This window comes from Pseudoalteromonas aurantia (assembly GCF_005886875.1).
In the GTDB taxonomy this organism is placed as follows: domain Bacteria; phylum Pseudomonadota; class Gammaproteobacteria; order Enterobacterales; family Alteromonadaceae; genus Pseudoalteromonas; species Pseudoalteromonas aurantia_A.
Map to the genome: position 1 here is coordinate 1 of NZ_PNBY01000067.1, position 46310 is coordinate 46310.

Sequence of the window (46310 nt, forward strand, 5' to 3'; positions counted from 1 at the left end):
AAGCGCCAGTAGCACAAGCAGCAGAGCCGTCAACGGATAATCCGGCGTTTGATGGTGATGCTATTGATATCGAGCAAAGATCATACTTTGAATCACTTGATGTAGATCAAATTAGTAACATGCTGGTTGAAATCGTTAGTGATAAGACGGGTTACCCTACCGATATGATTGATTCTGATATGGATTTAGAATCTGATTTAGGTATTGACTCTATCAAGCGTATCGAAATTTTTGCGGCCTTGTTTGAAAAGTTATGGGGTAAAGATTCAGACGATGGTATGGATGAAGACAATCTAGATGGTGATGTGAACTTTGACGCGCTTAATACAATTCGTCGCATTGCCGAGTTTGCGTATAATTCTATTCAAGAAGTATTACATGCGATTGATAATGGTGCCCTTGCTGAACCACCTGCTGATGAACCAAAGCCGTCAGTAGAGAATGATGCAGAGGAAGTTTATGTTGCAGATGCAGATGTGAAAAAGAAAACTCAACAAATCGGATTTTTTGTGTCTACAGACACACAGGAGGGTGCCGTAAAAAAGTCCCAGCTGCAGAGTAAATCTGCAGCGTCCCCCAGTTCAGTAGGCCGTTATGTTGCTAAAGTTGAAGTACTTGTAAAGCCAGACCAAATTGATTTATTGCCTCAGCAAAACCATCAATGGTTGGTATTAGCGAATACGAAGAAAAGTTTAACGCTATTTGACGATACTTTTAAACAGCTGAAGCAAAACACAGTAGGCATATTGGTTGGAAATAAGAAAACTAATGCAACAAGTGACTTTGCATTAACGGAGTGCACAGAAGCAGCTATACAGAATTTGGTCGAACAAGTTGAGTTAAAAACCAAGCGTAAGATTGCTGGGGTTTTGTATGTGGCCGATCCTTTAAAGCAGGAGTCACTTGAATCCCTGTACGATCAATCTCAGGTATTTAGTTTGAAGGCACTCTTTATGTTAGCAAAAGTGCTTCAGCCTAAACTGCATGCAGAAGCTGCGAAGGTACCAACATTCTTTCTTACTGTTGGCTTAAATGATGGTCAATTTGGTACCACAAAAGACAGTAAAAGTGGTGTTTTAAATAGTGCCTTAAGTGGTTTAGCAAAGTCTTTAAACTATGAATGGTCAGATGTCTATTGTCGCCATTTAGACATGCAATCTAACTTAACCAAGAAAGTGGCAAATGACGTTTTTGCTGAAGAGCTAACCGACTCAGATCGCACTATCAGCCATGTTGGTCGAACCAAAGAGCGGCGCTACCAATTGGTACTTGAACAAAGCGAAGTGACTCAACTCAATGCCAAGCCAATACTAAATGAGCAATCTGTGCTGCTAGTTAGTGGCGGTGCGAAAGGCATAACGGCAGGGTGTGTCATTGAATTTGCCAAGCGTTATCGCTGTAAGTTTGTATTGCTTGGGCGGAGTGAGCTAAAAGCTTTACCAAAGTGGGCGCAAAGTGCAAATGATGACGCTACATTGAAAAAGCAAGCCATTGCGCATCTTAAAGAGCAGGCCGAGCCTATGACGCCGGCAAAAGTCGATGCATTAATTCGAGCGACGAAAGGTACACAGGAAATTCAGAGTACTTTGGATACGTTGGCAAATATAGGCGCACCAGCGCAGTATTATTCAGCAGATGTTCAAGATAAAGGTACATTAAAGGCTGTTATCGACCGTGCGCAGAAAGAATTTGGTGCAATCACTGGTGTTATCCATGGTGCAGGTAATTTGGCTGACAAAAAGATCGAACGTAAATCATTGGAAGACTTTGCGCTTGTTTTTGATACCAAGATTGTAGGGTTGCAAAATATTTTATCATTGGTTGATAAAAACATATTAGAGACCGTCTTGCTGTTTTCATCGGTATCTGGCTTTTTTGGTAATGCTGGTCAAACAGATTACTCCATGTCGAATGAAGTGTTATCTCGCTCTGCTGACATTATCAAACGTCAATATCCGAATTGCCTAGTACGCTCTATTAATTGGGGCCCTTGGGATGGAGGGATGGTCAATGATGTACTTAAAAAAGCATACGAAAGCCGTAATTTAGTACTTATTGACAAGCCATCTGGGTTTGCTGCATGTGTTAACGAACTAAATGAGCCAGATCTAAATACAACTCAAGTCATTATCGGAGGTCGAGAATACCACGCTGATAAGAAGCCCGTATCTGTGCAGTATGCAGACCCACAAAAAGTAAATAGAACTTTATTATCGTCAGTGACACCGGGTCTTAAAGGTCATAGCGTAGGTGGAAACGTGGTGTTTCCAGCGATGTTTGCCTTACATTGGATGATAGAACAGAGCCTTAATTTTTATCCAGGCTTTTCGTTAAGTGAGGTTAATGACTTTGCGGTGCTCAAAGGTATTGTATTTGATGGCAAACAAGGGGATGACTATCAGTGTGTAGTTAAAGCGGATAAGGAAAAGGGCAGTAAGCTTCATTTAACCCTTGAAGTAACATCGGTTGTCGAGGGTAAAGCACTTAAGCACTATAGAGCTGACATATTACTTGTGGCTAAGTCAGAACCAAGCAAAGCCGTACTCGATGACTCGCTAATACAAAGTGAACAGACTCTACCATTTCCTATCTACCATAATGGAGTAAATGGTTACTTGTTCCACGGTACTGCATTACAAGGTATTGATACAGTTATTCAGCATGATGAGCAGACGATCCTAGCGAATTGCCAATTGACAAGTCAGCAAGTTGGGCATGGTCAGTTTAACGAAGTTCGACAGTTTAATGGCTTTATTGCGGATATCTTCGTACAGGTACCTTACTTATGGTTACGCCACTATAAACAAAAAGTTGGCTTGCCTTTGGGTATAGAGCATATAGAAAAGCACCGTAACATTAATTTTGATGAGCGCTTCTATGTGTCAACAGATATTGTTTCGTGTAATCAGCAAACGTTGACGTCTGACATTTCGGTGTACAACCAGCGTCGCGAGCTAGCTTATCGATTAGTCGGAGTTAAATACACACAGTTGGCATCAATTTCTAAATCAGAAAATGAGCTATTAAAGGGTGTAGGTGAACATGAAGGATAAAATAGCAATTGTCGGCCTAGGGTGTATTTTCCCCGAAGCTGACAATCCAGAAAAGCTCTGGAATGTCTTTGAGCAGGGAAAAGATGTAACGAGTGAAATTTCCGAGCAAGAGCTCGGGGTTTCTCCCGCACTTTACAAGCACCCAGAAAAGGGAACAATCGATAAGATTGGATATAGTAAAAATGGCTATGTACGAAAACCTGATATTGCGTTAGATGGTTTTAGGGTTGCGGAGCAAACCCTCAAGCAGTTTGATAAGGTATTTCAATGGACGTTACATGCGGCGGCGCAAGCACTTAAAGATGCAGGCGTAACGGATGCGAAGAACACGGGACTGGTACTCGGCAACATTAACATGCCTACTCACTCTGCGAAACAGTTAGCTAATGAGATGTACCATGAAATATTGACGCCTCATATTCAAACCTTAATTGGTCGCGAAGATTTTGCGTTTAGCAAATATTGGGAAGACCATGATTGGCATACGGACAACCTGTTTATTGGTAGCCATAACGCAGTCGTAACAGGGCAAGCTTTGGGTTTGAAAGGCCCCACTTATACGATTGATGGCGCGTGTTCATCGGGTATTTATTCGATAAGTTTGGCTTGTAAACACCTGCAGGCGGGTGAAGCGGATATTATGCTAGCAGGTGCAACTTGCCAAGCTGATCACATTTATATCAATCATGGCTTTAATGTACTAAAGGCGTTTCCAAATAAAGGTGAGGAGTCTTTACCTTTTGATAAACGTTCAGGTGGTTTAAAGGCGGGTGAAGGGGTCGGTGTACTCGCGCTGAAGCGTTACAGTGATGCAAAAGCCAATGGCGATAAAATTTATGGTGTGATTGATGCAATTGGCTTGTCTAACGATGCGGGTGCTAAGCACATGCTGGTGCCTGATAGTAATGGTCAGCAGTTGGCATTATCACGTGCTTATGCGCAATCAAGCCGCTTCCCAGATTATGTAGAGTGTCACGCAACCGGCACCCCGGTTGGTGATAAAGTTGAACTTAACTCTATTGCAAGTTTCTTTGGGTCTGAGCGCTTACCAAAAATAGGGGCTAATAAACAAAACTTTGGTCATGCGCTGACTGCTTCAAGTATGGTGAGTATTTTTAAAGTACTGTTATCTATGCAGCACGACAAAGTACCCGCGACCCAAAAGATCGAAGATTTTGTTGGTAGCGAATCAGGTATTTTAACCATTAACTCTGTTGTTCGCGACTCGATAAAATGGCCAGCTCAAGGGGCAGGAAAAGTCGCAGGTGTAAATGCATTTGGCTTTGGTGGTGTTAACGGCCATTTAGTCATTTGCTCAGAAGACGCTATTGAGCCTAGTGTTGACGATACAACCATTGAGACGCCAGACGGGTTAGCTATTGTGGGACTGAGTGCTTGCCTACCTCAAGTAAAAGAGTTGGTAGATCTTGATGCGCTGATTGAGCAAGGGGCGCATAACTTTCGCGAATTGCCGGAAAAACGTTGGTCTGGTATTGAACAATGCAGTGAACTCTTGAAGCGCTATCGTATAAAAGAACTTCCTACAGGTGGCTTTTTAGACAACTTTGTATTTGATTGTCAGCGGTACAAAATTCCACCAAATGTTGCTGGGTTGCATTTGTTATCTCACTTGTCTTTGATGCCTATGGCTGAAGCCGCCTATTTAGATGCTGGTTTTGCGCGTGATGGTCAAGTTCGTAATATTGCTGTGATTGTTGCTGGTGATGACGATTGTAATGGTTTACGTTACCAAGCGCGTACCGAAATGGCCTGGCAGCTACGCGATAGTCTCGAAAAGGCGAATGTCGAATTAACGGATGAAGAACTCATTCGTTTAGAGACATTGACCAAAGATGCCCTATTCCCTGAACCTACGGTTGAAGGTGTTACAGGCGGAATTGGCAATATTGTTTCGAGCCGGATCTCTGCGCTGTTAAAACTTAATGGTCCAGCATTTACGCTGCAGTCCCATGAAAACTCAATTACAAAAGCGATTGATGTTGCAAGGCTTCTGCTTGATGCCGGTCAAGTTGATGCGGTTATTGTGGGCGGTGGCAGCTTTGGTGGTTGTGCTGAAAGTGTGCTGTTTGCTAATCAGCGTTCTGCGATTAATGTAACAGAACCAGGGAAACCACTCCTAGAGAGTAAGGGCTGGAAGCTGGGTGAAGGCGGTGGCGTTGTCGTTCTTAAGCCTAAAAATAAAGTGACAGATAAAGACCGTGTTTACGCGACCATTGAATCACTAAGTTTTGCTCAATCGGTCGATGATGGTACGCACTTTGAACCTGATGCTGACAGTATAGCAAAAGCAGCGAAAGTGGCTTTGACTGCTGCTGGGGTTGAAGCTGATCAGGTAGCGCTACTGGAAGTACACGCCAGTGGTATTGATGCAGAAGATACTGCCGAAAAGCACGGGCTACTGTCGGTATATGGCAATGCGTCTAATTCAGTGACATTGTCTAATATTAAGCAGCATGTCGGCCATTTAAATGGTGCCTCATATATCACCAGCTTGATTAGTACTGCACTGAATGTATATCGTCGACGCTTACCAGCTATTCCACAGTTAGCGCAGCAACAACGTGTGTCGCAGCAACATACTGGTTTGATACTACGCCACGAACACGAACACAGTGATGAGCTGCGTTATGCGGCGATCAGCGGGATAGGGCTAGATAGAACATATAGTCATATGATCCTCGGCGCAGCTGATAAATATGAAGAAAAAGGCTTATATAGCCTATATGCAAATTTGTCAGATGAAAAACCAAAAGGACTGTTTAAAACGATTTGGGTGGCTGGCGAAAAAACAATTCCTGAAACCTTGATTAATGACGAAACAATGGCTGAGTTTTCACCTTGCCGTAAGCGTTTTTTGCAAACTAAAGGCACGTCTTTGCAGACATCACTAGAAGTGGATGAGCGCGTAATAGAGCAAGCGGTAAACAAAGATGCGGTTGTGCCAGAAATAAACAAAGCTTCTGTAACTCCAAGTACGGTAAGTGTTGTCAATACTGCACCTGTGCAGGCTAGTAAAACGCGCAGCATAAACGACCACCCCCAAGTGATACAGCATAAAGTTCTAGCCGCGCTTACGCAGAATGCAAAAACACACAGTGCATTTTTGAAAGCAATGGGAGCAAACTACTCTGTCACTGCAGCTTTGTTGAATTCGGAGGAGGGTTTATCGCAACAAAGTACCTCAATTGAGGCGCCTGCTGCTATAAATGCGACACCTAAAACCGTGAATACCAGTTCTGTCCATTCTGTCTTGCTTGATCCTCGCTATGGACGCTTGGCACCAGAGGCGAAAGATATTCCAATATCGACCCGATCAGCGGGTGCATTGTTTAATGAGCAGCAGCTGCATGAAATCACAGTTGGCTCAATTGCTAATGTACTTGGGTCAGACTATGCGGCGGCTGATCAGTACCCAGTGCGAACTAGAATGCCTTCTTGGCCTTACATGTTTGTATCACGTATTACGGCTTGCACTGCACAGCGAGGCCAGTTGAAGCCATGCGAAGTGCATTGGGAGTATGATATTACGCCTGATGATTGGTATGTCGTAAAGGATCAGGTGCCGTCGTTTGTCTCGTTAGAATCATCACACGCAATGATAGTCGCGTTTACACTTATTGGCTGCGATGAGATGTTTCAAGGCCAGCATTCATATCGCGCAGTTAATAGCGAAACAACAATATATGGAGAGTTCCCCAAGCCGGGCGAAGTAATTCGAGGGGTTGTGCGCATAACGTCCTTTAAAAAGATGGGTAACAACGTACTTATTGATTATGAATATGACTGCTTTGCCAAAGGGCCTAACGATACTGAGCGTCATTGCTTTACGTTAGCTGCGGCTTCTGGTTTCTTCTTCCGAGCCGACTTACAAAAGCAAAGCGGCAAAAGCATGAACAATAAAGGAGTCTTTTTTACCGCAAAACCTCAAAAAAACCCGATTGATGTGAACAAGTTAAGTCAGCAACAGAGCTTTGATAGTAAGCAGATTGAATCTTTGAATGCTGGTTTACTGTCACAGTGTTTTGGTCGTGGATATGACGATAACAGTGCCGTCGCTTTATATGGCCCTTGTCATCGCATGTTAGATAGAGTGTCTGAATTTAACTCTCGTGGTGGTGCTTGGCAGCTAGGTCAATTACTTGGCGAAATTGATATTTCTACGGAACATTGGGTATTTAAAGCGCATTTTAAGAATGATCCATGTGTGCCTGGTACCTTCATTATTGAAGGGTGTCAGCAGCTGTTTTCTTTCTATATGTATTATTTGAAACTGCCGCAAATACCAGGTGTGAGAATGGTGACTAAGTCAGGCCATAGCTCTGGTGCAAAATTCCGAGGTGAAGTGAAGTTCCAAAATGAAACTTTGTTTTATCGCATGACGATTAAAGCGATAGAAGTTATGGCGCTTCCTGATAACCAAGCCCAGTTGGAAATTACAGCTGTCGTAGAAGTTTTATATGAAGATCGTGTGATTGGTTTATGTGACGACATGTACGTGTGTTACGAGGGCAATTTACAGTCGATATTAACAATGAGAGCGCAAACAGTATGACGATGTTAACGCAAATCAAAGACAATTTGGCCACATTGGACTTGCCTTTGGCTGTGTGGTCAAAAGAATCAACACGGACATTGATGCCGCTAAGTCAATTAGTGGGCGATCAGATCTCCATCAATGATGTGGCCGGTGTCATTCCTGCTGTTACACCAAATACCTTGGGCAGTGAATCATTTAGAAAAGCGTATGGCTTGAAATATGCGTACATGGGTGGCGCAATGGCCAATGGCATTCACTCAGCAAAGATGGTCGCAGCATTTGCAAATGCAGGTATGCTTGGTTCATTTGGTGCTGGTGGCTTAACGCTTTCACATATAGAGCAAAGCTTGCAAGAGATTAAGCAAGCTGTGGGCGGGAAAACATTTGCTATGAACATGTTGCATAACCCCGCTGATCTAGAGTGGGAGATGCAAGTGGTGCAGTTGTGTCTGGACAATGAAGTCAAAGTTGTTGAAGCTGCGGCTTATATCAATTTAACGCCTGCATTGGTTTATTTTCGCTTGAAAGGTGCGCAATTGATCAATGGTCAAGTTGTCCCCGCCCAACGAGTGATAGCGAAGATTTCGCGTCCAGAAGTAGCCGCTAAGTTCTTAGCGCCAGCCCCTAGTAAGATGGTTGCAAAACTGGTTGCTAGTGGTCATTTGAGTGAGGCTGAAGCCACACTTAGCGAAAAAATCGCGATGGCAGATGATATCACAGTAGAAGCGGATTCTGGTGGACACACTGACCATGGTTCATTGTCGTGTATATTCCCGCAAATGTTACGTTTAGCAACTCGCATGCGCGAGCAACACGGCTATAAACAGCCTGTGCGTGTAGGTGCTGCTGGCGGTATTGGTTGCCCTGAGTCTGTCGCGGCTGTCTACGCAATGGGTGCTGCCTATGTTGTTACCGGATCTATTAACCAAGCGTGCGTTGAGTCAGGAACTTCTGATCTCGTGCGTGAAATGTTAACTAATGCAACGACTGCTGATGTGGTTTCTTCACCATCTGCAGATATGTTTGAATTGGGCGCACAAGTACAAACTTTGAAAAAAGGCACTATGTACGGCGTACGTTCACAAAAATTATACCAAATATATAAGCGGTATGATTCGTTGGAACAGATCCCTGAAGCGGACAGACTGCAACTTGAAAAGCAGATGTTTCACAAACCGCTTTTGCAGGTATGGGAAGATACTAAAGCCTTTTTTGCCAGTCGCAATTTACAGCGTATAGCCGATTCCGCAGAGCAAGATCCAAAACGCAAGATGGCGCTGGTATTCCAGTGGTATTTAGGCCAGTCATCTAAATGGGCAATAACAGGCGACGCAGGGCGACGTATTGATTATCAAATTTGGTGTGGCCCAGCAATGGGTGCAAATAATGATTGGTTACAAGACACGCATTTACAAGCTGCATCAGCGCGTACAGTTGAGGGGATTGCAAATTACCTACTTAACTGCGCTGCATATTTAACTCGGGTAAATATTGCAAAAAACCTATTCGTTTCAGGTATAGAACAATGCCAAGACGGAACTTTTCCTATTCGACTGCAGCAGGTCAGTGAATATGCTGATGTGCCACGTGATAAGGAAGAAATACAGAACAATTCTTTTCAAGGAGAACACAAGAAGATGAATACAGTAGTAAATCAAAAATTAGATCTGACAGAGTCAAAAAAGTACTTTAAAAAGTTATGGGATGTTATTCCTGGTGGCGTGCACTATAACTTTGCGGATCCTGAAAGAGCGCTGATCGTCCCGTTTGTTAAAGGAAAAGGTTCGCGAGTTTGGGATATGGATGGTAACGAACACCTTGATTTATTCTGTAAATTTGGTGCTTTGTTTGTCGGCCATAACAACGAAGAGTACAATCAGATCTTAATTGATAATATGCAGAAGCTTACGTCTGTAGACACTTTTGACCTTGAGCACGAAGTATGTCAAAAGCTCATTGACAATATACCTTCTGCTGAACGCGTGCGTTTTAGCTTGAGTGGTACTGAAGCGGTACAAAATGCGATTCGTTTAGCACGTGGTTACACAGGTAAGCCTCGTTTTGTCCGTTTCCATGGCCACTATAACGGTAATGCGGATAATGTCGTAGGGGGTCGTTTCAATGCTGATGGTTTAGACTTCCCTGTACCTGAAATGTTTAAAGGAGATATGTTAGATACTTTAGGACGTTTCCCAAATACATTGCAAGATCAGACGTTTATGCTACCTTGGAATGATCCAGAGGTATTAGAGCGTACATTGGAACAGCATGGTCATGAAATTGCAGCGGTATTGATGGAACCAATCTGTATGAATGGTGGTGGTATCTTACCGAAAGACGGTTATCTAGAGCGTGCAAAAGCAGCGTGTGAGAAGCACAACGTAATATTGATTTTTGATGAAGTAATCACTGGCGTTCGTTTTGGTTTAGGTGGTGCACAAAAGTTACTCGGTGTAACTCCTCACCTTACGACATTGGGTAAAGCGCTGGGTGGTGGTGCTGTGCCAATTTCAGCTATCGTAGGTCGTAAAGACATCATGGACTATTACGCTAAAGGTAAAGTGATCCATGCTGGTACTTTCAATGGTTACCCAATGGGCTTAGCGGCAATTAAAGCAACCTTTGATTTAATTGAAAAAGATCCTGGTTGTTATGATCGTATGGGTGGGTTGATGTCACAAATGGCTGATATCTTCGTCAAAGCGGCACACGCAGCGGATATGCCTCTTGTGCTTCAGGGCATGCCTAATGGTATGGTATTCCACTCACAAAATGAGTTGGTTGACCGTTCAGAAGGCTATACAGCAAAAGTTAAGATGTGTGACATTATTATCCGAGAAATTAGTAAGCGCTATGGCATTCAGTTCTCACCGTTGTCTCGTATGTATTCAAACTTGATGCTTAATCAAGATGATGTTGCGTTCTTCGAAGAGCGTATTTATCCGACTATGGTTAATGCAAAGCAAATCATCGATATCACCTTCCCTAAAGGACTTTGATAAACATGACACAGCAAATAGCAGTTGTAACTGGTGCTGCTGGTGGGTTTGGTGCGGCGATATGCCGCGCCTTACTTGCGTCAAATTATATGGTAGCAGCGGTTGATTTGAATGAAGACAAGTTAGCATCTTTAAAACATAGCTTGGGTAATAACTCGCACTTATTAACTTTTGTGATGGATGTGACGAATACCGATAGTGTTGAAGCGGTATATGAGCAGTTAGTACAAATAGAAAACAGTGCTATTACAGTACTCGTTAATAACGCGGGGATTTTACATAAGGTTTATTGCCTTAAAAAAGAATCCTTAGCAGCCGCAAAACAGACGTTTGACGTGAACTTAACTGGTGCTTTCAATTGCACGACTATCTTTAGTCAAGCCATGGTGAGGCAAAAGTATGGCCGTATCATTAATATAGGTTCGGTAGCTGGAATTTGGGGCTCTGGTGGCAGTACTGCATATGCAGCATCTAAAGCTGGCTTGATAAAAGCATCTGAGTCATGGGCACAAGAGTTAGGGCCAATGAATATCTGCGTAACATGTGTAGCCCCTGGGATCTGTAAAACTCAAATGTTTGATCAGTTTCTTGAAACCGAAAGCATACCTGATGCGGAAGAAGCAAAATTCGCGCGTCGCATTGTGCCAATCGGCCGATTTGGCCATGCGGATGATGTCTCTGAAGTTGTACAGTTCTTGGCAACTTGTAAAACAAATTACCTCAATTCCGCCGTGATCACCATTGATGGTGGCATGCGAGTTGGGTCTATGTAGCGTAAAACGTGAAACTTAAATGGAACAATTGTAAGGAATTAACATGAGTAATAACGCAGCGTTTTTACCGGATAACTACTTATTGACTGGTGCATCAGGTGTACTAGGCGGATGTATATTAACAGAATTATTAGCAAGTACTGATGGCAAAATATATTGTATGTCTCGTGAGCAAGATTTAGATAATGCTCGCAGTAGAATTTTGGCTATGGTCGATCTGTATGACCCAAAAGGAAAAGTTGCAGATCAAGTCTCACGTATCAGTGTTATATATGGGGATCTAGGAAAAGAGTTACTTGGTCTAAGTCGTGATAATTACGATACTTTGGTGTCTCAAGCTAAAGTTGTTATTCACTGTGCAGCCAAGCTTTCTCTTATTGCTGAATATCCAGCATTGAGAGAGGAAAATGTCGTTGGCACGGAGCGAATTGCTAAGTTATGCATGGATGCGAACATTCCGCTTTTATATACCTCTAGTTTTTCGGTGATTGGCGATAAGCTTTATGAGCCAGGCTTTATGCTTAAAGAAGATAAAGTAGATTATGGCCAGTGTTTTGACGACTTAGGTTATGAGCAAACTAAGTTTGAAAGTGAAGTGCTACTTAACGATCTTGCTAAGCAAGGCCTGCAAATGGCGATTGTACGCCCTGGAAATATTTGGGGAGATAGTGAACACGGTCGTTATCCACTTACAGGTACTACTGTCAAAGGGATCTATTATGAAATGGTCAGAGCTTTGGTGGAAACGGGCTACACTTTTCATTCTACAGATGACTTTGATGTTACCCCTGTGGACTATGTTGCGAAGGCCAGTTTAGCAGTGGTTAAAAATATCAATACTGTAAGCGGCCAAACTTTCAATTTAGTGAATCCACACCCACCAACATATAACGGTATTGTCGACTTACTGCGAGAATATGGTTATGAAGTACGTAATGTACCTTGTGATGACTACTTTCAAGCATTGCACGAAGATCGTATGTTATTAAATGGTAAGCCATATCATTCTAGTTTTACAGATATACTAGCCCTCATCGGAGATGATGATGACTTGTCTGAACAGGCTAAGTACGATACATCTAGCATTCAAGCATTATTAGAAGGTACAGGTATAAGTTGCCCTAAACTTGATAATAAACTAATGAAAACCTTGCTAGATCACTGTGTTGCTTCTGGTTTGATTAAAGCTCCTGCCGACCAACATCCACTTGCTGAAATCAGTGAAGAGATCACAGCCAAGGTGTTTATGGAACATTTATACGACGCTTAATTGGGTATTTATTATGAGCGAAAAATTAAAATTGAGTATGCTACAGCTAGATTTAGCGTGGCAAGATGCGGCTGTTAATAGAGTAGCAATAGAAAAGCATCTAGAGGGAATATCTGGTAGAGATTTGATTGTATTACCTGAGATGTTTTCCACAGGGTTTGATATGAAACCGGCTGGTTTGGCTGAAACGATGGACGGTGACACTGTCGCTTGGTTAAAAGAGTTAGCGAAGAAACAGAACTCAGTCGTGTGCGGTAGTATGATGATGCTAGTAGGCAGTGATCATGTGAATCGTTTTTTATGGGTTACCCCACAAGGTACGGTGTCTCATTATGATAAGCGTCATCTGTTTAAATTTGCAGGTGAAGATGAGCATTACACTGCGGGTACAGAGAAGGTAATCTTTCAGTTAGGACAGTGGCGGATTGCTCCGTTTATTTGTTTTGACTTACGCTTTCCCGTTTGGTCAAGAAATTTAGATTGCCAATATGATTTAGCACTCTATGTGGCAAACTGGCCAAAAGTGCGTTCATTACAGTGGAAGAGTCTGATCCCTGCAAGAGCAATTGAAAATCAGAGCTTTGTGGTTGCAGTTAACCGTGTTGGCGTTGATGGTAATGACATTGCGTACAGTGGTGACTCAATGGTTGTGGATCCGCTAGGCGAAACATTATTGCACGCTATGAATAAGGAAGTGGTACTTAACATTGAGCTTGATTTAAATGAGCTTAAAGATGTGAGAAATCGTTTCCCATTTTTGCAAGAGGCGGATGGGTTCACCATCAGTTAAACCTGCTAAAAAACGCCCTTACGGGCGTTTTTTAAATCTATTTAGTGGTGCCTAATATGTAACTTTAATGGTGCCCTTACTAACCTTTACCAAATCTTTGAGCCATATATGGTACAACTAGTTAACTACGTAGACTTTCGCTAATTAAGTTTACAACCGATGCAATAATTTAAGGATAAGTGAGAATTTAATTGGAAAGTTTAAATCGTCTTTATAAAAAATACTTTTGGTATTTTGCTTTTACCCTACCGGTCGGGATTTTACTCGGCATTATTAGCATGCACGTCTTACAGATAATCAATGATGCGCTGACGGCAGGAGTCGAGAATATAACTTATTCCGCAAAACAGTTCTTTGCAACAATTGGAGTATTGTTTGCTTTAGGTGCAGTTAATGAGTTTGTTAAAATTCGTTTAGTGGTTAATGCAAGTCGAGATATTCATAGCAGATTGGTTGATAAAGTGCTTGGCTCATCATTCGAGCGTGTTGAAAAAGTGGGCCTTCCTAAGGTTAATGCAACATTGAGCAAAGACGTAGATACGGCTATTAAATTCTTCCAAGTGTTGCCGCAAATGGTCGCTAATATCTCGCTGATAGCATGTGCAATTGCTTACATGGCTTATCTGTCTTTAACTGCTTTGATGTATGTTCTAGCTTTAATTACCTTTGCAGGGTTGAGTTTTACGTTGATCATTTTGTTATCACGTAAGTATTTACAAAGTATTCGAGAGTGTGCTGATTCATTGATGGAACATTACGAAGCGATAGTGAAAGGTAAAAAAGAGTTGTCTTTGGACTCAAAGCGTCAACGTTATGTGCGAAAGGATATCCGCAGTACATTAGAGCTATTGAGAAAAAATAACCGAAGTGCACTGACCTTATTTGGTATGCTAGAGCATTGGGGACAGTTTATTTTATTTGCGATATTAGGGGTGATTTTGTATTACCTCGGAATGACTTTAGGTTTAGATAAAACGGTGGTGGTTGGTTATATTTTAACTCTATTATTTATTCTTGAGCCTATTGAGCAGGTAACGCAAGCATCGACGGATCTGATGGAGGCTAAAGTTGCATTTAAGAAAATCGAGAGCCTAGAGTTATCAGATGACTTCATTGATAAAGAGCAAGAAGTCAAAGCGCTCGGTCTAAACCTTAATTTGCGATTACGTAATATTACATATCGATATGAAGCAGAAGTTGAGTCAGAGCAAGGGTTTAAAATTGGTCCAATTGATAGTGAGTTCAAGGCGGGAGAGGCAACGTTTATAATTGGTGGTAATGGCAGTGGTAAATCAACCCTATTTAAAATGCTAGCAGGGTTGTACGGGCCGACTTCAGGGGAACTCCAATACGGAGATATCACAGTTGAAGAAAGTAATATCGTTAGTTATCGAGAGTGTATAAGTCTTATTGCTGCTGATTTTTGGGTATTTAAACATATTCTTATTGATGATTCAGGGGAAGATGAAAAGTTGCTACAGCAACTCGTTTCTTTGCTTAAGTTAGATAAAGCAGTTGAAGTTATAGAAGGCAAATGGAGTAAAACGACATTATCTCAAGGGCAAAGAAAGCGATTAGCACTGATCCAATCTTATATAGAACAAAAACCCATTGTATTGCTGGATGAATGGGCTGCCGATCAAGACCCCGTGTTTAAAAAAGTATTTTATGAAGAAATAGTGCCCTCTTTAAAGGCGCAAGGCAAAGTGGTGATCATTGTTTCCCATGATGATAACTATTATCATACAGCTGACCGTTTAATGGAATTAAGAGATGGCCAGTTGATATTACATAAAACAAATAAGCCAGCTGCAAGTCCCCAAAACGATCAGTTTTTTAAAGTATTAGATGGTTGCAAGGAGTAAGCGATGGCAAATAAAAAACGTATTTTATTGGTTGAAGATGATAAGCGCCTCAGCCATATGATTTCTCACGTACTTCGTCATGAAGGTTACATAGTCACCTGTGCGTTTGATGGTCAAATCGCATTGGAAAAGCTAAATGGTGAGCTTTTCGATGTTATTTTACTAGATATGATGTTACCCAGACTTAACGGTATAAGTGTTTTAGAACAAATTTTGCCTGAGTACACTGGTGTTATTGTAATGATGACTGCGAGTAATGATGAATATCTAGAAGCAGATGCACTGGCATTGGGTGTGCATGACTTTATCAATAAGCCAATCCGCCCTCATATATTGGTTGCAAAAGTCAAAGCGTTAATACGTCTTGCAGGACAAGCTCCCACTTTTAGAAAATCGGTTTTTCAAATACAAGACTTGACGCTTAATACCAGTAATCGTAGTTTTCACTTAGATGATATACCGGTAGAGTTGACAGAAGCCGAGTTTAGTCTGATGTATTATTTAATGTCCCACCCTGGTAAAATTCTAGATAGAGCTAGTATTATTTCGGCGGTGAGGGGAATTGAATATGATGGACATGATCGTTCCATAGATATGAGACTCTCATCTTTACGTAAAAAAATAAATGACAACGTTCCACCCTATAAGTACATAAAAACGGTTAGGGGCATAGGATATGTGTTACGTGAATGAGCAAATGTTTAAACGTTTATTTATTTATTCTGCTGCAGCATTCATCTGCAGCATATTTATTGCGGTTATTTTACTCGATACTAAATATGTTGATATTCGAGTTAAAGAAGAAAAACCAATTCTTGATGGACTTTATTCGGTTATCTACAAACAAGCACAAGGTGACAAGATAGTCCCTGCGCTCTTAGAATACTGGTCTGGGCAATTTGGCTATAAGGTGATCATCATCACTGAGAAACAAGCTCAAAATGAAAGTGTTGAACTAAGTTCGCTCAAACAAGAAGGAAGTGTGGTAAAGCTTGTTAGCGGTTGGACGCAAGATAGAGTTACCGCTTATTACCAACATGGTGAACAAATCATAAGAATGTCTAAGATACACATTGATAAGCAAGCTTATTTATTATACTGGCAATCTTTGCTAGTGACTATTTTGATCATTTTGGCGTTATTCGTCTATCTTTACGTTCATATGCATAAAAAATACATAGATCGATTACTTCAAGCTTATGAAAGTTACGGTCAAGGAAAATTGTCTTTACGAGTGTCTGCTGAGATGCCTGCTCCGTATAGTGTGCTTGCAAGCCATTTCAATACGATGGCAACTAAAATTGAAAGTTTACTCCAAGAACATCAGCAGATGTTAAATGGTGTTTCTCATGATTTAAAGACACCTCTAGCTCGGTTAAGGTTTGCACTAGATATGACCCGCAGTTGCAATAGTGCCGAGGAGTATCGAGAAACAATCCAGTTTATGGATGAGGACTTGGATGCGCTGGATGAGTTATTGGACGACTGGTTCTTATATGTTGGTCTTAACGCTGAACGCAGAGAACCAAAAATAGAACATTGTCAGTTAGGTAATATAGTGAATAAGGTGGTGAGTCGCAGTGTACCTATTTACTCTAATATACGAGCACGTAATCATGTTGCGGCAAACTTTGAAATTGGTGCAGACAAAAAACTGCTCACTAGAGCGGTTGAAAACCTTGTAAATAATGCATGTAAGTTCGCTAAAAGTGAGATTCGTGTCAGTACTCGTTGGTCAAACGATGGGTATATCTGTATAGATGTTGAAGATGATGGAGCTGGTATTCCAGAAGATAAGCGCACTGAAGTACTTAAGCCTTTTTTGCGTTTGGATAGTAGCCGTAATATTCCTGGCATTGGTTTAGGCTTATCTATTGTGTCGAGTATATTAAATAGTCATAAAGGGTATTTAAAAATCTGTGATTCTGACTTGGGAGGAGCCAAAATAACGTTGGTAATTCCTGTAATCAATGTGTTACCAACGGAAGAAGCAAAAGTATTGGGATAGTTAACTTTTGTATTTAGGTTTAGGGATTGAAACGTATGAGTTAGTCTCTTTCATATTACCCACGGACCAAATTTAACTCTTATTCGCTAAGCGCTTCATTTCATCAATGATCATGTTTAACATCGCTTTTTTAACATCTGCCTGTTCGGTGAGTAACGCACTTTTTTGTTTCTCTAAACTTTGAATAACAGCTTCATTATTATTCTCTTGATATTCTTTTACGCCTCGGTGTGCATTGAGGTTTATATGGTTTTTGCGTCTTTCATTTTCAGGTTGGATACTTTTTTGAATATACATTTTCGTAGCAGGTGTCTGTGGATCTTGTTTTAACTGGGTGATTTGTTTATTCACTATGTCTATCTGTCTTTGTAAGTCCTCATTGACGACTTCTAAGTCTTCATAGTGACTTTTGAAGTTGGTATTTCCCTCTTTGTAGTCTTTTGCCATTGAATCTAAGTATTTTGAAAATGTGTAGTCTTGTTGCTCATCTTCGTCATCTTGCGTGTCCTCATTGGGGAGTAGCTGTTCTTTTTGGGCATATTCAGATCTACTTTCGAGTGAGTGATTTTTGATTTTTGGTACGACAAATGTCTGCGGTAGTGCGTCGGTTTTCATTTTTAATCCTTAAATATGAATGTATTTCCTAACTATGCATAGTATCGACTGATTTGTTTATCTCTGAAGGTATTTCCTGACTCTAATTCGAAAATTAAGAGGGCTCGGCTTCGCTTATAAATATAAAAAGGAGGTCTATTATGAAATGGTTTTTGGTCGTTTTTAGTAGTTTATGTGCGTGTTGAGTGTCAGCTAAATGTGAAGATAAAGCATACCGAGAATTCGATTTTTGGTTGGCTGATTGGCAAGTATATACGCCTGATGACAAATTAGCTGGGCGCAATTTTATCACTGCTGATCATAACAATTGCGTGATAAAAGAACGCTACACGAGTGTATCGGGTTATCAAAGTGAGCGCTTGGGTATTTATGACATTACGATGAAGTTATGGCATCAAACTTAGGTAGGTAACACAGGGTTATACTTCAACTTGAAGGAAATTTACAGGGCAAAGTGATGGTGCTGACGGGCTCCGATTTTGACAAGACTGGCAATTATTTAGAAAAAAGGATCACTTGGACACCTAACACCGGTGGCTCTGTTCGGTAAGTATGGAAAACGAAAGCGCTCGGCCAAAAATGGCAGAAAAGTTAAAGTAGTAACACGATAAAATCAGCTGCCTGCATTGATTGATATGATATTTCTTCACCTCGCTGTCGGCACGTTAGCACAAGCTAATATTCCTCAAGTCATTTATAAATGCTGTTGGTCCAGCACGTGTCGTCAACCCCCTTTACATTGATTGGTGTTAGAACCCTTCAAGAATATGACACAGGGCGTATACAGACGCCATTAATGTTTTGTTTGATTAAATCGCTCAGGATCAAACGAAGTTAAATGCAATAAAAAATCAACCTTTCTTGTTTATTATCAGTCTAGCGTTCGTTCGGCCATGTTGAAACGCAATTACAAAAGAGGGGGGTTGTTCTAAAAGACCTCAGTGTTGATGTGAATACGCTTCTTGCGTCGGTGCTGCCAGTCATAAAAATGAAGATAAGTAACGTTTTAGTGCTTATTTTTGGCGAATATTTAGGTTGCCATCAATTTTAAGTGTTTGTAGTATCAATAATTATTTTTTGTTGATGAAATCTATGAGAAAGTTGTTACTGTCACCTTGGTTGGTGTATCTAATTGTCAGTTATTGCCTTTTGCACCAGATATCGGGTAATACGATGGCTGAAGTCAACTCCCTATCAGATAATAAATACATATCAGGGTTAATTTCTAACGGCCAGCCCGGTATCTCAGGGTTAGATAATCCACGTCAATTGAGTCTATCTGAGGATGGTAAGTGGGTATTTGTTGTGAGTGGTGATGACAATGCGCTTAGTATATTTGCTCGGCAAAAAGGTGGTCAACTTCAATTTAAACAGACATTTAAAAATATAGATAACCCTGCATTTAAATTGGAAGGAGCATCGGGTGTTATTGCTTTCAATAACGACGAGTTGCTTGTAACCACGAGTTTTTATGATGGTGCAGTGTCATTGTTTAAAAAAGTTGACTCGGGTGCTTACCAGTTTGTCCATGCATTGAGTGATAATTTAACACCGCATAGAGTCTTTAAAGATCCTAGCCCAATAGGTGAACTTGATAAATTGAATGTGTTAGGTGCATGGGGGTTGATAAAACTCGACCAACAACGTTTTGCTGTAGCAAGCTATCAAAGTGATGCGGTCAGCTTTTTCCAAATCAAGAATGAGCAACTGTTATTAGACAAAACTGCCAATGACGCGGTAAAAGGGCATCGATTTTCACGTCCTGTTGCAATTCAATCACTGGGTGATCAAGCTACGTTTGACGGGTTAATGGTATTAGGATATGAAGACGCTATGCTTAGCGTTTTACATAGTGAGCCCAGTATACGTTACCGACGTGCTCAAGTACTTAATTTAAAAAAGTATGGATGCATCAGTCCACAGGCCCTTCATCGAGTTAATACCACCAACCTTGTTTATGTTGCGTGTACCGGCAGTGACCATATTCTTGTTTTAAAAGATTTAGGCTATGACGCAGGTAATAAACGCCTTAAAGTGTTACAGGTATTACAAGCCCCTAGTTTGAAAGGGATCAGTAGCTTGGTATTTACGCCCGATGGTAAAAAGGGATACGGCGCAGCTGAAAGTGGCAGGGGAATTGTTGTTTTAAGTACAGGCCAAACAGGTCATTTAGAGGTGAACAAAACGGTGTTAAAAACAGCTCTGTTTGCCATCTCGTCGCTCACCTTGTTGAATACAAATACGTTAATTGTCACAGCCGCTAAGCAGGATTCGGTGATCACCTTAGATGTATCATCTTTGAAATGATGCATGCTCAGCAGTGTCTACTGAGTCTTTAACTAAGTGATTGTCACTTAAATTTCGTTTGCAATTTAGGCGCAAACAAATAAGCTATCACATAATTAATACCACCTATAAAAATAACGACAAGGAATTGTAATATGCTAAAAATTAAAGCAGCTTTAGAGAAACTAGACGACGCTATGATAGATTTTTCCACCCTGTCTGTTGCGACTTATACCGGTGACATTTCAGTGATATTGAAAGCCGATGATGGCGCATCCATAAAGCTCAATGAATTAGACTTTAATGATGTATTACAAAAAGCCATTTCAGGGGCTTCAGCGTCAACCGATGGCAATATTGAATTGGTTGCACTCAATACGCATAAATTAGATGGTGATGGCATGGTATTTCGTCAAAAGGACATATCGCCTGAACTTGAGACTGCCCATAATGCGGCGTTGAGTGCAGCGCTTGAAACCAGAGAAGGTTTGTTGGCGTTAGTAAAAGATGTATTTTAACCACACCTTGTTGGGTAACTGTGATAAAGCGTACTTAGGGTGAGTTTAGACAATATACGGGAGTGCTATCAGCTAGCAGAGTCTAAGATTGAGCAGACACTTAAGCACCATCTTTTACCCGATTTTTCAGCGAATGAGGTCGATAAAAATGAGGCACTGTTACGTGGTCCTTTAGGGCAGACGTTATGTGATCGCCTCTATCGCATGCAATACCTATCAGCTGAGCAGCGTGACAATTTTATCGACATTCAATCTGTGTTGCGAGCGCATACGTCGCCATGGTCACATGAGGTAGGGCAGTGGTTATCAACTTTCTCAACGGCAATAAAAACACTCCAGTCTGAAGCGGGTCTGCACTGTGATGCGTGGTTTGGTCATAAATCGTTTACAGTTCTACAGCAGGTGTATTCATTTGAAGCACCCACCGAGTTAGAAAGTTGGTTTTCAAAGCCAGCGTGTAGCAAGTTTTTAAATCGCGCTATTTATGTTCGCTTACGTGCGTTGGGGCTTTTACCCGGTAAAACACGGCGTTTTTTCACAAAGCCAGCAGCACATGAGCTACTTAACCAAGCTGTTGAAGCTGGCTTGGGGTATTGGCAACAGCTCTTGTATTATTGGGGAGCGCTTGATCCTAATGTTCGCGCAACAAAACTGAATTTGCTCCAGTGGCTATTTGACACAGATGGCATTACACGATTTATAAACACCAAGGCTAAACAGCTCTTTGAACAACACAAACAGCTGACGCGCCCGATTGTGTGGAATCATGCCGATAATGAGGTGTTTCCTGATGTGACGCCAGCTGAATTACCGAGATTGAGCTTACGCGTGATCATGGCACAGGCGCGCATAGAGGCGTGGTTAAACGGCTTTGGCAGCAAACAAAGTGATTTTGCTCAAGGTGGGGACTTTTACCCTGGTGCGCCTATTGACGCCTATCGATATAGTGAATTCTTTAAACCAAGGTATAAAACCCGATATACCAGCGCGTTACCTCGGTTACATCCTGAACTAAAACGTATTATTTGTTTGTGGGATGACTTTGAAAGAGTGAAACGAGGCTCAGCTGACAAGCGACTTGTGCGAGAAACACATATCGCGCGGGCGATACAAAAGAAACAATTAACAGTAATAGGCATTGCGCTGAGAACGCTGCATTGTGTTTATGAGCTTGATACGCTTCCCTCACAACAAACGCAGTTAAGCCCCACGATTAACCAACATTACGCGGCGCTATCACAAGATGAAAGAAACCCTGAATTGTGGCACAAGCAAAGTATCGGTGCTGCCTGCCTTGATGGTTTAAAGCGTGCTTTTAAATGGGTATATAAAACGGTTTCGCGCGTCTTTTATGCTATATCTGGTTTTGTGCAACGTGTGATACGTGTTGTTAAATCTGTGGCAATCCAGGGGATGACATTGCTAAGCCAAGTATCGGATATTGTTGGATCTGGCATTGAACTGCTGGTGAATAAAGTGTTGGTAGATAAGGAACAATTTAAAGTGGTCGGCGATCAAGATTTTGACTTAACGACCTTACATAGCGCGCAATGTAGCGAGTTGCAAATGCGTGAGGGAACTGTCGCGATGCTGCATCGCTCTATGTTATTTAAGATTGCATGTGGCATGTTCCGGATACTTTTATCCGTTTTCAAGATAACAGCGGGTGTCGTCACAGGCAGGGCATGGGAAGTGATCGATGGCGTGCTACTTATGGCTAACTATTATCAGTCAATTAGTGAACAAGACAAAGCAAAATTTCAATTAGCGCTCGAAGGATATGCTTAAACCTGTTCTTTTCTTACCTGTTTCAGTTATCTTAAAGCTTATGTGTATATCTGCTTTATTCACATCAGCATCAGTGACGGTAAAGTGTGCACTAAGAAATAAGCTGGTGCATAATAATTTGTTCATTGTTTGACTTACTTGTGTGACTTATTGGATCAATATGATGGCAAGGTGGTTGAGTGAAAGATTGAAAATATATGCCATAACACCAATATAAAAACTAAATTGGCGATATTATGCCTGCTTTGCAGGCAAGCGATGTTACTTTTTAGCACTAAATCTATTACCCTTATTGGTTACTTTTTCTATTAAAATTAATTTTCTCTATGATCATTTCAAGTCAAACTCACGATATTACAACACCCACAGGCATGATGCGCACTTACCATTATTCTCCTGTTGAGGGTGGCAATTACCCATGCATCATTTTCTATTCAGAGATTTTTCAACAAACAGCACCAATAGCGCGCTCTGCTGCGATTTTGGCAAGTCATGGTTTTCACGTACTTGTGCCTGAAGTGTTCCATGAATTGAATCCAATTGGGACAGTACTTGCCTATGACGATGCAGGTAAAGACAAAGGCAATGAAGATAAATGGAGCAAGCAATTAGAGCATCACGACAGTGATACGCAAGCGTTGATTGAGTTTGCACAGCAGCTTAACGGGTGTAATGGTAATGTCGGCGCGATGGGGGTGTGTATTGGCGGGCATTTAGCGTATAGAGCAGCCTTAAACCCTGCGATTAAAGCTGCGTTTTGTTTGTATGCAACCGATATTCATAGTGACTCGTTACCTGCGCAAATTGGTAATGGATCATTTGAAAGAATGAAAGACATACAAGGAGAAATCCATTTTGTATGGGGTAAGCAAGATCCACATGTACCTATGGAAGGGCGTTTGCGTATTTACACAGCCTGCCAACGCACAGGAATTAACTTCCATTGGCAGGAGGTGAATGCACAACACGCATTTATGCGTGATGAAGGTGACAGGTATGATGCAGCATTAGCTATTTCAATGTATCAGCAAGCAGTGGCGTTATTTGGTAGAACACTCGTTTTATAACATAGATATGAAGGTAAATGACTTTTGTAATGTGGGTGATTCAAGAAGTCCACATTTTTTGATTAAATATAAGGCTTTCATTAGCTGGGCAGTATCAGTTTACTTTTTCACAGACTGAAATAGTGAATAATGTGTATGTTTCTTATGCTAACAATTAATTTTTATGACCGTATGCTTAGACATATCCACTGCAAATTAAATTTATGCATTGCGACTTTTGTCGATAGTCTAAATACTTAGTAAATGACGAGATCAGGATCCTTCCGCCCTTTTAATATGATAGATATAAGGATTATATTGATGAATATAAAGATCAGGCCTTTTAAGAACAATGATAGTGAAGCTTTTTTCTCTTCAGTGACAGAATCTGTAGAACACCTTGGGACCTGGCTTCCCTGGTGCCATAAAGATTACAGTTTAGATGAAGCCCAAATGTGGGTTCAATACAGTATTCAGCAATGGCAAAGCGGGGCTGAATATAATTTTGCCATTGAAGATCTTGATTCGCAAAAAATACTCGGTTCAGTGGCTATTAACCAAATGGTGCCAATACATCGTTGTGGTAATTTAGGCTATTGGGTTACCAAGTCGGCATTGGGGCAAGGAGTATGTGTTGCTGCAATTAAACAACTATTACAGTATGCGTTTACGGATCTTGGGCTGCAAAGAATCGAAATACATGTACTTGAAGAGAATTACGCGAGTAATCGAGTAGCTGAAAAGTTAAACGCGACGTTTGAAGGAATACAAAGAAATAAGCTATTTTTCAAAGGTAAGCCTTATTCAGCCAAGTGTTATTCACTCATTCCCGCAGATATCGATATTGAGTGATTAAAATAACAGGCGACAGGGTAATGTCGCCTTTTACTGTTAGTTACAAAGTATTAAATTACAAGGTGTTAAGCACAGGGCCAGCAGTAAGGTTTTGCTCTGCTTCGACTTCTCCTCGATGATCTTTTGCGATCAGTTCGTATAACAATGGCAAAATGATTAAAGTAAAAAATGTGCCAATTATCATACCGGCAACCAAAATAATACCGATGCTATTTCGCGCTTCGGCACCTGCACCAGATACGAGCACTAATGGGAAGTGACCCAATACGGTTGCGCCTGTCGTCATCAATATTGGACGTAATCGGGTGCTGGCGGCACCTTTAACGGCCTCTAATTTTGACTTACCTTCAAGCTGCAAATGATTTGCAAATTCGACGATTAAAATGCCATTTTTAGCGATTAAGCCTATGAGAGTGATCAGACCAATTTGGCTGTAAATATTGATGGTGGTTAATGCTAAAAAGGGCAGCATTAATGCGCCTGATAGTGCCAGCGGTGCACAGCCTAGTACAACCACCAAGGGGTCTCTAAAACTATTAAATTGAATTGTTAATACAAAATAGACAATGATCATAGAGACAAACAACACGCCTACCATGGTATTGCCTTCTTTACGAAGCTGGCGTGATTCACCAGCGTAATCTATCGAGTAACCCGTTGGTAGTATGTCTGCGGCGATGTTTTCAACAGTCGCTAACCCTTGCTCTTTGGTAATGTGCGGTAATACACCCGCAAATATCCTAAATGATGCCTGTTGATTGAATGATCCCAGCACTCGAGGGCTGGTTGAGGTGTGCAAATTGGCAAAAGATGACACCGGAATAAGCGCCCCGTCACCGGTACGAATTTTCATATCTAGGATGTTTTCTGGGTTGTAGCGTTCACTATCGCCTACGATGGGAATAACACGAAATGCTTTACCATCTTTATTGAAGTAATTAACAAAATTATTCGACATTAAGACGCTGAGCTGTTCATTTACTGACGCTAGGTTTAGACCTAAATCAGCGACTAATTCTTTGTCTACTTTGAGCTCTGCTTGCGGTAAATCAATTTTTAAATCAGTGTTCACAAATAAGAAGTTACCACTGGCATTTGCCCTGGCTAATATTTCATCTGCATACTTTTTCAAGGTGATAGGGTCATCATTTGCGCGAACAACCATTTCTACGTCAAATTGCCCCGCTGTTGGCAGTGATGCGGGCAAAATGGGAAACAAACTCAATCCAGTAACACTGCCCAGCCGACCATATAGGTCAAAGAGTAAATCGTGGACAGAGTGCTCACGTTCTTCAAATGGTGCGAGCTCTACACCACCAAATCCTGCGGCAGCAGTGACAATTTGCCAAGTAAATTTGCCCCCTTCAGTGGCATTCATGACTTCAGCGGTGTCATTCATTTTAGTTGAAGTGTAGGCCTGAGAAGACTCCGGTGGTGCTTCAACCACAACCTGAATAGAGCTTTGATCTTCAATTGGTGCTAACTCTTGTTGTGACAACATATAAAATGGCACGCTAAGTAGTGACAGTACAACGGCAATAAATATCAGCTGAGGCCTTATAGTGAACAGCGTATCTAACAGCTTGAAATAACGCTGTTGTAGGCGGTCAAAATAGCCATTTACAGCTTGTGTTAACTTTCCTTCACGGCCACCTTCAGGGCTCACATAGGCACTCATGATTGGAGAGAGTGTTACGGCAACGATACCTGATATGAGAACCGCAATCGCCAATGTAAATGCAAACTCTCTAAACAGAAACCCAGTAAGTCCAGTTAAAAACCCGATTGGTGCATATACTGCAGCTAAAGTAAGCGTCATGGCAATCACTGGAACCAGCAATTGACGAGAACTAATGAGTGCAGCTTGCAAGCGTGGTTTACCATCACGCATGTGGCGTGCAACGTTTTCGACGACGACGATGGCATCGTCCACCACTAATCCGACTGACAATACAATCGCGAGAATAGTTAATAAGTTGAGTGAAAAGCCCATTAAAGAGATCACTGCCACGGCACCAAGAATAGAAATAGGAATGGTGATTAACGGCACCAATGCCGTTCTAAAAGACCCCATCATAGCGACAACTACGATGCCTACCAGTAGCACAGTTTCAGCTAACGTAGTGAATATTTCTTTAATTGAATCACGCATGTACAAGGTTCCATCGTAGCCGATAGTGATTTGCATACCGTGTGGAAGTTCTTGATTTAATTTGTCTAGTTTAGTGTAAAGTGCATCACCAATATCAATCTCATTGGCGCCCGGCAATGGCCAGATCGCAAGGAATACGGTATCGGTAGCATCCAGCCGAGCGGTCACCATTCCCTCAGCTTCTCCTATTTCAATGTCAGCAACAGTGCCCAAACGCAGTTGACTGCCGTTACTTTCTTTGATGACTAAATCTTCAAAATCAGACACCGTTTTTAATGTGGTATTCGCTAATAAATCGATACGTTGACGGTTATTTTCACTGTAGCCTAATGTGGCTATTGTATTATTACTTTGTAAGGCTGAAAATATATCACTGGCACTTAAATCGTATATAGCCAGCTTGTCACTGTCGAGCCAAATTCGCATGGCAGGGTTACGCCCGCCTTCCAATGTGACTTTTTGTACCCCATTTATATCGGTCAGGCCCGGTACTACGTTACGCACCAAATAATCACTGACTTCCCCTCTAGGAAGTGTCTGTGACTCCACGTTCAAATAGAATACGGCATAGGGGCTATCAGCGCGAATAATCTCTATTGCAGGGTCTTCTGCTCCTGTGGGGAGCTCAAACTTGATTTGACTGAGTCGTGTACTCATTTCAGCCAAAGCCTCTGTGGTATTGTGATTAAGCTGTAACCATGCCGTCACTTTACTCAGTCCTGATGTAGTGACTGAATCAACATAATCGACCCCAGGTACTGATGACACAACCCGTTCGATTGGCTCCGTGACATAGCCTTTCACGACATCGGCTGCTGCGCCGGTATAAACGGTATTAATGACTAAAGAGGCGCTTTCAATTTTTGGATATTGTTGTATCGAAATCTTATTTGCAGCATTGAGGCCCGCGAGTATTATCAAGAGTGATAACACGATGGAAAGGACCGGTCGCTGAACAAAGATATCCATTATTGACGATTTGTTTTCATGTAATGCACTCATTACTCCTCCTCAAGCGTCAAGCTATCTGGTACTTGAGTATAAACAAGCAGTTGATCTTTTAGTTTGAATGCGCCTTCTGTTGCAATAAACTCATCACCTGCTAGTCCATTCGTGATCAACTGCATGTCACCCTGACGCGCACCTAACTCCACTTGAATTGAACGAGCACGCCAATTGTTGCTGTCATCCTGGTCCAATGAAAATACGAAAGCACCGAGCTGGTTTCGAGCAATGGCATTGGTTGGTACTGCAAACATAGGGATATTTGGCGTCGATACTTCGACAGAGACCATTTGATTGTGGTGCAATTGTAATTGACTATTATCTAGCTCTGCACGATAAGCAAGCTGGCGTGCAGCAATATCAATAGCAGAATTTTTTGCGATGATGGTTGCTGTTATGCGTTGGTTGCCTGCGATAAGATTCACAGAAACGTTGTCACCAACGGCCAATTGAGGCAGAGTTTGTGGTAACTTAAAATCTACCCAAATTTTTTCATCTTGTGCAATTAAAGAAGTCAGTAGGGTATTTACATTAAGAAACTGACCACTTTGATAGTTTGTAAGCCCTAACATACCAGAAAAAGGGGCTTTAATAATTTTCTTGTCTATTATCGCATTCAAGTTAGCGATTTGTGCTTTTGCTATGGCGACGTCAGCGTGTGCTTGATCAACTTGGTCAGGACTAACGCGTTTTTGTACGAGCAACTTAGACAAACGTGAAAAAGTAGATTCAGCCAAAGTTAACTTGGCTTGTTCAGCCAGTAAATTGGCTTGCTCTATACGAGTATCTAATTCAAAGAGTACTTGGTTCTTTTCGACGAAGTCGCCAGGTTGAAAATGCACTTTAACGATAAGCCCAGGATATTCGTTATGTATGTCTATGGCGCGCTTGGCTTGTAACTGACCAATGACTTTACTGGTCTCGCTATAATTGCGTTGTTCCACGAAACTTGATTTTACAGCAGCTGACGGTTCAGGAAATGATTCACCAAAAGCGATTGCCGCTTGTATTTGATTGAACTTAATAAAGCCTAATGTAGAGATTATAATGACAATAATAAAAATAGAGAGTATCCAGCGTTTAATATTCATGATTCGTCCATAAGTTAGCGTAGATTAATGTCGGTGAGAGTGTATATAAGAGCTTTAACCGACTCTTCGGTAAGGGGTTTTTGCCATGGGTAACTATTTAGAAACCGTATAGAGCTGCGGATAATTGGATCACTTTCGATTAAAGGGTCCATTAATGAATCAGTCCCTTCACCGATTTGTTTGATTTGCTTGACGCGTTGCACTTGGTCATAACCAACACACATTGCCCATGACCCCAAAATAATTTCTTCAATGGCATGAGATAAATTGAGCTCTCCGATTAATTCTCCTGAATTGATCCCTTCTGTTAATGCCAACTTAAAAGACTGTTCACATGCATTGTTTGCAACAATCATTTTCTCTGTCCAGATGTTCGAAGCGCGGCTGATCACGGCTTCATTTACTGCGTATGAAAGAAGGTCATTATCGAAGACAAAATACTGTAATTTCCTTGGGGCAATGAGTGAAATAGCCAATACTTTTTCAGGGGTTGTAATCGGGAGTGCTAAAACTTGATCAAAGATTTTACTGACATGTAAAAACGAGCTATGCGCAAGCGCTAAAATAATATCTTCTTTAGATTGCACATGTTTATAAACAGATCCCATTGAAAGGCCTGCTGTTCTTGCCACTTTTGCCATTGTAAAGTCCATGACAGACGATGCTTTGATACACTCTTCTGCCGCATCAAGGATCATTTCAAGTTGCTTTTGGTGACTGTATTTTGGAGCTGGCGCCATTTTTATCTCTCTTCAAGCTTATCAATAACCGAATTCGAATGGTATTCGAATGCGGTTATTCTAAATTTTTCCTCCCACTTGTCAAGCTTTCTTCATTGCACTTTAGCGGCGACTATTATCAGCAACGAGATGAGAACAAGGTCTCACTCGGCGTTGTGTTTCCTTATCAAGATTGCTGACATACAATTCAATATCAAACTTGGTGGAATGAAGAACTTAAAGATAAGATTGAGCAAAAAAATAATGCGGTGTATGTTGATACCAATCGCGCGATGAATTAGATCGCAGAGAGTCGTAGCACTGACATAGAGGGGACTTATGGCGCATTTATTAGCTTTAAAGATGCCTCTGTTACAATCCCTGTGTGTTTTCAGCAAAATTATGAACAACTCGTGATGATTAAGAAAGAGTATATTCACGACCAATATAATCATTTACGCACGCGTAAAACGATTATTTAGTGCGAAGAATGCACCTCCCTTTCATAGTACAAATCTATCACTCTATGAAAGAGGTGGTTAAATGCTCTCATGATGATGGCAGCAAGGGTACTGTCTTTTTCTGCTAAAAAATCAAGGCGCTGTCTAATAAAGCATACTTTTTTAAGTAGTTAGCAATACTTGTGAAGCTAGCCGTTGCAACTTTTTTAAGGATGATTATCGGTACTGAGCCCATCAGCAAACCAATTATCTAAAGCAAGTTTAAATCGGCTTACGCCCACAGGCAGGGCTTTAAAATAGGTGCGCTTATTTATTTTGAACAATTTAAATGGAACAATGATGAATAGTGTATGTAAGATCATCTCTTTAGTGGTTGCTTTGGTTGTGTCAAAGGGAGGTTTTGCGCTTCCCCAAAAAAACGAAGAAGACTGTATATCAATTAACTATCTTGTTACGAACGCAGCATCTGTTGCAGAAAAAGGTCGTTATAGGCAGACATTGGCGATAACAGATGATTTTGATTTCTCAACACAAGGGGCCTTTTCAGAGTATATTGCGCATCAACGTAAAAAAATCTTCGCTGAGAACCCGAAAGCGCATTTACCGTGCCCAATAACCACGCCAATTAGCGATCAATTATACGGAGGTCGTGACCTCAAGGTGATTGATTTAATTGCACCATTTCAGGTTGATCCGCGCATGCAGGCCAAAAGTAATACGGAGAAAAAACACGATACACGCGGGGTATTATTGATCCATGGTTTAACTGATTCACCGTTCATATTTCATGATTTGGCCTCATCATTTTTAAAGCAAGGTATTACGGTACGCACTTTACTGTTACCAGGTCATGGTACTGCGGCCTCTGCTTTGGTTGATGTATCACACGCGCAGTGGAGAGCTGCTACTGCATACGGTGTGCAATCGATGCTTGAAGACTTTGACACGGTGTATTTAGGGGGCTTTTCAACAGGCGGTGCTTTATTAATTGATTATTTAAACTAGCAAAAGATCAGCTTGGCGCAAGAAGAGCAGATAAAAGGTCTTATGTTATGGTCACCTGCAAGCCAAGCCAAAGCAAATATGGCATGGGCAGCGCAGTATGTTGCTTGGTTTAAAGATTATATAGACGAAGGTACCGACATTGATTTTGCCAAATATGAATCTTTTCCATTTAATGCGGCAGCACAAATATACTCTTTGATGCAGCTCATTCAGCCAGCTAATTTAACTGATACGCCAGATATCCCTTTGTTCGTTGTAGCATCTGAAGTTGATCAAACAATCGATACCAAAAGTACTTTACGAGTGCTTGAACATTGGCATAACAACGGCATGCGCAAAACACAGCATAAAGATACCCTGATTTATTATGCTGATAAGGCACAGAAACCGGTTTTATCTAGTTCAATCAATGTGACAAAACCAGAGTTATGCACACATGGTGACTATTGTGAAGCGCTTATCGGTATTGCACACACCGCGCTTACTAATGCACCAAATAATCAACACTATGGCTGGCAAGGGATTTATCGAAACTGCGAACATGTATTTGGCACAGCGTATTATCGAACATGTAAAACAACGCAGAACCCAATTTTAGGTGAAACGACAGCTCACGGATTGCAGGCCTATCCCGCAATGCAGCGTCTAACTTTCAATCCATACTTTGATCATATGGTTGATGCGTTGGCGCGTTTTCTAGATAGTCAATAACGTGATTAGCGAATATAAAAATTAGACAATAACAAAGAATCGGTGTTAAATTACCAATTCTTAAAATACTATTTATTACTTTTCTTTGTTAATGATCTAACCATATATGAAATTAGCCATGTAAAAAAGGTTAAGACAATTATAGCAATAATTGACATTGGGGCTCCCCCTTTAATAGGCGTGAACATGAACTTGTTATAATATAAATCTAACAGGTAATATGATGATAATGCCGTTGTAATAACTATGAAATGAAATTTAATTTCATTGAAATTAGTTGTTTTATAAGCTAAAAAAACATGGGTTATCATAACCAGAAAAATAAATGCGTAAATTATTGTGTTGTTCATAAACATTAAAAAAATTCGCAAGATAATAATTACAACTCCTATAGTACCATATATTTCTTCATGTTATTTCCTAAAAATTAAGGCTTGTATCCAAATGAGAATTGAAGTCTGCGGTACACCACTCTGTCTTGTTGGGCAATTGTTCAGTTTTAACTCTGTTGCTAATATTCAGCCACTTTGAGGTGGCGCTATTACTTAGCCAAAATTTTAATGTTACCGTGTGAGCTAAAGTACGATTGTATTGCGGCCAATTTTTACTTTTCTTATCAATTTTAAAGCATAGGTAAAGACATTTAATGATCTGATCGCATCAAACCAAAGAAGTTTAGTTGTTTGGGGAATAACGCCTTTTTTCGCCTATAATTGATAACGAACTACAAGAAATAGTTCAAAGAATTATCAGTCGACTAAGAAGGCTGTTAGATTATTAAGCACCTGGGTAAGCTTCTTCACTTGATAGTCTATTATGATGTCTTTGTATGTTGGATTCGTATTACTGAGAAGTAATACAGCCAGAGGTCAGCACGGATGTGTGCTGACCTTATAGCTTAGGTATGGTACAGATTAGTATTGACCGACTAAACGGACATTTGAAAAGGCTGAATAGCCTCTAAGCATAATATGATATGTACCGCCTTGACCTGAGTTTAGGCTACAGCTTTCACTGTTTCCATTTCTAAAAGGTCGACAATCATAATTGCTTGTTGTTGGTTTGGTACCTTTACGAACGTATAAGTCCGCATCACCACTACCCCCCGATGTTGTCACGCTTAAATTCACATTTGCTGGTACTTCGATAGTATAAAACAGCTCTTGGTTTTGTGCGCCAGAGATATTGCTGATAGGTACACCATTATCTAAACAATTACTGCCACATCCACCTTGAGAGTCAATTGTTGCTTTTAATGAAGCACCTGAATATTGGCTATATCCATGTAACAATACATACCAATCGCCAGCAGCTGGGTTGGCAAAACTACAAGATTCAGTGTTCCCTGTTTTATAAGGGCGGCAGTTATAGCTGTTTAGGGTTGGCTGCTGGCCAACTTGAACATATAAATCAGCATCACCTGTTCCTCCACTTAAATCAATCGCAAGGGATGTACTGCCTGCTGGTACTGAGATTTTATACATGGTTTCTGAGCCATTTGCACCATTGGCACTGACTGCTTGGCCGTTGGTAAGCTCAGTAACAGGTGGTGGTGGCGGTGGTGGTTGAATTGTTCCTAGAGTATAGAGTAACTCATTTGGCGAACCGGATTTGGCATCCGACACTTTGTTTTTAGAGCTTCTTTGGCTGAGTAGGCTGTCAATTTGCGAAGGACTTAGGCTTGGGTCTTGGTCAAGGTATAAAGCAACCGCGCCTGCAACGTGTGGAGATGCCATTGATGTACCACTGATGGTATTGGTTGCTGAGTTTGAGTTGTACCAAGCAGATTTTATGCTTGAACCAGGTGCATAAATATCAAGGCAGTTTCCGTAGTTGGAAAAGCTTGAACGGCCATCACTGCTTGTGGTTGAACCAACTGTAATCGCATTGGCTGCGCGAGCTGGCGAGTAATTACAGGCGCTGCGGTTGTCATTACCAGCCGCTACAACAAAGCTAATGCCAGATGCAACGGCATTGTTTACTGCATCATCAGTGGCTTGTGATGCACCGCCGCCTAAGCTCATGTTAGCAACAGAAGGACCAGATGCGTTATTTTTTACCCAGTTTATGCCTGCAATTACCCCAGAGTTAGATCCTGAGCCGTTACAACCAAGTACACGTACCCCAACAACATTCACGTTTTTGGCTACGCCGTAGCTGTTACCGCCTACCGTACCAGCTACGTGTGTGCCGTGACCATTACAGTCAGTGGCATTGTTGTCATTATCTATAAAATCATAACCATGGCTGGCTCTATTACCAAATTCATTATGGCTGATCAGCACGCCAGTATCGATAACGTAGGCAGTGACTCCACTACCGTCATAATCATAATGGTAATTAGAGTTTAATGGTAAGTCCGTTTGGTCAACACGATCTAAACCCCAAATTGCATTACCTTGGTCAGCTTTGGTATCAATAAGCGGTGTCACTGACACGATTTGGTCTTGTTCTATATATTTGACATTTGGGTTTGAAAGTAAGGTGTGGATTTGCTTTTTAGATGCGTCAACTAACACGCCGTTAAGTGCAGTACCAAACTCCCTTTCGACAGTAACATTATACTGGTTACTAAGAATTTTGGTTTGTTGTGCAATATAAGCTGCCACCGCTTTTTTATCCGTTTTATCGATAATCTTTGGCGCATCAAAGACGACGATATACTTGTTATCGATGGCTTTAGCTTGGTCGACTTCTATCATTTGAGCAGCAAAAGCTTGGCCAGATAGCCCAGTTAATATTGCTAGCGTTAATGAACTTAATTTACGCATATTATTTCCTTTACATGTTGTCGTGGTTAAAAAACAAACAAATTATTATCACGAATTGAAAATAAAACAAACACAAATTTAACTTAAGTGTAACTTTTATGGTGCTTTTTGTATTCTTATGTTTACATTTTACCACTTGTGCCTTTTTTAGAGGCGGTTTTTATGAATATACTCAAACTAAAATTGGTGTGATATTTTTCTGAACTGGTTAAATTTAAAACTTGAATATGATCCGGAAACTCCTTAATATTACCTAAAGTAATTACTTATTCTTTTTTGTTATATAGGTGGATGCCTATATAAATTTAGTGTTTTAAAAGTGAAGGCCTGATCATGGATAACCCAGCAGTATTGAAACAAATTTACCTAGATGCCAATGCAACGACGCCGGTATTACCAAGCGCTGCAGCGGCTGCAGTGGAAATGATGGAAACAATGTTTGGTAATCCGAGTAGTAGCCATACTAGTGGGTTACAAGCTAAGCAAGTTATGGATCAGGCCAGATGTAAAGCCATGAAAGTGTTAGGCGCAGGGGCTGGGCAAGTTATTTTCACCAGTGGTGCCACCGAAGGCATTCAAACCGGTATTTTGTCTGCACTATACGCGGCTAAAGCAAAGATGAATGCGGGGCAAAGTTATTCAATTTTGTATGGCGCGACCGAGCACAAAGCGGTACCTGAGTCTCTCAAACATTGGAATCGTATTTTAGAAGTTAACGCGACCATTAAAGCTATCCCGGTAGATGCGCAGGGTAAACTTGATATGGAGTTTATTGCGAATGAAGTCTCTGATGCACTCATGGTTTGTACTATGGCTGTTAATAATGAGACGGGTGTTTACCAAGATTTATCTCTTCTTGAACATACAATTCGTACTCATAATCCTGGTGTATATTGGATGGTCGACTGTGTTCAGGCTTTGGGAAAGACTCGACTAGAATTAGCGAATACGACGATTGATTATGCTCCATTTAGTGGCCATAAGCTGTATGGTCCTAAAGGTATTGGATTTGTCTATATTCGAGAGGGTGCACCATTTACACCGTTTATTGCGGGTGGTGGTCAGGAAGGTGGGTTACGTTCTGGTACTGAGAACTTGCCTGGGTTAGCTGCATTGAATGTTATTTTTGATGAGTTGCTTGGGCAAGGTGGCGGTGCTTTTTCTTGTACTCAGGTGCTTAGTGAGTTCCGATCTCAGTTGTCTGCAGCGCTGAAAAGTGCTTTTCCTACGGTTGTATTTAATCATAACTTTGACAATAGCGTACCCACGACATTAAATTTTGCGATCCCTGGTTTTACATCAAAAGAAATTATGGACTTATTTGATGCGGCAAATATGCGTGTAAGCTCTGGTTCTGCATGTAGCTCAAAGGTAACTCGAAGCTTTGTATTAGATGCAATGGGGTTAGCGCCTTGGCGCAGTGAATCAGCCATAAGAATGTCATTTGGCCCAGCGGTCACACAACAACAAATTGCAGATGCATGTGACAGAATACAGTATTGTGCGCAGGCCTTAGGGCATAGTTGCTTGGTCGATATTAATGGCGTCTCCCACGAAAGAGAAGAGTTAGATGGGTTATTACAACTCAAAGTAGGTGGCAGCTGTTGTTGGTTATATGCTGATCGGCAAAGTGGTAAAGCGATTGTTATTGACCCCCTAGTCGAGGTCCAGGAGCGATTACTGACGATACTTGAATGCCAAAAGTTGTCATTAGTCGCGGCTATAGACACGCATGGCCACGCAGACCATGTTTCGGGTAGGGTTAGTCTAGCGCAAGCACACCTCAGTGAGCAGAATTGCGATCCTTTAGGGTGGCCAACACATTGCGCTGGTATCGAAATAAATGAAAAAGTGTTGAGTTATATCGAACTAGGTGAGCGATGTTTAGTAAAGTTGAGCACTCCAGGTCATACAGCTGATAGTATTTCGCTTGTACTATGTGATAAATCACAATTGCTTAAAGAAAAGGTGGTTCCAGAGTTTACATTTTGTGGTGATTTGATCTTAATGGGCAGCTTAGGTAGAACAAACTTCGCTACCAGTGATGCTTCAGCGATGTATTATAGCCTCAGAAACCTTGCTGAAATTACAGGTAAACAAGGCTTGTTGTGCCCAAGTCATGACTATCACAATGAGTTTGTGACGACTTTTGATGCGGAGATGAGCCGTAATGCATTGCTTCAGCAGGCTATTGAAGGCAGCATATCATCCGCTAATTTTGTTGAAGCAAAGACATCGCTCGATTTACATATAGATGATGTACAGGGCGCTGAGATCATGTGTGGCGCCTTTGTAGAGTCTTGTCAAAAGGTGCGGGTGAGTGAATACGATAGTGTGGCGCTTGCAGAGCATATAGAGCAATATAGTGATGCCACTCTCATTGATATTCGTGAACCGCATGAGTATGCGCTCAACCACGATCAATCCTTTTCAACAAATGTGCCTTTGACGCGCTTAGCCAACTTTATTGCACAGCATCATACCAAGATGGACCAAGAACTGATTTTAGTGTGTCGTAGCGGAAGTCGTTCACATGTTGCGGCGAATGCGTTAGCACGCTTGGGGTTTAAGCATGTCGGGCATCTCAAAGGTGGGTATGCGTTGAACCATTAAGGAGTGTTTCATATTCAATGTCGAGCCAAAACATGATGTGTTTGGGCTCGATAAGTTTTTGATAGAGACTGAAAATAAGCGGTAGGTTACTCTACTATTGGTTTGTTTCAGTCGCTTTCTCACGGTTTAGTAAGTGGTCCCAATGACTTGGGCTTAACTCAAATATTTTATCACTGTTGATATGTGTTGAGCTACAGACATCATGTTGCCCACTAACACTCAGTGGTAATTTTTCCGTATAAGAGCGCATTACCAAGTTATATTGCTGTTGGAATACTACCGATTGTGGGTCTAGATACCAAGTTACTGTGGTGTCTTCGCTCAAGCAATTAGCAAATTTAGAACGTTCATTATCAACTTCTAATCGAAAATATATTGAGTGATCGCCGTCTGAGTTACCAGAACGGGTATGTACTTCACTCACAACCCCTGTTAACTCATTTTTGGCATTGGCAGTAAAAGTAGAGACTGCCAACAATACCAGTGAATATATTTTAAGACGCATGCTTATTCCTTTATATTATTATTGTACCTAAGTTATAGTATATTTAATTTATACCGTGTTGTCAGGGGGAAAGCGCGGATATATTTTAACTACATGCGTTAATAACTTTGTCTAAATATTCGGGATCCATGACTGCTTTACGTCGCTTTCGCTTAATGCTTCCCTTAAAGCTACTCTCGCGTTTTAGTTGATGTAAGTCCACATGCCTAAACACACTGAAGTTCCCTGCAGCTGCTCCTCTGTTTATTGGACTTTCATCTTTTCTAAAAGACACACCTAGGACTGATCTGCTTTAATCAAACAGGACACTTTAATAATGGAATATAATCCAATTATTGAGGTGTTAAATGACAAAACGAGCAAACAGAAATTATACGGCTGAATTTAAGCAAGAAGCTGTGGCATTGGTAACTGAGCAAGGTTACAGCGTACCAAAAGCAGCGGCGTCTTTAGGTATCACAGATAAAATACTTTATAACTGGAAAGCTAAGTTTGAAGCTGAGCAATCTGGGACCAGTTTAAGTGCAGATGAACGAACAGAGCTGTTGAGGCTGCGCAAGGAAAATAAAGAACTCAGTACGGTATTAGAGCGAATATGGGCGATGTTGGAGCGTATATGCGCTATTACAACTTAGAGAGACTTCATACGGCAAATGGTGATCTGTCGCCAATTGAATATGAGCAAAGTTCCTTAAGAGAAGTGTCCTGATTTAGGTGCGCAGAACATATCTACCTTAGGTATATATGTCCGCATGAAGTGTTTGCTTGTTTTATGTTCGTGATCTCACCCTGCAAACAATTCTGAAATTGATACTGATAACTTTGTAGAAGATAAGACAATGCTTCAGCGCACAGCTCATATAGGATATTTAAAAGAGGAGAATGATAAATTTCCTTTCAAAAACAGTTTTATTAATAAAATGGATGACACACTGTGAAAAATACCAGAAAGAAAAGAAGATGGCGTGGGATTAGAATGAAAGTAGGTGAGACGTTATAGGTCAGTTTGGCCACCTATTAGTAACCAAACTTTTTTTGTATCTTACCTAGTGCACGTTTAAACCAAGGCGCATTAGATGATGAGGTTTCGCTAGAGGCCTCTCTGTCCGTGGTTTGTGCTATTGTTTTGTCAGGTGATGCTACCGGTGCTAGGTTGTCACCTTGTTTAGCTACTTGCTCTAACGGTAATTGCCATTGGTACCCTTTTCGAGAGAAGGTTTTGACCGCATCATCACCAAACAATGCGCGTAAGTGCCCAATGCTTTGAAATACCATTTGATCAGATACTTTCTTCTCAGGCCATACTTTTTGCAGCAGCTCGGCTTTACTATGAATTTTTTCGGTATCAAGCAGTAATATTGCGAGTATTTGTGCATGCTTTTCTTTTATTGAGAACTTCTTCCCTGAGTTAAAGAGAATGAGGTTGTCGCAATCAAACTCAAAGTCATTAAATTTATATATCATGAAAATTATCATACCCTGTTGGGCACGTACCTTTTTTTATTTTTTTTCAGCATAACATATTCATTACAAAATCGGGATGTAAACGTGAAAAGTAATTATATTAGCCCTTAACGATATTTTATATTATTTTACAAATACGACTAAAACAATAATACATAAGCATTTAATTAATACTTTACACCTACTACTTATCAATATGTCCAAGCATTCTATTTGGATCTAATAGGTCTCGAACTCGGCGTTTCAGTATTTTTGCTTCAGGGAATCCATTGTCTTGTTCGCGGCACCAAATCAACGTTTCATTGTAATAGATCTTAAATGTCCCTTTAGTTGAAGGCGCTAAAGCGACCTCCGCTAAGTCATCTGAAAAAGTTGAGAGTAGCTCTTGAGCAAGCCAAGCACTGCGAAGTAGCCATTGGCACAATACGCAATAGTGAACAGTGATTTTGGGTTTATGCATCAATAAATACCTGTGGATTATTATTTCTTATCAAAAAGTCGACTGGCAGTGAATATGCTTTTAAGTTAAATTAGCCAACAGAACGTGCAATACCAGAAAAAATATTATCTATGTGATTTCTGCACTAACTAGGCGATCGCCGCATATAGAAGACAAAGGCTGGTGGCCTTTTTTAAGTTTATCCTTTATTTTAGATAACCAGCTACAGCCTTATATTAGTCTAATTCGTTATTCGCGAATTCAAACCCGAACAGCACCACCTCTCGCTAAATTAGACTACTTTGCGTCATTAATCGACTATAATCTTTAACGATGGATAAGCTATACGTAAGACTAGGCCTAGGATTTGGGCTGCGACACGTGTAGATTCAATTTTTATGTTAGCTAATTCTTTTTAATATTGGTTTTTTTGCTCTAGAAAAAGAGCGTAACTATGTCCATATCAGATAGGTAAGCTGGTAACAGATAATTTAGGCGCTTGAATTTAGCTGTGGGCTTTTTATATTTTTAGTTGCACTGAAGATACAAGGGTGATAAGATTATCTACTTGGTTTTATAACCATGTGTAATGTCCTTTCTTACCCTGATCCAGTAAGCCAGCATTAAAAAAACGAAGCTGAATTATTGTACGGCGAACAAAAGCAAGACTCAAAACCTCGTTGCTAAAGTAAAGTCCTCTAAAACATGTTTAACATGTCGGAATATCGTCAAAACTGTAGTTAAGCTTATACTAAATTCGTTCAGCATATTGAGTCTGAACACATATTATTGTGAGTTTTCTATGTCATATGAATACAATGGATCGATGATCCAAATTGCACATCCAGTGCAGTCTATTTCTGTTAATAAAAGTACTGTTGTTTATGCGGACAAAACAGGAATGAAAAATACACGGTTTGCCTCAACGGGCGACGCACGTAGCTTTATTAAATGGCTAACAGCTAACAGCTAACAGCTTTACCGTGAGTACGCGCAAAGCATTCAAACCATCTATCTTAGTTTGATAGGCTTTGCGTTTATAATACCCAACGTTAAAACCCCCGATTTACTTTAAACTTCCTTATCACTTGAAATTCTCCTAAAGTTTTACATTTCTCATCATTTTATACTTTTTAACCATTTATCTATTTCTATATCCATAAAATCTCGGATTATCGGCTGAGCCTTGGCATTAGGGTGTAAATTGTCGTTTTGCATGAGTGCTTTATCAACAGCCACCTTGGTCATAAAGTAAGGCATAAAATAAGCCCCCGTCTGTTTAGCAACGGTATGATAGCTATTGGTGAACATTGAAGTATATCTAGGCCCTAAATTTGGTGGTATTTGGATTTCCATCAGTGCGACTGTCGCACCAGCTTGCGTGCTTTTGTTGACAAGTTCAGTCAGGTGATTTTTCAGTAGCTTGATAGGAAACCCGCGAATACCGTCGTTACCGCCCAGTTCTATTAATACATGGCTTGGTTCATGGACCTGTAACCAAGTGTCAATTTTTAGTAATGCATTGTCGGTTGTCTGCCCACTGATAGCGGTATTTATTATTTCGATCGGTTTTTTTTCTTCAACGTATTTATTTTGTAACAAATTAACCCATGATTGGTCTTGTTTAAGGCCATACCCAGCACTTAAGCTGTCACCAATAAGCATTATTCTTTCTTTAGCAGTGCTAGAAAATGGCAAAAGCAGTAAGATACTAATAACCAATAGATTTAGGAACAAACGAGTCATGTCAGTACTTTCTCAATTAAATGTAATTCAAGTCGAAGGATTAACCAAACGAGTGAGTACCCTCGAAGGGGACCTTATTATCCTTAGCGAAATTAATTTTTCTGTCAAGTCAGGAGAGTCGGTTGCTATTGTAGGTGCGTCAGGTTCGGGTAAGTCTACTTTATTGAGTCTACTGGCTGGGCTAGATGTTGCAACAGAGGGCGAGATCCACCTTGATGGCGACGCCCTGAGTAAACTGGATGAAGAGCAGCGTGCGTGTATTCGAGCTGAAAAGGTGGGGTTTGTATTTCAGTCATTTATGTTGGTGCAAAGTTTGACCGCACTGGAAAATGTCATGTTGCCTGCTGAATTGGCGGGCGATAAAAATGCGAAAGAGCAAGCTATTAGGCTTTTAAAGAAGGTTGGTTTGTCGCACCGGTTGGCGCATTATCCTTCTCAGCTCTCTGGAGGGGAGCAGCAGCGAGTTGCTATCGCACGCGCTTTTATAGGGTCTCCTAAGATATTGTTTGCTGATGAGCCTTCTGCCAACTTAGACAGTAAAAATGGCCATTTAATAGAGCGTTTACTTTTTGACTTAAATAAACAAAATGGGACAACGCTGATTTTGGTGACACACGATGAACAGCTAGCGCAGCAATGTGAAAGGATCATTCATATTGAAGGTGGCAAACTAGAGCTGATCAGCGAAGGGAGTGCGATTAATGTGGGTTAAGTTAGCGTTTAGATTGTTTGCACGCGAGTTTCGCCGCGGTGAGCTGACTATCATTTTTGCAGCGATAGCATTAGCGGTCTTAACGGTATTTAGTTTATCGTCTGTTACAGAGCGTATTGGGCTGAATATTGAGAAAAAGACCAGTGACTTTATTGCTGCTGATAGGCGTTTATCGAGTAATCATGAATTTACAGAAAACTATCTTGATATTGCAAATCAGGAAGGGTTAGAAACGGCATCACTGTTGTTCTTTGACTCCATGTTATTTGCTAATGATGAGTTGGTCTTGGGTTCAATTAAGGCGGTGAGTGAAAAGTACCCATTACGTGGCATGGTAACAATAAAAGACGATTTAGAAGGTCTACCTTATGAGGTGCGAGGTGGGCCTCAAGGGGGAGCAATATGGTTAAGCGAAGGGCTTTTTTATACCCTTAATGTACAGGTTGGCGATACCGTCGAATTAGGTGCAGGGCAGTTTAAGGTGAGTAAAGTGCTTGTTAATGAGCCTGATGCGCCTTTCTTTTCTCTTGCGGGTAACAAGCGGGTCTTACTCAATTACGCTGATATCTCGAGTACACAGGCTGTGCAAGCTGGAAGCAGAGTATTTCACCGGCTCTTATTTGCAGGTACTGAACAGCAACTTTCTGATTACTATACGTGGCTGAAACCTCAACTAAAAGAAAACCAAAATTGGGAAGGAATTAAAGATAGGCAGTCGCCTCTGGGTGAAAATTTAGTACGGGCCGAGCGATTTTTGTTACTGGCTGGTTTATTTGGCATTATGCTCGCGGCTGTCGCGATGGCAGTGTCGGCAAAACGCTACTGTGAACGACAGTATGATCCGGTTGCAATGATGAAAACGCTTGGCGGCAGTCGGCAAGTGATCCGTAATATTTTTCTTATGCATCTTGGCTTAGTGACTGGTGTGTCAATTGTTATCGGGCTAGGGCTTGGCTTTATATTACAGCATATCGGCGCTAGTTATCTTGCTCAGTTTATGGGTACGAAGTTACCTGAAGCGGGCGCGAAGCCATGGCTTTTATCGGCATTCATTGGCGTCGTGTGTGCTTTGATGTTTTCATTAAAACCCCTTTTAGATTTGTTTGATATTCCTCCTTTGCGTGTGTTACGCCGAAACTTAGGGGATAGATTGGCCGTAAGCAAAATGCATATGGTATCTTCGTTGCTTACTATACTTGCGTTAATGTGGTTGTTTAGTGGTCAAATCATACTGACGTTGATTTTATTTGGGTCAACTTTAGTTGTGATTGGGGTGTTATTTGCAGTTTCTCGTGCACTTTTCTCATTCGGCCGTAAGTTAGGTTTAAGCCCTGGTTCTAGCTGGTCTTTGGCAATTGCTACGTTACAAAAACGCGCGAATGCGAATGCAATTCAGCTGATAAGCTTTGCGTTGGCGATAAAGCTTATGTTGTTTTTGGTGGTACTTAAAAATGACATGATCACTGACTGGGAAATGCAAGTGCCTGAAGATGCGCCTAATGCATTTTTTATTAATATTTCAAAGCAAGATATTCAACCTATCACCACATTTTTTGACGCTAATAATATCATACATGAAGCATTTTACCCGGTGTTTAATGCGCGCGTTAATGCCGTTAACGGTGAGGAGTTCGCTCGCCGCCTATCTAAGCAAGAAGGTGAGGAGCAGGATGAAAACGCCAGAGAAGGTGTTAATCGCGAACCAAATTTAACGTGGCTAGATGAAGTGCCTGAAGGAAATGAAATAGTAGACGGGCAATGGTTTAGTGGTGGCGATGAAATAGAGGTTTCAGTATTTGAAGGTTGGAAAGAAGTGCTTGATTTAGAATTGGGAGATACCATTTCATTTTTAGCAAACGAGCAGCGATTTGATGCAAAGGTAACGAGTTTTCGCAGCGTCGATTGGGGCACTTTAAAGCCTAATTTTGTGATGATATTAAGCCCTAATATGGCAGGAAAGATCCCAGTTACGTATTTCAGCGCTGCACAGTTAGAGAGTGAACACAATAAAGGTATAAGTCAGTTATTGCAGCGTCACCCAACGGTGAGCATGATTGATATTAAAAGTAGATTGGAGCAAGCACAGGCAATTATTGCACAGGTGTCGCTCGCAATTGGTTTTGTGTTATCGATAGTCTTAGTCAGTGGTGCACTGGTACTGATCTCACAAGTACAGGCAAGCCTTGCCGAACGAATGCAAGAAGTTGTCATCCTGCGTACACTCGGCGCCAAAGGCCGGTTGATTAAACTTGCTACGCTCTATGAGTTTATTTTACTGGGTGCCATTGCTGGCTTTGTGGCTGCGCTTGTGAGTGATATTGCTTTACTTGTTATTCAACAACAACTGTTTGATGTCGAGGGTAGGCTTCATTTATATGTGTGGATACTTGGGCCGGTTAGCGGGGCTCTTTTTGTCGCCAGTATAGGTTATTTTATGGTGGCTAATACGATGAGACAAAACACTCAGGGGCTACTTAGAAAGTTGAGCTGATAATACTTAACTCATCTTAATGCTCTAGGCCACACAATTGTGGCCTTTTTCATTTATTTAATTTGGCTTTATACAGTCATTCATAGAGGCCCTAAACACAAACGTATCTTATGTTAGGGCTAGTTTTGAACATTACGCAGGCCTCTATATTGAGATGTCAGGGGGATGCTAGCCATGTAAACCCATAACGTTAATTCCGCGCCATAGTTTCGACCTCTAAAATTCCTATATCAATTACAAATCAATTTGTTAGATAAACCGATGGCACATATTTTTACGACTATACTCAGATTGGGTTCTATATATAAAATATAACATGTGGAATAATACGATGAATAAAAAATTACTCTCTTTGACCGTGGGATTAGCGTGTATGAGTTCCAGCGCACACGCTGAAATTAGGATCAACGGTTTTGCTTCGATCGTTGCTGGTCAAACGCTTGATGATAACACCAGTTTATATGGCTATGATGATGATATTTCCTATAAAAATGAAAGTATGTTTGCATTGCAACTGTCATCTGATTTACAAGATGGGTTAAGTGCCACAGCTCAGGTTGTTGCTCGCGGTAATGAAGACTTTGATGCTGAATTTGAATGGGCCTATGTCAGTTATCAAATAAATGATGATTTAAAAGTGAGCGGCGGGAAAATGCGTATTCCTTTTTATCGTTACTCAGATTTTTTGGACGTAGGTTATGCCTATCGTTGGGTACGTCCACCTCAATCGGTCTATAACTTTGCTTTTTCTACATATGAAGGGCTTAATTTATTACATAGCACCACATTAGGCGATTGGGACTCTACGATGCAAGTCATTTATGGATCGTTTTCAGGAAAAGTTCCGCCTGCTGCGGGAGCCACTCCAGAGCAAATTGAACTCAACGACATTATGGGTATTAATTGGACCGTCAGTTATGACTGGTTTAGTGCCCGAGCAGCTTACATTGTGGCTGATACGACAATAAATGCATCAAGTATCGCTGGACTCACTGCAGCATTGAACGGATACGGGTTAACTCAACAGGCAAATAATTTATTGGTTGATGAGGATGATGGTTCTTTCTTTGGCGTTGGTTTATCTGTTGATTACAATAATTTCTTATTTGATGCTGAATACACACAGATTGAAGTCACGGATAGTTTATTACCGGATCAAACTCAATATTATGCCTCTGTTGGTTATAGGCTAAATGACTGGACAGTGCATCTAACCTATGAAAATAACGATGACGAGCATGATTCAAATCGGCTAAATACTGTGCCGGTTTCTATTGCAGGCCCTAATAATACAGTAGTGCCAGTATCATTAGACCCGGCAAACACAAATGCGCCTTTATTAAAGGATCTGACTAATCAAGTATATTTAGGGGCTAAACAAGAAAGTAGTACTGTGATCGTGGGGGCTCGATATGATTTTCATCCGTCTGCAGCCTTTAAAATTGATTTGAGTCGGTTTAACGACGATATAACAGATCAGGATATTGATGTATTGGCTGTTGCAATTGATCTTGTCTTTTAAGGAGTTGATGATGAAAAATTTAGTTTCTATCAGGTTATTGTGTGTCTCTGCTTATTCCTGTGCTGAGGTTGCGGTAATTGTTAATCCAAATAATAATAATACCTTAGATAAAGGCATGATTTAAAAAATATATCTAGGGAAAACAAAGTCATATGCTGATAGTGGTACAATAAAATCGGTTGGTCAAAAAGGTACTGCTGTGGCAAAAGCGTTTACGCAAAATGTCGTTGGTAAATCGAGTAGCCAGTTTAAAGCCTATTGGTCGAAGTTGATTTTTACAGGAAAAGGCACCCCACCAGATCCGCTGAGTAGCGACCAAGCTGTGATAGACTTTGTTGCGAGTAATCTACTGGGTATTGGCTATATAGACAGCGGCAAAGTAACTGATGCCATTAAAGTTATTGGTAAGTTTTAAATACCCTTGTCACTGATCATGATATAGTTAAAAAAGCACCTTTAGGTTAATGCCAGTCAGTTAA

General features: G+C 41.0%; 32 protein-coding genes and 2 pseudogenes. 25 read left to right on the forward strand and 9 right to left on the reverse strand.

What is annotated here, in order from left to right; all coding sequences use genetic code 11:
* The 9 genes from CWC18_RS13715 to CWC18_RS13755 all read left to right on the forward strand — a co-directional run.
* Positions 1-3053: SDR family NAD(P)-dependent oxidoreductase (locus CWC18_RS13715; RefSeq protein ID WP_138675479.1), on the forward strand; the 3053-nt coding region annotated here is incomplete at its 5' end.
* Positions 3043-7626 carry a beta-ketoacyl synthase N-terminal-like domain-containing protein gene (locus tag CWC18_RS13720; RefSeq protein ID WP_138593469.1) on the forward strand — a complete coding sequence of 1528 codons (4584 nt, stop codon included), beginning with the start codon at positions 3043-3045 and terminating at the stop codon, positions 7624-7626. The genes CWC18_RS13715 and CWC18_RS13720, both read left to right, overlap by 11 nt.
* Positions 7623-10610 (forward strand): PfaD family polyunsaturated fatty acid/polyketide biosynthesis protein, encoded by a 2988-nt coding sequence (locus CWC18_RS13725; protein ID WP_138675480.1) that lies wholly within the window; start codon positions 7623-7625, stop codon positions 10608-10610. Before CWC18_RS13720 ends, CWC18_RS13725 begins: the two co-directional genes overlap by 4 nt.
* A 5-nt stretch (positions 10611-10615) precedes the next feature.
* A complete protein-coding gene (locus tag CWC18_RS13730) occupies positions 10616-11383 on the forward strand; it encodes an SDR family NAD(P)-dependent oxidoreductase (protein ID WP_138593465.1) in 768 nt (255 codons plus the stop codon).
* A 43-nt stretch (positions 11384-11426) separates the two neighbouring features.
* Positions 11427-12653 carry a thioester reductase domain-containing protein gene (locus tag CWC18_RS13735; protein WP_138593463.1) on the forward strand — a complete coding sequence of 409 codons (1227 nt, stop codon included), beginning with the start codon at positions 11427-11429 and terminating at the stop codon, positions 12651-12653.
* Positions 12654-12666: 13 nt separating this feature from the next.
* The gene (locus CWC18_RS13740; protein WP_138593462.1) at positions 12667-13443 is read left to right on the forward strand and encodes an amidohydrolase; all 777 of its coding nucleotides are present in this window, start codon (positions 12667-12669) and stop codon (positions 13441-13443) included.
* A 191-nt stretch (positions 13444-13634) separates the two neighbouring features.
* On the forward strand, positions 13635-15308 hold the full coding sequence (locus CWC18_RS13745) for a cyclic peptide export ABC transporter (protein ID WP_138593461.1): 1674 nt from the start codon (positions 13635-13637) through the stop codon (positions 15306-15308).
* A gap of 3 nt (positions 15309-15311) precedes the next feature.
* Positions 15312-16001: a response regulator transcription factor gene (locus CWC18_RS13750; RefSeq protein WP_138593460.1), complete on the forward strand. Its 690-nt coding sequence runs from the start codon at positions 15312-15314 to the stop codon at positions 15999-16001.
* Entirely contained in the window at positions 15985-17316 is a 1332-nt protein-coding gene (locus CWC18_RS13755) for an ATP-binding protein (RefSeq protein WP_138593458.1), read from the forward strand. Before CWC18_RS13750 ends, CWC18_RS13755 begins: the two co-directional genes overlap by 17 nt.
* Positions 17317-17388: 72 nt before the next feature.
* Here the strand turns inward: CWC18_RS13755 and CWC18_RS13760 are convergent, their stop codons facing one another.
* Entirely contained in the window at positions 17389-17931 is a 543-nt protein-coding gene (locus CWC18_RS13760; RefSeq protein ID WP_138593456.1) for a hypothetical protein, read from the reverse strand.
* Positions 17932-18116: 185 nt separating this feature from the next.
* On the opposite strand from CWC18_RS13760, the gene CWC18_RS13765 reads away from it, so the two are divergent.
* The 6 genes from CWC18_RS13765 to CWC18_RS13795 all read left to right on the forward strand — a co-directional run bounded on the left by CWC18_RS13765 (position 18117) and on the right by CWC18_RS13795 (position 24421).
* Positions 18117-18335, forward strand: coding sequence for a hypothetical protein (locus CWC18_RS13765; RefSeq protein WP_138593454.1), 219 nt, complete (start codon positions 18117-18119; stop codon positions 18333-18335).
* Between the two features lie 688 nt (positions 18336-19023).
* Positions 19024-20238, forward strand: a complete 1215-nt coding sequence (locus CWC18_RS13770; protein ID WP_138593452.1) for a lactonase family protein — start codon at positions 19024-19026, stop codon at positions 20236-20238.
* Between the two features lie 134 nt (positions 20239-20372).
* Positions 20373-20735 carry a hypothetical protein gene (locus CWC18_RS13775; protein ID WP_138675481.1) on the forward strand — a complete coding sequence of 121 codons (363 nt, stop codon included), beginning with the start codon at positions 20373-20375 and terminating at the stop codon, positions 20733-20735.
* A gap of 39 nt (positions 20736-20774) precedes the next feature.
* The gene (locus CWC18_RS13780) at positions 20775-22523 is read left to right on the forward strand and encodes a hypothetical protein (RefSeq protein ID WP_138675482.1); all 1749 of its coding nucleotides are present in this window, start codon (positions 20775-20777) and stop codon (positions 22521-22523) included.
* A 326-nt stretch (positions 22524-22849) separates the two neighbouring features.
* Positions 22850-23590 (forward strand): dienelactone hydrolase family protein, encoded by a 741-nt coding sequence (locus CWC18_RS13785; protein WP_138593446.1) that lies wholly within the window; start codon positions 22850-22852, stop codon positions 23588-23590.
* A gap of 300 nt (positions 23591-23890) precedes the next feature.
* Positions 23891-24421, forward strand: coding sequence for a GNAT family N-acetyltransferase (locus tag CWC18_RS13795; protein WP_171041112.1), 531 nt, complete (start codon positions 23891-23893; stop codon positions 24419-24421).
* Between the two features lie 58 nt (positions 24422-24479).
* Here CWC18_RS13795 and CWC18_RS13800 read toward each other — a convergent pair whose 3' ends face one another.
* The 3 genes from CWC18_RS13800 to CWC18_RS13810 are packed head-to-tail and all read right to left on the reverse strand — an operon-like array spanning position 24480 to position 29412.
* Positions 24480-27578: an efflux RND transporter permease subunit gene (locus CWC18_RS13800; RefSeq protein WP_138593442.1), complete on the reverse strand. Its 3099-nt coding sequence runs from the start codon at positions 27576-27578 to the stop codon at positions 24480-24482.
* Positions 27578-28672: an efflux RND transporter periplasmic adaptor subunit gene (locus tag CWC18_RS13805; RefSeq protein ID WP_138593441.1), complete on the reverse strand. Its 1095-nt coding sequence runs from the start codon at positions 28670-28672 to the stop codon at positions 27578-27580. Before CWC18_RS13805 ends, CWC18_RS13800 begins: the two co-directional genes overlap by 1 nt.
* Before the next feature lie 14 nt (positions 28673-28686).
* Entirely contained in the window at positions 28687-29412 is a 726-nt protein-coding gene (locus CWC18_RS13810; protein WP_138593439.1) for a TetR/AcrR family transcriptional regulator, read from the reverse strand.
* A gap of 779 nt (positions 29413-30191) precedes the next feature.
* Between CWC18_RS13810 and CWC18_RS13815 the strand changes: the two genes are divergently transcribed.
* Positions 30192-30857 carry an alpha/beta hydrolase gene (locus tag CWC18_RS13815; RefSeq protein ID WP_138675483.1) on the forward strand — a complete coding sequence of 222 codons (666 nt, stop codon included), beginning with the start codon at positions 30192-30194 and terminating at the stop codon, positions 30855-30857.
* Positions 30858-30869: 12 nt separating this feature from the next.
* On the forward strand, positions 30870-31568 hold the full coding sequence (locus CWC18_RS13820) for a hypothetical protein (protein WP_138675484.1): 699 nt from the start codon (positions 30870-30872) through the stop codon (positions 31566-31568).
* Between the two features lie 914 nt (positions 31569-32482).
* Here CWC18_RS13820 and CWC18_RS13825 read toward each other — a convergent pair.
* Positions 32483-34339, reverse strand: coding sequence for a S8 family peptidase (locus CWC18_RS13825; RefSeq protein ID WP_138593435.1), 1857 nt, complete (start codon positions 34337-34339; stop codon positions 32483-32485).
* Between the two features lie 333 nt (positions 34340-34672).
* On the opposite strand from CWC18_RS13825, the gene CWC18_RS13830 reads away from it, so the two are divergent.
* Positions 34673-36952: an aminotransferase class V-fold PLP-dependent enzyme gene (locus CWC18_RS13830; RefSeq protein ID WP_138675485.1), complete on the forward strand. Its 2280-nt coding sequence runs from the start codon at positions 34673-34675 to the stop codon at positions 36950-36952.
* A 94-nt stretch (positions 36953-37046) separates the two neighbouring features.
* Here the strand turns inward: CWC18_RS13830 and CWC18_RS13835 are convergent, their stop codons facing one another.
* Entirely contained in the window at positions 37047-37457 is a 411-nt protein-coding gene (locus CWC18_RS13835; RefSeq protein WP_138593431.1) for a hypothetical protein, read from the reverse strand.
* Positions 37458-37804: 347 nt separating this feature from the next.
* Here CWC18_RS13835 and CWC18_RS13840 point away from each other — a divergent pair.
* Positions 37805-38032, forward strand: a pseudogene (locus CWC18_RS13840) (transposase); the annotation flags it as partial.
* Positions 38033-38073: 41 nt separating this feature from the next.
* Positions 38074-38166, forward strand: a complete 93-nt coding sequence (locus CWC18_RS21965) for a hypothetical protein (RefSeq protein WP_171041113.1) — start codon at positions 38074-38076, stop codon at positions 38164-38166.
* 308 nt (positions 38167-38474) lie between these two features.
* Here CWC18_RS21965 and CWC18_RS13855 read toward each other — a convergent pair whose 3' ends face one another.
* On the reverse strand, positions 38475-38921 hold the full coding sequence (locus CWC18_RS13855) for a winged helix-turn-helix domain-containing protein (RefSeq protein ID WP_249348229.1): 447 nt from the start codon (positions 38919-38921) through the stop codon (positions 38475-38477).
* A gap of 184 nt (positions 38922-39105) precedes the next feature.
* The gene (locus tag CWC18_RS13860; protein ID WP_138593775.1) at positions 39106-39381 is read right to left on the reverse strand and encodes a SelT/SelW/SelH family protein; all 276 of its coding nucleotides are present in this window, start codon (positions 39379-39381) and stop codon (positions 39106-39108) included.
* A gap of 781 nt (positions 39382-40162) precedes the next feature.
* Here CWC18_RS13860 and CWC18_RS21065 point away from each other — a divergent pair.
* Positions 40163-40333 (forward strand): hypothetical protein, encoded by a 171-nt coding sequence (locus CWC18_RS21065; RefSeq protein WP_171041114.1) that lies wholly within the window; start codon positions 40163-40165, stop codon positions 40331-40333.
* Between the two features lie 146 nt (positions 40334-40479).
* On the opposite strand, the gene CWC18_RS13865 is transcribed toward CWC18_RS21065, so the two are convergent.
* Positions 40480-41106, reverse strand: coding sequence for an arylesterase (locus tag CWC18_RS13865; protein ID WP_138593774.1), 627 nt, complete (start codon positions 41104-41106; stop codon positions 40480-40482).
* Between CWC18_RS13865 and CWC18_RS13870 the strand changes: the two genes are divergently transcribed.
* From CWC18_RS13870 to CWC18_RS13885, 4 genes and pseudogenes are all read left to right on the forward strand, one after another.
* Complete coding sequence (locus CWC18_RS13870) at positions 41105-41818, forward strand: ABC transporter ATP-binding protein (protein ID WP_138593773.1); 714 nt, start codon at positions 41105-41107, stop codon at positions 41816-41818. The two genes, CWC18_RS13865 and CWC18_RS13870, sit on opposite strands and share 2 nt — an antisense overlap.
* Complete coding sequence (locus CWC18_RS13875) at positions 41808-44309, forward strand: ABC transporter permease (protein ID WP_138593772.1); 2502 nt, start codon at positions 41808-41810, stop codon at positions 44307-44309. The genes CWC18_RS13870 and CWC18_RS13875 overlap by 11 nt, the downstream gene beginning before the upstream one ends.
* A gap of 331 nt (positions 44310-44640) precedes the next feature.
* Positions 44641-45831, forward strand: coding sequence for a porin (locus CWC18_RS13880; protein ID WP_138593771.1), 1191 nt, complete (start codon positions 44641-44643; stop codon positions 45829-45831).
* A 7-nt stretch (positions 45832-45838) separates the two neighbouring features.
* Positions 45839-46246: pseudogene (locus tag CWC18_RS13885) on the forward strand (phosphate ABC transporter substrate-binding protein).
* Positions 46247-46310 lie beyond the last annotated feature (64 nt).

What these genes read in the sequence shown, in the direction of transcription:
- CWC18_RS13875 (WP_138593772.1), top strand. Translation starts at nt 41,808, where the DNA reads ATGTGGGTTAAGTTAGCGTTTAGATTGTTTGCACGCGAGTTTCGCCGC.
- CWC18_RS13880 (WP_138593771.1), top strand. Translation starts at nt 44,641, where the DNA reads ATGAATAAAAAATTACTCTCTTTGACCGTGGGATTAGCGTGTATGAGT.
- CWC18_RS13800 (WP_138593442.1), bottom strand. Translation starts at nt 27,578, where the DNA reads ATGAGTGCATTACATGAAAACAAATCGTCAATAATGGATATCTTTGTT.
- CWC18_RS13755 (WP_138593458.1), top strand. Translation starts at nt 15,985, where the DNA reads ATGTGTTACGTGAATGAGCAAATGTTTAAACGTTTATTTATTTATTCT.
- CWC18_RS13835 (WP_138593431.1), bottom strand. Translation starts at nt 37,457, where the DNA reads ATGCGTCTTAAAATATATTCACTGGTATTGTTGGCAGTCTCTACTTTT.
- CWC18_RS13775 (WP_138675481.1), top strand. Translation starts at nt 20,373, where the DNA reads ATGCTAAAAATTAAAGCAGCTTTAGAGAAACTAGACGACGCTATGATA.
- CWC18_RS13785 (WP_138593446.1), top strand. Translation starts at nt 22,850, where the DNA reads ATGATCATTTCAAGTCAAACTCACGATATTACAACACCCACAGGCATG.
- CWC18_RS13740 (WP_138593462.1), top strand. Translation starts at nt 12,667, where the DNA reads ATGAGCGAAAAATTAAAATTGAGTATGCTACAGCTAGATTTAGCGTGG.
- CWC18_RS13825 (WP_138593435.1), bottom strand. Translation starts at nt 34,339, where the DNA reads ATGCGTAAATTAAGTTCATTAACGCTAGCAATATTAACTGGGCTATCT.
- CWC18_RS21965 (WP_171041113.1), top strand. Translation starts at nt 38,074, where the DNA reads ATGCGCTATTACAACTTAGAGAGACTTCATACGGCAAATGGTGATCTG.
- CWC18_RS13815 (WP_138675483.1), top strand. Translation starts at nt 30,192, where the DNA reads ATGAATAGTGTATGTAAGATCATCTCTTTAGTGGTTGCTTTGGTTGTG.
- CWC18_RS13810 (WP_138593439.1), bottom strand. Translation starts at nt 29,412, where the DNA reads ATGGCGCCAGCTCCAAAATACAGTCACCAAAAGCAACTTGAAATGATC.
- CWC18_RS13770 (WP_138593452.1), top strand. Translation starts at nt 19,024, where the DNA reads ATGAGAAAGTTGTTACTGTCACCTTGGTTGGTGTATCTAATTGTCAGT.
- CWC18_RS13760 (WP_138593456.1), bottom strand. Translation starts at nt 17,931, where the DNA reads ATGAAAACCGACGCACTACCGCAGACATTTGTCGTACCAAAAATCAAA.
- CWC18_RS13855 (WP_249348229.1), bottom strand. Translation starts at nt 38,921, where the DNA reads ATGATATATAAATTTAATGACTTTGAGTTTGATTGCGACAACCTCATT.
- CWC18_RS13805 (WP_138593441.1), bottom strand. Translation starts at nt 28,672, where the DNA reads ATGAATATTAAACGCTGGATACTCTCTATTTTTATTATTGTCATTATA.
- CWC18_RS13730 (WP_138593465.1), top strand. Translation starts at nt 10,616, where the DNA reads ATGACACAGCAAATAGCAGTTGTAACTGGTGCTGCTGGTGGGTTTGGT.
- CWC18_RS13860 (WP_138593775.1), bottom strand. Translation starts at nt 39,381, where the DNA reads ATGCATAAACCCAAAATCACTGTTCACTATTGCGTATTGTGCCAATGG.
- CWC18_RS21065 (WP_171041114.1), top strand. Translation starts at nt 40,163, where the DNA reads ATGTCATATGAATACAATGGATCGATGATCCAAATTGCACATCCAGTG.
- CWC18_RS13870 (WP_138593773.1), top strand. Translation starts at nt 41,105, where the DNA reads ATGTCAGTACTTTCTCAATTAAATGTAATTCAAGTCGAAGGATTAACC.
- CWC18_RS13795 (WP_171041112.1), top strand. Translation starts at nt 23,891, where the DNA reads ATGAATATAAAGATCAGGCCTTTTAAGAACAATGATAGTGAAGCTTTT.
- CWC18_RS13720 (WP_138593469.1), top strand. Translation starts at nt 3,043, where the DNA reads ATGAAGGATAAAATAGCAATTGTCGGCCTAGGGTGTATTTTCCCCGAA.
- CWC18_RS13865 (WP_138593774.1), bottom strand. Translation starts at nt 41,106, where the DNA reads ATGACTCGTTTGTTCCTAAATCTATTGGTTATTAGTATCTTACTGCTT.
- CWC18_RS13725 (WP_138675480.1), top strand. Translation starts at nt 7,623, where the DNA reads ATGACGATGTTAACGCAAATCAAAGACAATTTGGCCACATTGGACTTG.
- CWC18_RS13750 (WP_138593460.1), top strand. Translation starts at nt 15,312, where the DNA reads ATGGCAAATAAAAAACGTATTTTATTGGTTGAAGATGATAAGCGCCTC.
- CWC18_RS13735 (WP_138593463.1), top strand. Translation starts at nt 11,427, where the DNA reads ATGAGTAATAACGCAGCGTTTTTACCGGATAACTACTTATTGACTGGT.
- CWC18_RS13830 (WP_138675485.1), top strand. Translation starts at nt 34,673, where the DNA reads ATGGATAACCCAGCAGTATTGAAACAAATTTACCTAGATGCCAATGCA.